The organism is Leclercia sp. J807 (assembly GCF_009734465.1).
GTDB lineage: Bacteria > Pseudomonadota > Gammaproteobacteria > Enterobacterales > Enterobacteriaceae > Enterobacter.
Map to the genome: position 1 here is coordinate 1893320 of NZ_CP046446.1, position 55079 is coordinate 1948398.

Annotated in this window: 60 protein-coding genes and 1 other annotated feature (2 of these 61 running past the window's edge); of the genes, 33 read left to right on the forward strand and 27 right to left on the reverse strand. The window is 56.0% G+C overall.

What is annotated here, in order from left to right:
• Positions 1-107: the 3' portion of an aldo/keto reductase gene (locus tag GNG26_RS08945; protein ID WP_156238453.1), read on the forward strand. The gene continues 748 nt to the left of window position 1, outside the view; only the last 107 of its 855 coding nucleotides appear in the window; its start codon lies off the left edge, out of view; it ends in the stop codon at positions 105-107.
• A 46-nt stretch (positions 108-153) separates the two neighbouring features.
• Here the strand turns inward: GNG26_RS08945 and GNG26_RS08950 are convergent, their stop codons facing one another.
• Together GNG26_RS08950 and gapA are read right to left on the reverse strand one after the other, a co-directional pair.
• On the reverse strand, positions 154-1038 hold the full coding sequence (locus GNG26_RS08950; protein WP_156238454.1) for a D-hexose-6-phosphate mutarotase: 885 nt from the start codon (positions 1036-1038) through the stop codon (positions 154-156).
• Between the two features lie 74 nt (positions 1039-1112).
• Positions 1113-2108: a glyceraldehyde-3-phosphate dehydrogenase gene (gapA, locus tag GNG26_RS08955; RefSeq protein ID WP_061495017.1), complete on the reverse strand. Its 996-nt coding sequence runs from the start codon at positions 2106-2108 to the stop codon at positions 1113-1115.
• A gap of 341 nt (positions 2109-2449) precedes the next feature.
• Here gapA and msrB point away from each other — a divergent pair, with 341 nt between their 5' ends.
• Together msrB and GNG26_RS08965 are read left to right on the forward strand one after the other, a co-directional pair.
• On the forward strand, positions 2450-2863 hold the full coding sequence (msrB, locus tag GNG26_RS08960; RefSeq protein WP_103179256.1) for a peptide-methionine (R)-S-oxide reductase MsrB: 414 nt from the start codon (positions 2450-2452) through the stop codon (positions 2861-2863).
• A gap of 42 nt (positions 2864-2905) precedes the next feature.
• The gene (locus GNG26_RS08965) at positions 2906-3184 is read left to right on the forward strand and encodes a YeaC family protein (protein WP_103179257.1); all 279 of its coding nucleotides are present in this window, start codon (positions 2906-2908) and stop codon (positions 3182-3184) included.
• A 47-nt stretch (positions 3185-3231) separates the two neighbouring features.
• On the opposite strand, the gene GNG26_RS08970 is transcribed toward GNG26_RS08965, so the two are convergent.
• The 5 genes from GNG26_RS08970 to sppA all read right to left on the reverse strand — a co-directional run bounded on the left by GNG26_RS08970 (position 3232) and on the right by sppA (position 9538).
• The gene (locus GNG26_RS08970; RefSeq protein WP_156238455.1) at positions 3232-4488 is read right to left on the reverse strand and encodes a glycoside hydrolase family 18 protein; all 1257 of its coding nucleotides are present in this window, start codon (positions 4486-4488) and stop codon (positions 3232-3234) included.
• Positions 4489-4802: 314 nt separating this feature from the next.
• On the reverse strand, positions 4803-5735 hold the full coding sequence (locus GNG26_RS08975) for a glycosyltransferase family 32 protein (protein WP_156238456.1): 933 nt from the start codon (positions 5733-5735) through the stop codon (positions 4803-4805).
• Positions 5736-5954: 219 nt separating this feature from the next.
• Positions 5955-6596, reverse strand: coding sequence for a bifunctional nicotinamidase/pyrazinamidase (gene pncA / locus GNG26_RS08980; RefSeq protein WP_156238457.1), 642 nt, complete (start codon positions 6594-6596; stop codon positions 5955-5957).
• Between the two features lie 9 nt (positions 6597-6605).
• Entirely contained in the window at positions 6606-7622 is a 1017-nt protein-coding gene (ansA, locus tag GNG26_RS08985; RefSeq protein WP_103179260.1) for an asparaginase, read from the reverse strand.
• Positions 7623-7681: 59 nt separating this feature from the next.
• Positions 7682-9538 carry a signal peptide peptidase SppA gene (gene sppA, locus GNG26_RS08990; RefSeq protein WP_156238458.1) on the reverse strand — a complete coding sequence of 619 codons (1857 nt, stop codon included), beginning with the start codon at positions 9536-9538 and terminating at the stop codon, positions 7682-7684.
• 166 nt (positions 9539-9704) lie between these two features.
• Between sppA and GNG26_RS08995 the strand changes: the two genes are divergently transcribed.
• The 3 genes from GNG26_RS08995 (at position 9705) to GNG26_RS09005 (ending at position 13325) form a co-directional block, all read left to right on the forward strand.
• Positions 9705-10256, forward strand: coding sequence for an NAD(P)H nitroreductase (locus tag GNG26_RS08995; RefSeq protein WP_156238459.1), 552 nt, complete (start codon positions 9705-9707; stop codon positions 10254-10256).
• Between the two features lie 116 nt (positions 10257-10372).
• On the forward strand, positions 10373-11416 hold the full coding sequence (gene selD, locus GNG26_RS09000) for a selenide, water dikinase SelD (RefSeq protein ID WP_114315258.1): 1044 nt from the start codon (positions 10373-10375) through the stop codon (positions 11414-11416).
• Positions 11417-11420: 4 nt separating this feature from the next.
• Positions 11421-13325: a DNA topoisomerase III gene (locus GNG26_RS09005; RefSeq protein ID WP_156238460.1), complete on the forward strand. Its 1905-nt coding sequence runs from the start codon at positions 11421-11423 to the stop codon at positions 13323-13325.
• Positions 13326-13418: 93 nt separating this feature from the next.
• Here the strand turns inward: GNG26_RS09005 and gdhA are convergent, their stop codons facing one another.
• Positions 13419-14762, reverse strand: a complete 1344-nt coding sequence (gene gdhA / locus GNG26_RS09010) for an NADP-specific glutamate dehydrogenase (protein ID WP_156238461.1) — start codon at positions 14760-14762, stop codon at positions 13419-13421.
• Between the two features lie 238 nt (positions 14763-15000).
• Here gdhA and GNG26_RS09015 point away from each other — a divergent pair, with 238 nt between their 5' ends.
• Entirely contained in the window at positions 15001-15276 is a 276-nt protein-coding gene (locus GNG26_RS09015; protein WP_114387331.1) for a YnjH family protein, read from the forward strand.
• Here GNG26_RS09015 and GNG26_RS09020 read toward each other — a convergent pair.
• Positions 15227-15652: a pyrimidine (deoxy)nucleoside triphosphate diphosphatase gene (locus GNG26_RS09020; RefSeq protein WP_156238462.1), complete on the reverse strand. Its 426-nt coding sequence runs from the start codon at positions 15650-15652 to the stop codon at positions 15227-15229. The two genes, GNG26_RS09015 and GNG26_RS09020, sit on opposite strands and share 50 nt — an antisense overlap.
• Before the next feature lie 138 nt (positions 15653-15790).
• Between GNG26_RS09020 and GNG26_RS09025 the strand changes: the two genes are divergently transcribed.
• Positions 15791-16291, forward strand: a complete 501-nt coding sequence (locus GNG26_RS09025) for a carboxymuconolactone decarboxylase family protein (protein WP_156240158.1) — start codon at positions 15791-15793, stop codon at positions 16289-16291.
• Positions 16284-16916 carry a CDP-alcohol phosphatidyltransferase family protein gene (locus tag GNG26_RS09030; RefSeq protein ID WP_156238463.1) on the forward strand — a complete coding sequence of 211 codons (633 nt, stop codon included), beginning with the start codon at positions 16284-16286 and terminating at the stop codon, positions 16914-16916. Before GNG26_RS09025 ends, GNG26_RS09030 begins: the two co-directional genes overlap by 8 nt.
• On the opposite strand, the gene GNG26_RS09035 is transcribed toward GNG26_RS09030, so the two are convergent.
• The 6 genes from GNG26_RS09035 to xthA form a co-directional block, all read right to left on the reverse strand.
• Positions 16908-18215: a sulfurtransferase gene (locus GNG26_RS09035; RefSeq protein ID WP_156238464.1), complete on the reverse strand. Its 1308-nt coding sequence runs from the start codon at positions 18213-18215 to the stop codon at positions 16908-16910. The two genes, GNG26_RS09030 and GNG26_RS09035, sit on opposite strands and share 9 nt — an antisense overlap.
• Before the next feature lie 87 nt (positions 18216-18302).
• Positions 18303-18935 carry an ATP-binding cassette domain-containing protein gene (locus GNG26_RS09040; RefSeq protein WP_156238465.1) on the reverse strand — a complete coding sequence of 211 codons (633 nt, stop codon included), beginning with the start codon at positions 18933-18935 and terminating at the stop codon, positions 18303-18305.
• Positions 18935-20470: a thiamine ABC transporter permease gene (locus GNG26_RS09045; protein WP_156238466.1), complete on the reverse strand. Its 1536-nt coding sequence runs from the start codon at positions 20468-20470 to the stop codon at positions 18935-18937. Before GNG26_RS09045 ends, GNG26_RS09040 begins: the two co-directional genes overlap by 1 nt.
• Positions 20443-21606 carry an ABC transporter substrate-binding protein gene (locus GNG26_RS09050; RefSeq protein WP_370463894.1) on the reverse strand — a complete coding sequence of 388 codons (1164 nt, stop codon included), beginning with the start codon at positions 21604-21606 and terminating at the stop codon, positions 20443-20445. The genes GNG26_RS09045 and GNG26_RS09050 overlap by 28 nt, the downstream gene beginning before the upstream one ends.
• A 21-nt stretch (positions 21607-21627) precedes the next feature.
• Positions 21628-22314, reverse strand: a complete 687-nt coding sequence (locus GNG26_RS09055) for a TVP38/TMEM64 family protein (RefSeq protein WP_156238468.1) — start codon at positions 22312-22314, stop codon at positions 21628-21630.
• Positions 22315-23124 (reverse strand): exodeoxyribonuclease III, encoded by an 810-nt coding sequence (xthA, locus tag GNG26_RS09060; protein ID WP_114315247.1) that lies wholly within the window; start codon positions 23122-23124, stop codon positions 22315-22317.
• A gap of 444 nt (positions 23125-23568) precedes the next feature.
• Here xthA and GNG26_RS09065 point away from each other — a divergent pair, with 444 nt between their 5' ends.
• The 7 genes from GNG26_RS09065 to ves all read left to right on the forward strand — a co-directional run bounded on the left by GNG26_RS09065 (position 23569) and on the right by ves (position 31273).
• A complete protein-coding gene (locus GNG26_RS09065) occupies positions 23569-24789 on the forward strand; it encodes an aspartate aminotransferase family protein (RefSeq protein WP_156238469.1) in 1221 nt (406 codons plus the stop codon).
• On the forward strand, positions 24786-25820 hold the full coding sequence (gene astA / locus GNG26_RS09070; RefSeq protein ID WP_103179276.1) for an arginine N-succinyltransferase: 1035 nt from the start codon (positions 24786-24788) through the stop codon (positions 25818-25820). The genes GNG26_RS09065 and astA overlap by 4 nt, the downstream gene beginning before the upstream one ends.
• Positions 25817-27304 carry a succinylglutamate-semialdehyde dehydrogenase gene (astD, locus tag GNG26_RS09075; RefSeq protein WP_156238470.1) on the forward strand — a complete coding sequence of 496 codons (1488 nt, stop codon included), beginning with the start codon at positions 25817-25819 and terminating at the stop codon, positions 27302-27304. The genes astA and astD overlap by 4 nt, the downstream gene beginning before the upstream one ends.
• On the forward strand, positions 27291-28616 hold the full coding sequence (astB, locus tag GNG26_RS09080; RefSeq protein ID WP_114315244.1) for an N-succinylarginine dihydrolase: 1326 nt from the start codon (positions 27291-27293) through the stop codon (positions 28614-28616). Before astD ends, astB begins: the two co-directional genes overlap by 14 nt.
• Positions 28617-28626: 10 nt before the next feature.
• Positions 28627-29592, forward strand: coding sequence for a succinylglutamate desuccinylase (gene astE / locus GNG26_RS09085; protein WP_156238471.1), 966 nt, complete (start codon positions 28627-28629; stop codon positions 29590-29592).
• A gap of 338 nt (positions 29593-29930) precedes the next feature.
• Positions 29931-30422, forward strand: a complete 492-nt coding sequence (spy, locus tag GNG26_RS09090; RefSeq protein WP_103823832.1) for an ATP-independent periplasmic protein-refolding chaperone Spy — start codon at positions 29931-29933, stop codon at positions 30420-30422.
• Positions 30423-30715: 293 nt separating this feature from the next.
• Entirely contained in the window at positions 30716-31273 is a 558-nt protein-coding gene (gene ves / locus GNG26_RS09095; RefSeq protein WP_156238472.1) for an environmental stress-induced protein Ves, read from the forward strand.
• Here ves and cho read toward each other — a convergent pair.
• A complete protein-coding gene (gene cho, locus GNG26_RS09100) occupies positions 31242-32129 on the reverse strand; it encodes an excinuclease Cho (protein ID WP_197080140.1) in 888 nt (295 codons plus the stop codon). The genes ves and cho overlap by 32 nt on opposite strands.
• A gap of 85 nt (positions 32130-32214) precedes the next feature.
• Positions 32215-33042, reverse strand: a complete 828-nt coding sequence (nadE, locus tag GNG26_RS09105) for an ammonia-dependent NAD(+) synthetase (RefSeq protein ID WP_103823835.1) — start codon at positions 33040-33042, stop codon at positions 32215-32217.
• A 231-nt stretch (positions 33043-33273) separates the two neighbouring features.
• On the opposite strand from nadE, the gene osmE reads away from it, so the two are divergent.
• From osmE to chbG, 7 genes are all read left to right on the forward strand, one after another.
• Positions 33274-33615, forward strand: a complete 342-nt coding sequence (gene osmE / locus GNG26_RS09110) for an osmotically-inducible lipoprotein OsmE (RefSeq protein ID WP_103179284.1) — start codon at positions 33274-33276, stop codon at positions 33613-33615.
• A 230-nt stretch (positions 33616-33845) separates the two neighbouring features.
• Positions 33846-34205 (forward strand): PTS sugar transporter subunit IIB, encoded by a 360-nt coding sequence (locus GNG26_RS09115; RefSeq protein ID WP_255473435.1) that lies wholly within the window; start codon positions 33846-33848, stop codon positions 34203-34205.
• A gap of 83 nt (positions 34206-34288) precedes the next feature.
• The gene (chbC, locus tag GNG26_RS09120; RefSeq protein ID WP_156238474.1) at positions 34289-35647 is read left to right on the forward strand and encodes a PTS N,N'-diacetylchitobiose transporter subunit IIC; all 1359 of its coding nucleotides are present in this window, start codon (positions 34289-34291) and stop codon (positions 35645-35647) included.
• 45 nt (positions 35648-35692) lie between these two features.
• Positions 35693-36046, forward strand: coding sequence for a PTS N,N'-diacetylchitobiose transporter subunit IIA (gene chbA / locus GNG26_RS09125; RefSeq protein ID WP_103823838.1), 354 nt, complete (start codon positions 35693-35695; stop codon positions 36044-36046).
• A gap of 28 nt (positions 36047-36074) precedes the next feature.
• On the forward strand, positions 36075-36893 hold the full coding sequence (chbR, locus tag GNG26_RS09130) for a transcriptional regulator ChbR (protein WP_114387315.1): 819 nt from the start codon (positions 36075-36077) through the stop codon (positions 36891-36893).
• A gap of 102 nt (positions 36894-36995) precedes the next feature.
• Positions 36996-38351, forward strand: coding sequence for a 6-phospho-beta-glucosidase (locus GNG26_RS09135; protein WP_103823840.1), 1356 nt, complete (start codon positions 36996-36998; stop codon positions 38349-38351).
• 11 nt (positions 38352-38362) lie between these two features.
• On the forward strand, positions 38363-39121 hold the full coding sequence (gene chbG / locus GNG26_RS09140; protein ID WP_156238475.1) for a chitin disaccharide deacetylase: 759 nt from the start codon (positions 38363-38365) through the stop codon (positions 39119-39121).
• 129 nt (positions 39122-39250) lie between these two features.
• On the opposite strand, the gene katE is transcribed toward chbG, so the two are convergent.
• Positions 39251-41509, reverse strand: a complete 2259-nt coding sequence (katE, locus tag GNG26_RS09145) for a catalase HPII (RefSeq protein ID WP_156238476.1) — start codon at positions 41507-41509, stop codon at positions 39251-39253.
• Between the two features lie 195 nt (positions 41510-41704).
• On the opposite strand from katE, the gene cedA reads away from it, so the two are divergent.
• Positions 41705-41959: a cell division activator CedA gene (gene cedA, locus GNG26_RS09150; protein WP_103179292.1), complete on the forward strand. Its 255-nt coding sequence runs from the start codon at positions 41705-41707 to the stop codon at positions 41957-41959.
• A 58-nt stretch (positions 41960-42017) separates the two neighbouring features.
• On the opposite strand, the gene GNG26_RS09155 is transcribed toward cedA, so the two are convergent.
• The 4 genes from GNG26_RS09155 to hxpB all read right to left on the reverse strand — a co-directional run bounded on the left by GNG26_RS09155 (position 42018) and on the right by hxpB (position 45798).
• The gene (locus GNG26_RS09155) at positions 42018-43409 is read right to left on the reverse strand and encodes an L-cystine transporter (protein WP_103823844.1); all 1392 of its coding nucleotides are present in this window, start codon (positions 43407-43409) and stop codon (positions 42018-42020) included.
• A 129-nt stretch (positions 43410-43538) separates the two neighbouring features.
• Positions 43539-44129, reverse strand: coding sequence for a metal-dependent hydrolase (locus GNG26_RS09160; protein WP_103179294.1), 591 nt, complete (start codon positions 44127-44129; stop codon positions 43539-43541).
• A 92-nt stretch (positions 44130-44221) separates the two neighbouring features.
• Positions 44222-44983 carry a 2-dehydro-3-deoxy-D-gluconate 5-dehydrogenase KduD gene (gene kduD / locus GNG26_RS09165; protein WP_103823845.1) on the reverse strand — a complete coding sequence of 254 codons (762 nt, stop codon included), beginning with the start codon at positions 44981-44983 and terminating at the stop codon, positions 44222-44224.
• 146 nt (positions 44984-45129) lie between these two features.
• Positions 45130-45798 (reverse strand): hexitol phosphatase HxpB, encoded by a 669-nt coding sequence (gene hxpB, locus GNG26_RS09170; protein ID WP_103823846.1) that lies wholly within the window; start codon positions 45796-45798, stop codon positions 45130-45132.
• 144 nt (positions 45799-45942) lie between these two features.
• Here hxpB and GNG26_RS09175 point away from each other — a divergent pair, with 144 nt between their 5' ends.
• The gene (locus tag GNG26_RS09175) at positions 45943-46479 is read left to right on the forward strand and encodes a YniB family protein (RefSeq protein ID WP_103179297.1); all 537 of its coding nucleotides are present in this window, start codon (positions 45943-45945) and stop codon (positions 46477-46479) included.
• Positions 46480-46518: 39 nt separating this feature from the next.
• Here GNG26_RS09175 and GNG26_RS09180 read toward each other — a convergent pair whose 3' ends face one another.
• The 3 genes from GNG26_RS09180 to pfkB all read right to left on the reverse strand — a co-directional run bounded on the left by GNG26_RS09180 (position 46519) and on the right by pfkB (position 48795).
• Positions 46519-47379 (reverse strand): fructosamine kinase family protein, encoded by an 861-nt coding sequence (locus tag GNG26_RS09180; protein WP_103823847.1) that lies wholly within the window; start codon positions 47377-47379, stop codon positions 46519-46521.
• 105 nt (positions 47380-47484) lie between these two features.
• Positions 47485-47775, reverse strand: coding sequence for a type V toxin-antitoxin system endoribonuclease antitoxin GhoS (gene ghoS, locus GNG26_RS09185; RefSeq protein WP_103823848.1), 291 nt, complete (start codon positions 47773-47775; stop codon positions 47485-47487).
• Between the two features lie 87 nt (positions 47776-47862).
• Positions 47863-48795, reverse strand: coding sequence for a 6-phosphofructokinase II (gene pfkB, locus GNG26_RS09190; RefSeq protein WP_156238477.1), 933 nt, complete (start codon positions 48793-48795; stop codon positions 47863-47865).
• A 292-nt stretch (positions 48796-49087) separates the two neighbouring features.
• Here pfkB and GNG26_RS09195 point away from each other — a divergent pair, with 292 nt between their 5' ends.
• Positions 49088-49846 (forward strand): YdiY family protein, encoded by a 759-nt coding sequence (locus GNG26_RS09195; RefSeq protein ID WP_114315230.1) that lies wholly within the window; start codon positions 49088-49090, stop codon positions 49844-49846.
• Between the two features lie 256 nt (positions 49847-50102).
• Positions 50103-50336, forward strand: a complete 234-nt coding sequence (locus GNG26_RS09200) for a hypothetical protein (protein WP_103823851.1) — start codon at positions 50103-50105, stop codon at positions 50334-50336.
• A gap of 187 nt (positions 50337-50523) precedes the next feature.
• Here the strand turns inward: GNG26_RS09200 and yniD are convergent, their stop codons facing one another.
• Complete coding sequence (yniD, locus tag GNG26_RS09205; RefSeq protein WP_103823852.1) at positions 50524-50631, reverse strand: small membrane protein YniD; 108 nt, start codon at positions 50629-50631, stop codon at positions 50524-50526.
• Positions 50632-50730: 99 nt separating this feature from the next.
• Positions 50731-50835, reverse strand: coding sequence for a stress response membrane protein YncL (gene yncL, locus GNG26_RS09210; protein WP_309236337.1), 105 nt, complete (start codon positions 50833-50835; stop codon positions 50731-50733).
• Positions 50836-51150: 315 nt separating this feature from the next.
• On the opposite strand from yncL, the gene thrS reads away from it, so the two are divergent.
• The 6 genes from thrS to pheS form a co-directional block, all read left to right on the forward strand.
• Positions 51151-53079 (forward strand): threonine--tRNA ligase, encoded by a 1929-nt coding sequence (gene thrS, locus GNG26_RS09215; RefSeq protein WP_156238478.1) that lies wholly within the window; start codon positions 51151-51153, stop codon positions 53077-53079.
• 3 nt (positions 53080-53082) lie between these two features.
• Positions 53083-53625: a translation initiation factor IF-3 gene (gene infC, locus GNG26_RS09220; protein WP_023616141.1), complete on the forward strand. Its 543-nt coding sequence runs from the start codon at positions 53083-53085 to the stop codon at positions 53623-53625.
• 97 nt (positions 53626-53722) lie between these two features.
• Complete coding sequence (gene rpmI / locus GNG26_RS09225; protein ID WP_001124225.1) at positions 53723-53920, forward strand: 50S ribosomal protein L35; 198 nt, start codon at positions 53723-53725, stop codon at positions 53918-53920.
• 50 nt (positions 53921-53970) lie between these two features.
• The gene (gene rplT, locus GNG26_RS09230) at positions 53971-54327 is read left to right on the forward strand and encodes a 50S ribosomal protein L20 (RefSeq protein WP_000124850.1); all 357 of its coding nucleotides are present in this window, start codon (positions 53971-53973) and stop codon (positions 54325-54327) included.
• 117 nt (positions 54328-54444) lie between these two features.
• Positions 54445-54568 (forward strand) — a sequence feature (Phe leader region).
• Positions 54450-54494: a pheST operon leader peptide PheM gene (pheM, locus tag GNG26_RS09235; RefSeq protein WP_001386830.1), complete on the forward strand. Its 45-nt coding sequence runs from the start codon at positions 54450-54452 to the stop codon at positions 54492-54494. Its footprint overlaps the feature before it by 45 nt.
• 40 nt (positions 54569-54608) lie before the next feature.
• Positions 54609-55079 carry the 5' portion of a phenylalanine--tRNA ligase subunit alpha gene (gene pheS / locus GNG26_RS09240; protein WP_103179306.1) on the forward strand. Its footprint extends 513 nt past the window's final position, so 471 of the gene's 984 nt are visible here — the first part of the coding sequence; the start codon lies at positions 54609-54611; its stop codon lies off the right edge, out of view.

Here is a 55079-nt window from a genome sequence, read left to right on the forward strand (position 1 = left end):
AAGAGAACGCGGGCGCGCTGGGCATTACCCTCTCAGCAGAGGCGTTACAGAAGCTGGATGCCGCCTTCCCTGCGCCGAAAAACAAAACGGCATTAGACGTGGTGTAAAGTGTGCGTCATGCCCTCTCAGCATGGAGAGGGCAAGGGCAGGGCATTAACGCTTCACAATGTGAATGGTCTGTCCCAGACGGGTCGGTTTCTCTTCCGTCGCTTTTTGCGGTTCGCTAACGCAGGCGGTCTCTACACAGACAAAGGTTTTATAACCGTCATCCGGCATATCACCCATGCTGACTGACAGCGCCGGGCCAGGGTTCCAGCCAACCACGTTGCTGTGGTGGTGATGAATTACTTCAATGGCGCGGTTCAGGGAGGTATCTTCGATAACGCTGCACGCTTCCGGGTTCAGATAGACGCGGTCGGTACGATCCGGGAAGGTCTGTGCGCCGTCGGTCAGTCGGCCTTCTTTCGCATTATCCACTTTGTCGATAAAGGTATCGCCAAGACCATTCACCGTGACGGCAGCGATATCGCCGACGTTGAAATAGGTGTGCAGAGCGGAAGTGGTTTCAAATTCACCGTGCGCTTCCAGTTCGATCTCGCAGGTTTTACCCAGCTTAAAGCGAGCGTAAAGCGTGAAGTCGTGCGGCCAGAGTTTGCGCGTTTCATCATCGCTTTGCAGTTCAAAGGTTAACACCACGCCGGACTCATCTTCGTTGTGGGCTTTCAGCGTCCACGGCAGGTTGCGGGCAAAACCGTGCGACGGCAGACCCTCCTGCGTCGCCGGGCCAAACCACGGCCAGCAGATTGGTACGCCGCCACGAATAGCGGCCCCTTTTTTAAAGGAGGTGATATCGCTTAGCCACAGCGCTTCCATCTCACCTTCCGGCTGCCAGGAGAGCAGGTGCGCGCCGTGCAGGGCAACAGAAGCCTGAACTTGCGGATGGTCAACTACGATCACTTCAACATCGTCAATCTGACGGCGGGAAAGCACAGGGGTAAGCTGTTCGACTACCGGAAGTGCAAAAATTGTTTTAATCATTACGCAATCCTCTGTCTTTAAAGCAAAAAAAAGGCGACCAGGGGTCGCCTTTTTGGATCAATTTCTCATCTCACTTATTTGGAGATGTGAGCGATCAGGTCCAGAACTTTGTTAGAGTAGCCGGTTTCGTTGTCGTACCAGGAAACCAGTTTCACGAAGTTGTCGTTCAGTGCGATACCTGCTTTAGCATCGAACACGGAAGTGCAAACTTCGCCGTTGAAATCGGTAGAAACAACGTCGTCTTCGGTGTAACCCAGAACGCCTTTCATTGGGCCTTCAGAAGCCGCTTTGATTGCTTTCTTGATTTCTTCGTAGCTTGCTGCTTTTTCCAGACGAACGGTCAGGTCAACAACAGATACGTTTGGAGTTGGAACGCGGAACGCCATACCAGTCAGTTTGCCGTTCAGTTCTGGCAGAACTTTACCTACAGCTTTAGCTGCGCCGGTAGAAGATGGGATGATGTTCTGAGCTGCGCCGCGGCCGCCGCGCCAGTCTTTGTGAGACGGGCCGTCAACGGTTTTCTGAGTCGCGGTGGTTGCGTGAACAGTAGTCATCAGACCTTCGATGATGCCGAAGTTGTCGTTGATAACTTTTGCCAGCGGTGCCAGGCAGTTGGTGGTGCAGGATGCGTTAGAAACGATGTCCTGGCCAGCGTAAGTTTCGAAGTTAGCACCACGAACGAACATTGGGGTGTTGTCTTTGGAAGGACCGGTCAGAACAACTTTTTTCGCGCCAGCGGTGATGTGCTTACGCGCAGTTTCGTCGGTCAGGAAGATACCGGTTGCTTCAGCAACAACGTCAACACCGATTTCGTTCCATTTCAGGTTAGCTGGGTCTTTTTCAGCAGTAACACGGATGGTTTTGCCATTAACAACCAGGTGGCCGTCTTTCACTTCAACGGTGCCGTTGAAACGACCGTGAGTTGAGTCGTACTTCAGCATGTATGCCATGTACTCAGCGTCTAACAGATCGTTGATGCCAACGATTTCGATGTCAGAACGTTCCTGCGCAGCACGGAAAACAATACGGCCGATACGGCCAAAACCGTTGATACCTACTTTGATAGTCATATATTCCACCAGCTATTTGTTAGTGAATAAAAGGTTGCGTGTAAAATTACAAAAACCTTACGCAGCGTCAAGCGGAATCGTGTCAATCATTGCGACAAATCAATCCTTAGCATTAGCTTTGCTCGATTGACCTACCTCACATTCCCTTGGAGCTTGCACCCATATGGGGCCTGCGCACGGAATTTTAAAGGGCTGCCCACATAAAAACGTGGAGTAGATCACATTTGTCTGTCCGCCTCTGCGCAACGAGTAAGTTTAGATCAAAAGTTCATACTTCAGTGTTAATGTTTTGTTAGAATCGACAGTAAAAGTTGTCTGTTTCAACTGCGAGATGTAAGCCTATGTCGAATCAACATAACTCCGATGAACTGAAAAAAAACCTCACCGAAATGCAGTTCTACGTGACGCAAAATCACGGGACGGAACCGCCATTCACCGGGCGTTTGCTGCATAACAAAAGGGATGGTGTTTACCACTGCCTGGTCTGTGACGCTGCGCTGTTTAACTCCCAGAGTAAATACGATTCTGGCTGTGGCTGGCCAAGCTTCTATGAACCGGTCAGTGAAGAGGCCATTCACTATCTGAAGGACCTCAGCCATGGTATGGAGCGCATCGAGATCCGTTGCGGAAACTGTGACGCCCATCTCGGTCACGTCTTCCCGGATGGACCACAGCCGACAGGCGAGCGTTTTTGCGTCAATTCCGCCTCCTTAAGCTTCACCGATGACGAGAATGGCGACCAGACGAAAGGCTGAAAAATCGATTCAGCAAATTATTCCTTCGGAGCCCGATTTAACATGAATATTGAAGAGATGATCAATGGCATGACGCCGGAAGTTTATCAGCGTCTGGTTACGGCGGTAGAGCTTGGCAAATGGGCCGATGGCGTGGCCCTGACCCCGGAGCAGAAAGAGAATTGCCTGCAGCTGGTGATGCTCTGGCAGGCGCGCAATAACACCGAAGCGCAGCATATGACCATCGACACCCAGGGCCAGATGGTGATGAAAAGCAAACAGCAGCTGAAGGAAGATTTTGGTATTGCACCGAAGCCGATTGCGACGCTGAAGGTCCAGTAATCAGAACCATTGCAGCCCGGTGAATGGCTCACCGGGCCTGTTTAACGTTACGGGTGTTTTATCCCCAGCGACTCGGCCAGCTGCTTCGCCAGCTGGTTATTGTCATCCGCCCCGTACTCCCAGAACATGGCCCCGGCCAGACCTTTCTCTTTGATGTACTCGGCTTTGATTGCCACCGAGCGCGGATTTTCATACGACAGGGCAAACAGCGGATTGCCGTTATCGGATTTCACCGACAGCCACGGCACTTTCGCCTCATCGTCCCACTGCTCGGTAAACCGTTTCTGCGGATCGTTTAAAAACGTCTTCACAATGTCGTTGTATTTCACGTAGGTATCTTTGGTCAGATCGTAGCCCAGTGATTTGAACAGGGCGATCTGCTGTGCGCTGAAGTAGGGCTGGGTCGCGGGATTTTTCTGCGCGTCCGGTTTGCTCCAGTCGATACCCGGCTCGACGGCGCGTTTCGGCACGCGACCATAGAAGCCGATACCCAGGTTCATCTGTTGCGGCTTCAGCCCGGCGGCCAGATAGTTGTTCACCACAAAGTCGACGCTATATTTATCCGCGGCGGCAACGGTCGGCCAGGCGCTGGAGTCATACAGGTTGGCGTTAAAATACTGGGTGCCATACGCCATGTCGTAGGTCATCAGGTTGATGTAATCGAGCAGGGGCGCCACTGCCTTCACGTCTACCCAGCTTTTTGGGCTCTCGGCGTTGGCGCCCACCGCGATGGTCACCAGTTTTTTATGTCCGAACGCGGCACGCAGTTCTTTCAGCAGGGCGGTAAAGTTAGCCCGGTCTTCTGGCTTGCTGGCGACCAATCCCCATGCGCCGTTAACCGGAAATTCCCAGTCGAGATCGATCCCGTCGAGGCCATATTTCTCTACGATCGCCTGGGCGGAGCGGATAAACACTGCGCGGGTCTCTGGGGTGGATGCCGCGCCCGAGAAGCCACGGGCCCCCCAGCCGCCGACAGAGAGCAGAACCTTGAGAGCGGGGTTCTGTTTACGCAGGACAGGGAGCAAAGCCAGATCGGCTTCAACCTTAGGTGATAACCAGATTTGATGCAGTTTAGCGGGGTCTTTTAACGCCGGATTGGTTTCGTCTTTTTCGTCGTTATAGATCAGGCCAAAGGAGTAGTTCAGATGGGTGATCTGGCGCACGTCCAGTTTATTGATATCCCCGCCCGGCCCGGCGGTGACGTCGCCGCCGCCGTTAAAATAGCCGACGGACATCAGCGAACTGGCGGAAGCAATGGATGCGCAAAGCAGGGGTAAAGCTGCCAGCAAGGGCAAACGTTTCATACAAGTTCCTCTTTGACTTAATAAAAATAACCACGCCACGGAAAGGCGTGGCGAAAAACAGCCTGAACATCGTGGCATAGTGCGAAAATGAAAACTGCGAGGTCATTCACGGCATGGTAGTCACAAGGCTGTGAATGTTGCTGATTTTTAGCAGTTTATTTAATGAAATGGCTGATATTTCAGATTGCGGCAAGCGTATCACATTCAGGATACCCATAAGTAACAGGCGCAATCTGGACTTGAGTCTATGGTTTTTGTACTCAGGGCCCCGAATATTTACATAATGCTTTTTTTCTGCGGGTTAACTTGTTCACCTATAAAACATATATAGCAAGCACGGCAACGGGTGCCGTCAATAAGGTGCCAAAAATGAGAGCTGCTCGTTTACTACTAACAGTTACACGGCGTTTTTTGATTTTTTCAACAACGTTACGCGTTTCATTGATCGTGTTTTTCTTTAAACGATCTAACGGATGAATAAACCACAGCCATAACTGGTATTTATAGTAGTCATGCTTGCTGAGCTTAACGATAGGAGACCGTAAGCGCGCATAAGCGCTTTTGCGTATCTGCTTAAGGACTGTTTTGTTCACATTGCAATAAACAAGGCCAATATCACGATGATTTTTAACTATTTTTATCGTATTATCAGATTGCGCTGCGCGAAGCGCAAGTGTATACGCAATAGGACCACTGGTGCGTAATACGCCTCTCATACCTATTCCATATACCCAGGGTTTGTAATTCTGCAGTCTGTCAATCACCTCACGAATGACGCATTTCATCTGGGGAGAACCTTGTGCAGCAATGATATTCCACTGTTGATACTCACCATGGTTAAGATAAGACAATTCGGGGTGCAACCCTTTTTTATGATCACTACCTGAGAGGCCATTATCCCAATGACAAAGAATCATTTCATAATCGCCGGTAATGAATTCGTCGAGTGGACGAGAACAAAAGCTTTTAATATCAAGGTAAACACCACCTTCATTATAAATCACCAGATAACGAAAAAGGTCGGCTCTCACAGCACCATATTCCGGGTTGATGCGTAGATAAAGTGCCAGCATCTCCTTACCAAAAAAAGCGTTTATGTAACGAACGATATCCTTCTCGTCATAAAACCGATATTCCCATCCTGGGTTTTTTTGCCGTAATGTATGAATTTGATCCTTTATATCATCAGGCAATCTGTACCACCCATGCGTGTAGATCTGATGGATGATTTTAGGGATAGGTTTCATTGAATACCCTTGATTTCAGGATGGTGACGGTAGATGTATAACCACTAATCATTGTGTATTCAGACTACAGGTATGGAACCAAGTTCAACAGATCACAGTAAAGGTAGTAAAGAATGAGAGAGGAATTGCAAAAGAAAGAGGATCAGATTTTTTCCGAAAAAGTTAAAATTTAGCGTATGAATGCACTCATTCCGGTTACTTGCGTAACCGGAACGTATTTTACCCTTGCGTCTCCTGCCAGTCCGCCAGCGTATACAGAGTGGCACCTTCCGCCGCCATATCCATAAACGCCTGGGCGCTGTCCTGGCGCTGAATATTCACCCCGCGACAACCGTCGGTAATGACGTTCACCCGGTAACCCAGCTGCAACGCATCCAGCACGGTAAATTTTACGCAGTAGTCCGTCGCCAGCCCCATCACAATCAGCTCCACGATTTCGTGATGGCGCAGCCACTGATCCAGCCCCGTTTTTTGCCGGTGCCCATTGTCGAAAAAGGCGCTGTAACTGTCGATGTCAGGGTTTTCACCCTTCTGGAACACCGCGTCAATGGCTTTGCTGTTAAGCAGGGGATGCAGCTCTGCGCCTTCGGTATGCTGCACGCAGTGATCGGGCCAGAAGGTCTGCGGCAGGCCGTCCAGTTCGCCCTCGGTGAAGGGCTCAACATCATGCTGGCTGGCAAAGCTGCCGTGATCCGCCGGGTGCCAGTCCTGGCTGGCAACCACCGCTTCACCGCGCGCCTTACACCACGCAATCAGTTCGTTGGCGATGTCGACCGTGCTGTCGCCTTCGGCCACCGCCAGCGCGCCGCCTGCACAAAAATCATTCTGTAAATCGACCAGTAACAGGGCTCGTTGCTTCATAGGAACTCCTTATTCGTCTGGCGTCAGTTCGCCACGCAGGTTTTGCATCATCGCGGTGCGGATCGCCTGCACATCCAGATCCTGACTGAGTAAGTAGTGAAGTTTAGTCAGCGTGGCCTCGACCGTCATATCGAATCCGCTCACTACCCCCGCTTGCGCCAGGGCGTTACCGGTGGCATAGCCGCCCATATTTACCTTACCGGACATACACTGGGTCAAGTTCACCACCACAATCCCGCGGCTGCTCGCCTCCTGAAGTTCTTTCAGGAACTCGCCGTTCTGCGGGGCGTTACCCACGCCGTAGGAGCGCAGGATCAGCGCTTTCACCGGCTGACGCAGGAAGTTGCGTACCACCTCGGCGGAGATACCCGGGTAGATCGTCACCACGCCAATCGGCTGCGGGGTGATCGGATGGACCACCAGCTCGCCGGAGGTGTGCGGCGCCGGAGGCGTACCGAGGCGGCGAATATGAATACCCGCTTCCAGCAGTGGCGTGAGGTTGGGTGAGGCAAAGGCGTCAAAGCCGTCCGCGTGGGCCTTGGTGGTACGGTTGCCGCGGTAGAGCCGGTTATTGAAGAACAGGCTCACTTCGTTAATCGGGAAATTGGCCGCCACATACAGCGAGTTAAGCAGGTTGATCTGCCCGTCGGAGCGCAGCTCCGCCAGTGGGATCTGCGAGCCGGTGACGATCACCGGCTTGCTGAGGTTTTCCAGCATAAAAGAGAGCGCCGAGGCGGTAAAGGCCATGGTGTCGGTGCCGTGCAGGATCACAAAGCCATCGTAGTCGTCGTAGTGCGCTTTAATGTCGTCGGCAATATGCTGCCAGTCTTCCGGGGTCATGTCGGAAGAGTCCATCAGCGGATCATACTCGTGAATGGTGAAGTCCGGCATCTCCGGGCGGTGGAATTCAGGCATTAATGCCAGCTGGCGCTGCAGGTGGCCAGATACCGGGATGTAGCCATTTTCTGAACGCTGCATACCGATGGTACCGCCGGTATAGGCCACATAAATTGATTTCTTTTGCATGATGTAATGTTCTTGGGCTTCAAAGAAAAATCCCCTCTTTGCGGAAGAGGGGATGAGATTTAACGTACGTTAGCGCAGGTAAGGCAGAACGCGTAGCGGTTTTGCGGATCGTTAAAGGCGGCCAGCTTGTCGCCCTCGGCTTTGACCGCTTTCGCCGCCGTGGCGACCGGAGCGGGCAGGTAAGCCTGCAGCGCGTCTGGCAGCATGGCTTTTACCGAGCCGGAGACGCTGTCCATCACGAGATCCATGAAGGTTGGCTCATCCTGATAGAAATCGACGTGCCACTGCTTCAGCTTCGCCAGTTCAGCAGCTTTGGCGACGGCATCATCGAAGTCGCCCAGGTTATCCACCAGACCGTTGCTCTTCGCATCCTGACCCGTCCAGACATGACCCTGGGCAATCTGGTCGATCTGTTCCGGGGTTCGCTTACGGGAGTCGGCCACCAGGGTGATGAAGCGCTTGTAGCCATTCTCAATGCTGAGCTGCATCATCTGCGACACTTCCGGCGGTAACGCTTTGGTCACGGCGATGTCGGCCAGCGGCGACGTGGCGACGCCATCGGTATGCACCCCCAGATAGTCGAGGCTGTTTTCAACGGTGTTAATCACTCCGAAGATGCCGATGGAGCCGGTAAGGGTGCTCGGGTTCGCCACGATGTAGTTCGCCGGGGTGGAGATCCAGTAGCCACCGGATGCCGCCATACCGCCCATGGAGACCACCACCGGTTTCCCGGCGGCGCGCGCGGCTGCCAGCTCAGCGCGGATCACTTCCGATGCGCTGACGCTGCCGCCCGGGCTGTTAACCCGCAACACAATCGCTTTCACTTTCGGGTCGAGGCGCGCGTCGCGGATCTGCGCGGCAGTGGTATCGCCCCCAACGTTGCCCGGCGTCTCTTCGCCATCCATGATCGCGCCATTCGCAAAGACCACAGCGATGCTGTCTCCGGTATCGGCACGTTTTTTCGCCTGATAATCATAGAAGCTGATGGCGCTGTAGTTCTTCTCCTCTTTGCTCCAGCCGAACTGTTTGGTCAGGGACTTTTCAATTTCGGCGCTTGAGCCCAGGGCATCCACCAGCTTGTTATCCAGCGCATATTTCGCGGTATCGCCATCAACCTTACGTAGCCCATCCAGCACGCCCTGGGCGCCCGGGAATACTTGCTCGGTGGTGATCTGGCGGTTAGCGGCCACGGTGCTGAGGTAGTTCTGCCACAGTTCGCCAATCCAGCGGCTGTCCGCTTCACGGGCGGCAGGGGACATATCGTCGCGGATAAATGGCTCAACGGCAGATTTATAGGTCCCGACGCGGAAGACGTGGGTGGTGACCTTCAGCTTATCGAGCAGCGACTTGTAATAGAGGCCGTTGGTGGCAAAACCGTGCAGATCGACGGCGCCCTGCGGCGAGAGCCACACTTTATTGGCAAAGCTCGCCAGATAGTACTGCCCCTGGCTGTAGTTATCGCCCACCGCAATCACCGGTTTGCCGCTGTCGCGGAATTCCCGCAGCGCTTTACCGATATACTGCATCGAAGGCTGATCTGCCCCGGCAAAATTCTTCAGATCCAGCACAATGCCGGTAATGTTGCGATCGTCCTTCGCCTGACGAATGGCGTCGACGATATCGAACAGGGAGTTTTCCTGCAGACGGTCGCCGCTGGCGCCAAACAGCTGGCGGCCCAGCACGCCAAGGCGATTGCTGGTGGACGGTTTATCCACCACCACGCCGGCGATATCCAGCAGCAGCGCGCCACGTCCGGCGCTCTGACTCTGGCTGGAGGCGCTGAGGTGCATCCAGACACCGACGCAAACTATCACAAACAGGATGAAAAAGAGGTTCATCACCAGGTTGCGGACGAAATTCAGCAGTCGCCACGTCCATTTAAAAAAGCCGGCAAACAGTCGCCAGAGGGTTCGCATGTATTCTCCCTGTCCAGATAATTACCTATTCCGTCGCTACTGGACGGCGTTGTCGGGCTATCGTAATGACCCGACCGTCACTTGTCAGCAGGAATCGCCTGCTACGCTGTAACAAAATCTGCCGTCGTGTTAATTTTGAGTAAATTTCAAGACAGGAGTTAACCCAATGGATGCACTCGAACTGCTTGTTAACCGTCGTAGCGCAGCGCGTCTGGCGGAGCCCGCGCCAGCAGGCGAACAGCTGGAGAATATTCTTCGCGCCGGAATGCGCGCTCCGGATCACGGTACCTTGCAGCCGTGGCACTTCTTTATCATCGAAGGGGAAGGGCGCGAGCGCTTCAGCACCCTGCTGGAGAAAGGCGCTGTTGCCGCCGGGCAGGATGAAAAAGCGATTGATAAAGCCCGTAACGCGCCGTTCCGCGCCCCGATGATTATCGCCGTGGTCGCGAAATGCCAGCCGCAGCACAAGGTGCCGGTGTGGGAACAGGAGATGTCCGCGGGCTGCGCGGTCATGGCGATGCAGATGGCGGCGGTCGCCCAGGGCTATAACGGTATCTGGCGCAGCGGCGCACTGACCGACAGCCCGGTGGTTCGCGAAGGCCTCGACTGTGGCGCAGACGATAAAATCGTCGGTTTCCTCTATCTGGGCACCCCGCAGCTTAAAGCCTCAACTACCGTTTCCGTGCCTGACACCGCGCCGTTTGTCACCCGTTTCTGATTAATGGCATAAAACTGTCTGGATCCTGAGCAAGTGCAGCAGAATTCAGACAGTCATACTTATCACGTAATGGAATGAGCGCTAACATAGTGCAATTGTAATGAAAGGAGATTGTCATGAGCGAGCAAGCCATTCGTTTAACGCAATACAGCCATGGAGCCGGTTGCGGTTGTAAAATTTCCCCCAAAGTGCTGGAAACCATTCTGCACAGCGAGCAGGCGAAGTTTATCGACCCGAACCTGCTTGTTGGCAATGAAACCCGCGATGATGCTGCCGTCTACGATCTGGGTAACGGCACCAGCATTATCAGCACCACCGATTTCTTTATGCCGATCGTCGACAATCCCTACGACTTCGGGCGCATTGCCGCCACGAACGCCATCAGCGACATTTTTGCGATGGGCGGTAAGCCGATCATGGCGATTGCGATCCTTGGCTGGCCGATTAACACCCTGGCCCCGGAGATCGCCCGCGACGTGATCGAGGGCGGGCGTTTCGCCTGTCAGCAGGCCGGGATCGCCCTGGCGGGTGGCCACTCCATTGACGCCCCGGAGCCGATTTTTGGCCTGGCGGTGACCGGCGTGGTGCCCACGGAGCGCGTCAAGCGTAACAGCACCGCGGAAGCGGGTTGCAAGTTGTTCCTCACCAAGCCGCTGGGCATTGGCGTGCTCACCACCGCCGAGAAAAAATCGCTGCTGTTGCCTGAGCACAAAGGGCTGGCGACCGAGGTGATGTGCCAGATGAACCTTGCCGGTGCTGCCTTTGCCAACATCGAGGGCGTGAAGGCGATGACCGACGTCACCGGTTTTGGGCTGCTGGGCCACCTGAGCGAAGTGTGCCAGGGCGCAGGCGTGCAGGCGCAGGTCTGGTATCAGGACGTGCCGAAGCTGCCTGGCGTTGAAGCCTATATTGCGCAAGGCGCGGTCCCGGGTGGCACACAGCGTAACTTCGCCAGCTACGGCCATCTGATGGGCGAGATGCCTGCCGAATGGCGCGATCTGCTGTGCGATCCGCAGACCTCCGGCGGCCTGCTCCTGGCCGTGACGCCAGACGCCGAAGAGGCGGTGCGCGCGACCGCCGCCGAATACGGTATCACCCTGACCGCCATCGGCGAGTTGGTGACCGCCCGCGGTGGCCGTCCGATGATTGAGATCCGTTAATTCAATGCGGTTATTTATTGCCGAAAAACCCAGCCTCGCCCGGGCAATTGCGGATGTATTACCCAAACCGCACCGCAAGGGTGACGGCTACATTGAGTGCGGAAACGGGCAGGTGGTCACCTGGTGTATCGGCCACCTGCTGGAGCAGGCCCAGCCGGACGCCTACGACAGCCGCTATGCACGCTGGAATCTTAACGATCTGCCCATCGTGCCGGAGAAGTGGCAGCTGCAGCCGCGCCCGTCGGTCACCAAACAGCTCAACGTCATTAAGCGGTTGCTGAATGAGGCATCCGAAGTGATCCACGCCGGTGACCCGGACAGAGAAGGGCAACTGCTGGTGGATGAAGTGTTGGATTACCTGAGTCTGGCGCCGGAAAAACGCCAGCAGGTGCAGCGCTGTCTGATTAACGACCTCAACCCGCAGGCGGTAGAGCGGGCCATCACCCGTCTGCGCGCCAACAGCGAGTTTGTCCCGCTGTGCGTGTCGGCGCTGGCCCGCGCCCGCGCCGACTGGCTCTACGGCATCAACATGACCCGCGCCTATACCATTCTCGGGCGCAACGCGGGTTATCAGGGGGTGCTCTCCGTTGGCCGAGTGCAGACGCCGGTGCTGGGGCTGGTGGTGCGTCGCGACGAAGAGATCGAGAACTTTATCGCCAAAGACTTCTTCGAAGTGAAAGCCCATATTGTCACCCCGAAGGACGAACGCTTTACCGCAGTCTGGCAGCCGAGCGAGGCCTGTGAACCCTATCAGGATGAAGAGGGACGCCTGCTGCATCGTCCGCTGGCCGATCATGTGGTGACCCGCATCCAGGGTCAGCCCGCCGTCGTCACCAGCTATAACGATAAACGGGAATCAGAACCCGCGCCGCTGCCGTTCTCCCTTTCTGCTTTGCAGATTGAGGCGGCAAAACGCTACGGCCTGAGCGCGCAAAACGTGCTCGATATCTGCCAGAAGCTGTATGAAACGCACAAACTCATTACCTACCCGCGTTCCGACAGCCGCTACCTGCCGGAAGAGCATTTCGCCGGGCGCCACGCGGTGCTGAACGCCATTGCCGTACACGCCCCCGATCTCGTGCCACAGCCGGCGGTCAACCCGGATACCCGCAACCGCTGCTGGGACGATAAAAAGGTGGATGCCCACCACGCAATCATCCCGACGGCCCGCAGCAGTAACGTCAACCTGACGGATAACGAATCGAAGGTGTATAACCTCGTTGCCCGTCAGTATCTGATGCAGTTCTGCCCGGATGCGCTGTTCCGCAAGTGCGTCATTGAGCTGGAGATCGCCAAAGGCAAGTTTATTGCCAAGGCGCGTTTCCTCGCCGAAGCGGGCTGGCGCGCGCTGCTGGGCAATAAAGAGCGGGACGAGGAGAACGACGGCACGCCGTTGCCGGTGGTAGCAAAAAATGACGAGTTATTGTGCGAGAAGGGCGAAGTGGTGGAGCGACAGACCCAGCCGCCGCGGCACTTTACCGACGCCACATTGCTCTCCGCGATGACCGGTATCGCCCGCTTTGTGCAGGACAAAGATCTGAAGAAGATCCTCCGCGCCACTGACGGGCTGGGAACCGAAGCGACCCGCGCCGGGATCATTGAGCTGCTGTTCAAACGCGGTTTTCTGCACAAGAAAGGGCGTTATATCCACTCAACGGATGCCGGAAGGGCGCTGATCCACTCCCTGCCGGAGATGGCCGCCAGACCGGACATGACCGCCCACTGGGAGTCGGTGCTGACCCAGATTAGCGAAAAGCAGTGTCGCTATCAGGACTTTATGCAGCCGCTGGTGGGCACGCTGTTCGATCTGATCAATCAGGCGCGAAACACGTCAGTGAGGGATTTTCGCGGCATGGTGGCGCCAGGCGGCGATAAGAAGAAAAAGTTTAAGAAGAAGAGTGCGGCGTAAAGAATTGCCGGGTGGCGCTGCGCTTACCCGGCCTACGGTTCGTACTTTTGTAGGCCGGGTAAGGCGTAGCCGCCACCCGGCACAGCCACAGAATCAGATCACACCCTGACCCATCATCGCATCGGCGACTTTCACGAACCCGGCGATGTTCGCGCCGCGAACGTAGTTGGTCTGCTTCTCTTCCCCGCCGTACTCGACGCAGGCGTGGTGAATATCCAGCATGATGTGGTGCAGACGCGCATCCACTTTCTCCGCCTTCCAGCCCATGCGCGCGGCGTTTTGCGCCATCTCGAGGCCAGAGGTCGCCACGCCGCCCGCGTTAGCCGCTTTACCCGGTGCGAACAGCACGCCCGCTTCCAGGAACAGGTCGGTGGCTTCAATGGTGGTGGGCATGTTGGCCCCTTCAGCTACCGCTTTCACGCCGTTGGCGATAAGCTGGCGTGCCGCCTCGACATCCAGTTCGTTCTGGGTGGCGCAAGGCAGGGCAATATCTACCGGCACTGACCACGGCTGTTTGCCTTCAAGGTAGGTCAGACCGAATTCACGGGCATAGTCGGCCACGCGACCGTCGCGGCTGGCTTTGATTTCGCACAGGCGCGCCAGTTTTTCGGTTGTGAAGCCCGCTTCATCTACCACGGTGCCGCTAGAGTCGGAGGCGGTGATGACGCGTGCGCCGAACTGCATCGCTTTTTCGATAGCGTACTGAGCCACGTTGCCAGAGCCGGATACGGCGACACGCATGCCCTCAAAGCTCATCCCATGACGCTTCAGCATCGCTTCAGTGAAATAGACCAAACCGTAACCGGTGGCTTCCGGGCGGATCAGACTGCCGCCGAAGGAGAGACCTTTCCCGGTAAAGACGCAGGCGCTGTTGTTGGAGAGTTTTTTCATCATCCCGGCCATAAAGCCCACTTCGCGTCCGCCAACCCCGATATCGCCAGCCGGGACGTCGGTATCGGCACCCAGGTGACGATAGAGTTCCGTCATCAGCGCCTGGCAGAAACGCATCACTTCGCCTTCGCTTTTGCCTTTTGGATCAAAATCGCTGCCGCCTTTGCCGCCGCCCATCGGCAGGGTGGTCAGGGCATTTTTAAAGGTCTGTTCAAAGCCGAGGAACTTCAGGATCGACAGGTTTACCGACGGATGGAAACGCATGCCCCCCTTGAATGGGCCGATCGCCGAGTTGAACTGTACGCGCCAGGCACGATTCACCTGCACCTGGTTACGGTCATCAACCCAGACCACACGGAACTGAATCACGCGCTCGGGTTCTACCAGGCGCTCAAGCAGGGACATCTGACGGTAGCGGGGGTTTTGTTCCAGGAATGGCCAGAGAGTGGTCATCACTTCACGGACTGCCTGAGCAAATTCGCTCTGATGCGGGTCACGCTGCTGAACACGATTCAGAAAGGAGTCAAGGGAGCAAGCCTGGTCCATAACTATAAGTTCCTCTAATATATTGGGATTATTTAATTTGTAACAAATATCTTCATGATGTTGTGTTTTTCGACTATACCACCCGACAGGCTTTGTGACGCAAGCTAAATTTCGTCCTCAAGTTAAATTCATTAAACGCGCCGGGTCATAATAAAAAACGATGACCGAGGGGGGATTAAAGCTCCGCGCTGTTTTTACCGTTATAGTGAATATCAGAACATAACAGGAAGAAGCGTCGATGAAGCGTATTGTGATGGCTGTTTTGCTTGGAGTTTTCGCGGCTGGCAGTCAGGCCGACCAGCGGTTTGGAACCGGGGTGGATGTGAATATCCCGCCGGAGATCTTCAGCTCCAGCGGTCAGCGTCCACCGCCGTGTAACCAGTGCTGCATCTATCAGGATCAGAACTATTCAGAAGGGGCGGTGGTAAAAGCCGAGGGGGTCTTGTTGCAGTGCCAGCGCGATCCTAACGCTTTGAGTACGAATCCGCTGGTGTGGCGTCGCGTAAGAGAATAAACAACTGTAACAAAGGGATATCCGCCGGGGCGAGGTCGTAATCCAGCGCCTCGTGTGGTGAACACCATACCAGCTGGCTGTGATAGCGCGTTTCGGGCGTGCCGGTAAACGCCGGGACGTGCCAGGCGTGTAGGTTAATCAGCCGCTGGGACACTTCCCGTTGATGGCTGGCGATATACTTTGCGGGGCAGGCCTCAATGCCCAACTCCTCGCGCAGTTCACGCACTAATGCCGCGGGCTGGGTTTCCCCCGCCTCCACTTTTCCTCCGGCAAATTCCCACAGACCGGGCTGATCCGCATGCAGCGGGCGCTGCGCCAGTAAAATTTTGCCATCCTGTTCGAGAATAGCGCAGACAACATCGAGTGTTTTTAGCATGGTCGTCAATAATGAATAAAAGAAAAAGAGTTAGGATCTGCGCACTTAACACGCCAGGAGCATCCTGTGAACGAGAGACCACCCGTCTGGGTTAAACCCATCGAATCTATTCCCACCATTCTAACGCCTGTCGCGGCAATGCAGAAAAAACATTATGGCGCAGTGCTTAATCCGCTGCGCTGGTGGGGAAGAATGCCCCGGCTGTTCTGGCTGGTGGCGCTGTTTGTAGGCTTTCTGGAACGCAAAAAATCGCCCCTTGAGCCGGTGCTGCGTTCGCTGCTGATGACCCGCGTCTCGCAGATCTGCCACTGCGCCTTTTGCATCGATGCCAACGCGCTGCGCCTGGCGGAACGCAGCGGCGGGCTGGATAAGGTGCAGGCCGTGGCGACATGGCGCGACAGCAGTCTGTTCAGCGATAAGGAGCGCGCCGCGCTGGCCTATGCGGAAGCCGTTACCGCCACGCCGCCGGTGGTGGATGAGGTCACCAAAGCGGCGCTGCGCCAGTACTTCAATGACGAGGCGATTACCGAGATGACGGCGCTGATTGGTTTTCAGAATTTATCCGCCCGCTTTAACGCGGCGCTGGATATCCCCTCCCAGGGGTTATGCGCGATGAGAGGAGAAAAATCCGATGCTTGACCGTCACCTTCATCCGCGCATCAAGCCGCTACTTAACCGGCTGGTCGCAACCCTGGATAAACCGGGCATCACCCCGGATGGTATTACGCTGATCGGCTTTGCCATCGGGGTACTGGCGCTGCCGTTTCTGGCGCTGGGCTGGTACCTGGCGGCGCTGGTGGCCATTGCGCTGAACCGCTTGCTCGATGGGCTGGACGGCGCGCTGGCCCGGCGGCGCGGGCTGAGCGATGCCGGAGGCTTTCTCGATATCTCCCTCGACTTCCTCTTCTATGCCCTGGTGCCCTTTGGCTTTGCCCTGGCGGATCCGGTTAACAATGCGTTGCCAGCCGCCTGGCTGCTGTTTGCCTTTATCGGCACCGGGAGCAGTTTTCTGGCGTTTGCCGCCCTGGCCGCGAAGCACGAGATAGACAATCCAGGCTATGCCCACAAGTCGTTTTACTATCTGGGTGGCCTGACGGAGGGGACGGAAACGTTGCTGCTGTTCGTGCTCTTTTGCCTGTTCCCGGCGCATTTCGGGTGGCTGGCGTGGGTGTTTGGCGCGTTGTGCTGGCTTACCACCACAACGCGCATCTGGAGTGGGTATCTGACGCTGAAGGAGGTTCAGCGTCAGCCGGGATCAGAGTGAACTGTCTGGCCCGCGTTCACCGCTCACCACCGGGTTCTGCGGGTTGCTGCTCCACTCATACCAGCCGCCGTCATAGACACCGACATGTTTCCAGCCCATTGCCCGGGCATACATAAAGGTTTCTGATGCCCGCCAGCCGGTGCCGCAGTAAAAGGCTACCTGCTGATCCGGCAGAATGTTCCACTGCTTCCACATCCTGGCGATATCATCCGCGCTGCGCATGGTGCCGTCCGGGTTATGGAAATCCTCCATATGGGTCGAGTCGCTTCCGGCGTGGCCCCAGCGGGCGCCCTGGATCTCCCCTTTAGGTTTGATGTAGCTGTAGCCGCTGGTGACGCCGGTAAACTCCGGCCACGAGCGAACGCTCACCAGCGAAGCGTCCTGACGATGCAGCAGGCCGCGGGCCTGTTCGGTGCTCAGCATCAGCTGCGGCTGACCGGGGATCGGCGCGCCAAAATCGGCGGCGGGTTTGACATTGTCGGGCGTTCCGCGCTCGACCGGCAGCTTCGCGTCATCCCACGCTTTCCAGCCGCCGTCCAGCAGGCGCACATCTTTCACGCCGGCATACAGCATGATCTGCGCCACGCGCGCGGCGGCATAAACGTCACGTCCGTAGAGGATCACCGTGGTGTCATGGCGGATGCCGTGTTTCGCCAGCATCGCCTTCAGATCGGCATCAGAGACTTTGTTCCACAGCGGCTCGCTTTCTACTTCGTTGGTGTTGATATAGTCCGCGCCGGGAATGTGGCTCAGTAGATAAAGTTTCGGTGCGCCCCAGGCGGCTTCAATCACTTTCCACTCGCCAGCAGGGGCGGCAGGGACCGGTTTTCCCTGTTGGAGCTCATGCAACCACTGGGGATAGACCAGCTGTTCGAAATGGGCGAGACGCTGCAGGCGAGACGGGGTTTGCAGGGCATCACCGAGCAGGGTGATGTTGCTGAAGCCCGCTTCAGTCAGCCGCGCCTTCACGGCCTGGTTATCGCTGTCGCTGCCATATAACGCGATGGGAGTGGCCAGCGTCAGTTGATGCCGCATGGCCCAGGCTTTCAGCTGCGCCTCGGTCATGGCACCCAGCCAGTTGGCAGAGAGGTTAAGGGCCGAAGGTTCATGGCCGGATGGGCCGTTCAGCGTCTGGGACCAGCCGTTGTAAAAGGCGCTGATGCGGGTATCGATCACCGCGCCTTTCTGCTGCTGAAGCTCTGAAAGTGTGAGGGAGGGCGCCATATCAGCGGCAAAAGAAAAGAAAGAGGCGAGACCTAACGCGGCGGTCAGCGCGGTCAGTTGAGAAACACGTTTCATCGAAATGCCCGTCGTAAGAAAAAAGAGCGGTGATTGTGGCAATCCTCCCGACAAAAAACGTTGCGTTTGCGCAGGTTGCCTTGGGATTCATCGCCAGTTTTCCATCGCCAGCACCCGACTCTCTGCGGGAATATCCTCTTCATCGTGGGTCACCTGAACGACGGGAATGCGCCGGGCGCGCACTTCGGCAAAGACCCAGCGGCGAAACTGGTCGCGCAGCGTTTTATCCAGTCGGCTAAAGGGTTCATCAAGCAGCAGCGCCTGGGGCCGGGCCAGCAGCGCACGCAGCAGGCTGACCCGGGCACGCTGCCCGCCGGACAGCGTGGCGGGATCGCGCTGAAAGAAACCGGGCAAATCGGCGGCATCCAGCGCCGCGATTACCTGCTGTTTACGCTGCTCCCCTTTGATGGACGCCGGAAGCGCCAGCAGCAAATTCTGCCCGACGCTGAAATGATCAAAAAGCAGTGCATCCTGAAACAGCAGACCCAGCCCGCGCTGTTCGGTGGGCAGCGTGTCGCAGCGCCGGGCGTTGATCCACAGTTCCCCTTCGGCGCGAAAATCTGCGGGCAGGGCGCCCACCATCCAGGCAAACAGCGACGATTTGCCGCTGCCGGAAGGGCCCATCAGCGTGAGAATTTCGCCGGGCACCACCGAAAAACTGACGTTGTGCAGCAGCGCCGTCTGGCGCAGAGAGAGCGAAACATCCTTAACCATCAGCATTAACGTAACCCCTGTCGAAAACGGCCAACCAGCCGGGAAAGCAAAATGCAGGCGGCGAAAATCAGCATCGGCAGCAGCAGTTGCCAGAGCGCTTGGGCTGCCAGCACCGCGCTACTGCCGCCGCTGCTGAGCGCCACCGCGTCGGTGGTGAGGGTGGCAAACCGTCCGCTCCCCAGCCACAGGGTGGGCAGATACTGCGCCACGCTGACGGAAAAGCCGACGGCAAACGCCGTCAGTGCCGGGCGGATCATCTGGGGGCATTTGATCAGCCAGAAAATTTTAAGCGATCCCCAGCCGAGGGTGCGGGCTGTCAGGATCATACGTGGATCGAGCCTGCGCCACGCCGGTTGCATCACCAGCAGCATCCACGGCAGCACCCACAGTAAATGTCCCCACAGCACGGCGACAAACTGCCCGTCCAGCTGCAACAGCAGCGCCAGCCGGTACTGCCCGGCCACCAGCGGCAGGGCGGGAAGGGCCAGCGGCAGCCAGACCCAGAAGCCTCCGCGCTGTGGTCCCCACTCCAGCCAGAGCAGGATCATCCCCAGCGCTATCCCCGCTGAGAGCAGCCCCAGCGTCAGGCTCATCCCGGCCGTCTCCCGCGAAACACTGGCATTGCCCGCGACCAGAACCAGCACCGCGATGCTGGCGATCCCGGCAAGGGGGAGCAGCAGGCCGCAGGCTCGCCCCAGAAGCAGCGGACGCGGCATCGGGCGCTCCCCGGAGATGGCCGGAATGGTGGTGCGCCAGCGCCGCCAGCTGATAAATATCGCGATGGCAATCAGCTCCAGCAGCAGAAGCAGGATCACGCAGACCAGCATCCCCTTCGCCTGCTGGACGCTGTCCCCCTGCGTCAGCCACTGCCACGCCAGCACCGCCAGGGTGGGGGGATTTCCCGGCCCGAGGATCAGGGCCACATCCACCACCGACAGCGACCAGGCGATCACCGCCAGCATCACCGCCCCCAGCGCAGGCGCAATGGCGGGCAGGATCAGCCAGCGCAGCGCCTGCCAGCGTCCGTAACCCAGCGATCGCAGGATCGTCACCTTTTGCGCCAGCTCTTTTTCGGGCAGCGAGGCGTAAATCGCCCAGACCACAAAGGCGCTCTCCTTGACGGCGAGGGTCAGCCCCAGCCCGATCCCGTAGCGATCCACTATCGGTGAACAGAGAGAACAGAGGCGGTAGATTTCTCCCCCTTCGGCAAATATCAGCAGCACGCTGACGGCAAACGCCACGTGCGGGATCGCCAGCAGCCACGGCAGGTGGTTGCACAGGCGTCGCCAGCGGCTGCCGGGCCACAGCGCGGCCACCACCGCCAGGGCCAACATCAGCGCCCCGGCGGCGGCAATCAGGGTGGAAACCAGAGTGGCGGTCAGCGCCTGCGGGATCTGCGGATCGGCGGCCAGCGCCCGCCAGTTCTCAAGGGAGAAGATCGGGGGAAGCAGCAGGCCGAAGGCGGGCAGCAGCGGCAGGTACACCGCCGCCATCAGCAGCCAGGCAAGCCCGCTTAGTGGGTGCCGTAACGACGCAGCCATTCCTGCTCCAGCGCATTCACCCAGGCGGCATGTGGTTCAGCGAGCGTTGGCGGAAGCTCAGCCGGCATAAACTGGCGCAATTTATCCGCCTCTGCCGCCGGGAGCTTTTGTGGATCCAGCACAGTGGGATCGCCCCAGTTAGCGGGGTCCGCCTTGCGGATCTGTGCCTGCGGCGAGAGCAGGAAATTCGCGACGACTTTCGCCCCCGCGCTGGCGGAGGCGTTGGCCGGGATCGCCACAAAGTGTACGTTGCCGATCATCCCCTGCTGAAAACCAAAGCTGTAGCTGTCTGCGGGCAGCGCTTTGCTGGCCACTTTCTGCCGGGCGTGGGCCGGGTTAAAGGTGATCGACAGGTTTAAATTGCCGCTGGCCAGCAGGGCATCCATCCGCGCCGGTGAAGGCGGGAAGTCTTTGCCCTCGCGCCACAGATACGGATGTAGCTTATCCAGCCAGGCCCACAGCGGCGCGGTCACCCGGGCAAAGGTGGCGCTGTCCGGCGGCTGTTTCAGCGCCTCCGGCTGGGTGGTTTGCGTCAGCAGCAGCTGTTCCAGAAACGCGGTGCCGGTAAAGTCGGGCGGCCGTGGATAGGTGAGGGTGCCGGGATGTTGCGTGGCGTATGTCAGTAGCGCCTGCGGGTCGGCCAGCGGTTGCGGCAGGCTCTTGCGGCTGGCGATAAAGGTCAGTTGCGCGCTGCCCCACGGAGACTCGGCTCCCTCGGTCGGGATGGCAAAATCTTCGGTGACCGGTTTCGTGGTATCCACATAGCGCCAGTTAGGGAGCATTTGCGCCCAACCGGTCTGCAACAGCCCGGCGGTTTTGAGGGTGCGGAAGTTCTCACCGTTGACCCACAGCAGATCCACCGAACCGTTGGTTTTACGCCCGGCGCTGGCCTCGGTCTGGATGCGCTTCACCGCGTCAGCGGCATCCGCCAGACGGACAATCTTCAGGTTTATGGCGTAGTGGCTTTTCATCTCCCCGCTCACCCAGTCCAGGTAGCGGTTCACCGCCTCATCGCCGCCCCAGGCGTTAAACCAGACGGTCTGCCCCCGGGCATCCTCTTTGATTTTCTGCCAGCCGTCATCGGCCAGCGCGTGTCCTGCCATCAGCAGGCCCGTTAACAACATGCAAAAACGCACACGGCGCATAGTGCCTCTCTGTTATGAAGAAGTGCGGGAAAAGTGGGCGAACAGCCAGCGGGTGATAAGCGGCAGCAGCCCCAGTAGCGTAAAGGCAATGACCACGCCGGGGGAAAGGATATCACGCAGCGCGGCGATCTGCCCCAGCTGGTGTCCGGCGTTAAGATAGACGATTGCCCCTGGCAACATGCCCAGCTGACTGACCCACCAGTAGCGCCACAATCCGATCGGGGCGATACCGGCCAACAGGTTGACCATAAAGAACGGGAACAGCGGCATCAGGCGCAGGGCAAAAAGGTAGAACGCCCCGTCCCGCGAGACACCGTCGTTAACCGTGCGCATTGGCCCGGCAAAACGGCGCTGCACCCAGTCCCGCAGCAGGTAGCGGCTGCTCAGCATCGCCAGCGTGGCCCCCAACGTCGAGGCGAATGACACCAGCACAATTCCCAGCCACAGGCCAAACAGCGCCCCGCCGAGCAGGGTCAACATCGCGGCGCCCGGCAGCGACAGGGTAGTGACCAGCACATAGAGAAGGAAAAAGAGTATCGTGCTTTGCAGCGGGGCCTGCTGGCAGTATAGCTGCAGGGCCTGATGCTGCGCCTGAAGGTTTTCCAGCGTCAGCGTGCCGGGCGGCAGTAGCCTAAAGAGAAGAGTAAAAGCGCCCAGAAGGGCGCAAATAAGCAGAACTTTACCGCGATGTACAGCCATTTACTTCACGTCGAAGGTTGCCCAGACCGGGGCATGGTCGGACGGTTTTTCCATGCTGCGAATTTCGTAGTCGATCCCGGTTTCGATGCAGCGCTCCGCCAGCGGATTGCTTGCCAGCAGCAGATCGATGCGCAGGCCGCGGTTATCGTCAAAGCCCTTAGAGCGGTAATCGAACCATGAGAAGCGATCCTGGGTCTCCGGGTTGGCGTGGCGGAAGGTATCCACCAGACCCCAATCCATCAGACGGGCCATCCACTCGCGCTCCTCCGGCAGGAAGGAGCACTTCCCGGCGCGCAGCCAGCGCTTGCGGCTCTCTTCACCGATGCCGATATCCAGATCGGTGTGGCTGATATTCATGTCGCCCATGATCAGCACCGGATCGTCTTTCTTCAGCTCGGTTTCGAGGAAGGACTGAAGGTCCTGGTAGAACTTCTCTTTGGCCGGGAATTTCAGCGGATGGTCACGGCTCTCGCCCTGCGGGAAGTAACCATTGATGACAGTGATGTTGCCAAGCGGTGTGGGTATTTCCGCCATGATGATGCGGCGCTGGGAATCTTCACCGTCTCCCGGGAAGCCGCGACGCACCGAGACCGGCGTCTCTTTGGTGAGCAGCGCCACGCCGTAATGGCCTTTCTGACCGTGATAGAAGACGTTGTAGCCCAGTTTTGCCACCTCTTCGAGAGGGAACATGTCGTCGTGAACTTTTGTCTCCTGCAGGCCAATGACGTCAGGCTGATGTTTTTCGACGATGGCCTGCAGTTGATGAGGACGGGCGCGCAGGCCGTTGATATTAAAAGAGACAAATTTCATAGTCGCTGCCAGTGCAAGGTGAATAGTGCAAGGATGGTAGCAGAATTTCCTCCCGCTGACTGCCGCCGCTGCGTATGTTCCACCCATTACTGCAACAGATCCTGCCGATAGTGCAATTTCTGCACCGTTCTGGCGCGTTACGCCCTCCGATGGCGCACAAAAGCTACACAAATTTCGCGAGCGATCACAATTCCAGAATTATATTTGGCCTATGCATAATATTTCTGTTTTTCCTTCGGTAAAGCTGCGCTTGTTGTAAAAATATTCACTTTTTATGCAATAACAGTGAATAATACCATGTTGTAACCTGTTGATATTTCGTTACCCCCTCCCGTTTATGCATTTTTATCGCTGGCTGGCACGAACGCTGCAATCTACATTCACAGGGCAAACACATAAATATTTAACATTTTATCAACTTTTTATTTACCGGATGAGGTCGCTATGTCTCTGTCAATTACGCGTGAAAATTTTGATGAATGGATGATGCCGGTTTACGCCCCGGCGGCTTTTATTCCGGTACGGGGAGAGGGCTCGCGCCTGTGGGATCAGCAGGGCAAAGAGTATATCGACTTCGCCGGAGGTATTGCGGTTAACGCCCTGGGCCACGCCCATCCGGCGCTGCGCCAGGCGCTGAACGACCAGGCGGCGAAGTTCTGGCACACCGGGAATGGCTACACCAACGAGCCCGCGCTGCGCCTGGCGAAAAAACTGATCGACGCCACCTTCGCCGAAAAAGTGTTCTTCTGTAACTCAGGCGCTGAGGCCAACGAAGCCGCACTGAAGCTGGCGCGTAAATATGCCCACGACAATTTTGGCAGCCATAAAAGCGGCATCGTCGCCTTCAAAAATGCCTTCCACGGCCGCACGCTATTTACCGTCAGCGCGGGCGGTCAGCCTTCCTATTCGCAGGATTTTGCGCCGCTGCCGCCGGATATCCGCCACGCGGTCTATAACGATCTGCAGTCCGCCAGCGAGCTGATTGATGAGTCCACCTGCGCGGTGATCGTCGAGCCGATGCAGGGCGAAGGCGGCGTTGTGCCTGCCGATAAAGCGTTCCTGCAGGGGCTTCGCGAGCTGTGCGATCGCCACAACGCCGTGCTGATTTTCGATGAAGTCCAGACCGGCGTCGGGCGTACCGGTGAGCTCTATGCCTATATGCACTACGGCGTGACGCCGGATGTGCTCTCCACCGCCAAAGCACTGGGCGGCGGCTTCCCTGTCGGGGCAATGCTCACCACCGATAAATTTGCCCGGGTGATGACCGTCGGCACCCACGGCACCACCTACGGCGGCAACCCGCTGGCATCGGCAGTAGCCGGTCAGGTGCTGGATATCATCAACACGCCGGAAGTGCTGAACGGCGTGAAGCAGCGTCACGACTGGTTTGTTGAGCGTCTTCAGGCCATCAACAGCAAAACCGGCCTGTTTAAAGAGATTCGCGGCCTGGGGCTGCTGATTGGCTGCGTGCTCACGGATGAATTCGCCGGAAAAGCTAAACTCATTTTACAGGAAGCGGCAAAAGCGGGCGTGATGGTGTTGATCGCCGGGGCTAACGTAGTGCGCTTCGCGCCTGCGCTGGTTGTCAGCGAAGAAGAGGTGCGGACCGGGTTAGATCGCTTTGCGCTGGCCTGCGAACAGGTGAAGTCCGGGGTGTCATCATGATGGTCATCCGTCCCATTGAGCGCGGGGATTTATCCGCCCTCATGCAGCTTGCCGGTAAAACGGGAGGCGGGCTGACCTCGCTTCCCGTTGATGAAAACACGCTCTCGGCGCGCATTGAGCGCTCCATCGAGACCTGGCAAGGGACGCTGCCGAAAGGCGAACAGGGCTACGTGTTTGTGCTGGAAGATACCGTTACCGGCACTGTGGCGGGGATCTGCGCCATTGAGGTGGCGGTAGGTCTGAACGATCCCTGGTATAACTACCGTGTGGGCACTCTGGTGCATGCCTCGAAAGAGCTGAACGTCTACAACGCGCTGCCCACGCTGTTTCTCAGTAACGATCACACCGGCAGCAGCGAGTTGTGCTCGCTGTTTCTCGACCCGGAGTGGCGCAAAGAGGGCAACGGCTATCTGCTCTCCAAATCGCGCTTTCTGTTTATGGCCGCCTTCCGCGATCGCTTTAACGAAAAAGTGGTGGCCGAGATGCGCGGCGTCATCGACGAAACAGGCTTCTCGCCGTTCTGGAAAAGCCTGGGCGAGCGCTTCTTCTCCATGGAGTTCAGCAAGGCCGACTACCTGTGCGGTACCGGGCAGAAAGCCTTTATCGCCGAGCTGATGCCAAAACATCCCATCTACACCCATTTCCTCAGCCCCGAGGCACAGGCGGTAATTGGCGAGGTCCATCCGCACACCGCTCCGGCGCGGGCGGTGCTGGAGAAAGAGGGCTTCCGCTACCGGAACTATGTTGACATCTTCGACGGCGGCCCGACGCTGGAGTGTGATATCGACCGGGTGCGGGCGATCCGCAAAAGCCGTCTGGTGGAGGTGGCCGAGGGGCAGCCCGCGCCGGGTGAATTTCCGGCCTGCCTGGTGGCGAACGAACAATATGACAGCTATCGCGCCACGCTGATCCGCGTGGACCCCGAATGTGAACGTCTGGTGCTGACCGCAGCGCAACTGGATGCCCTGAAATGTTGCGCTGGCGATCGTATTCGCATGGTGCGTCTGTGCCCCGAGGAGAAAACGGTATGAACTTATGGATTAACGGTGACTGGGTAACCGGCGAAGGTGAACTTCGCAGCAAACACAACCCGGTGGGGCAGGAGAGATTATGGCAGGGGGCGGATGCCAGTTCCGGGCAGGTTGAGCAGGCGTGCCGCGCCGCGCGCGCCGCGTTCCCCGGCTGGGCGAAGCTGCCGTTCAGCGCTCGCCAGGCGATCGTGGAGAAATTTGCCACCCTGCTGGAGGCAAATAAGCAGGAGCTGACCAGCATTATTGCCCGCGAAACCGGCAAACCGCGCTGGGAGGCGGCGACCGAAATTACCGCCATGATCAACAAGGTCGCCATTTCAATCAAGGCGTACCACACCCGCACCGGCGAGCAGCGTACCGAGATGGCGGACGGGGCCGCCACGCTGCGCCACCGTCCGCACGGCGTGCTGGCGGTGTTCGGCCCCTATAACTTCCCTGGCCATCTGCCGAATGGCCACATCGTGCCCGCCCTGCTGGCGGGTAACACGGTGATCTTCAAGCCGAGCGAGCTGACGCCCTGGAGCGGCGAGGCGGTGGTCAAACTGTGGGAGCAGGCCGGGCTGCCGCCGGGGGTGCTCAACCTGGTACAGGGCGGGCGCGAAACCGGTCAGGCGCTGAGTGCGTTGAGCGACATTGACGGGCTGCTCTTTACCGGCAGCGCCGGCACCGGCTATCAGCTGCACCGCCAGCTGGCCGGGCAGCCGGAAAAAATTCTGGCCCTCGAGATGGGGGGCAACAATGCGCTGATCGTTGACGATCCGGCAGATATCGATGCCGCGGTCCACCTGACCATCCAGTCGGCCTTTATTACCGCCGGACAACGCTGCACCTGCGCCCGTCGCCTGCTGGTGAAACGCGGCGCTGAAGGAGATGCTTTCCTCGCCCGTCTGGTGGAGGTCAGCGCGCATTTGCTGCCGGGTGAATGGGATGCCAGCGAGCAGCCGTTTATCGGCGGGCTGATCTCCGAGCAGGCGGCGAAAAACGTCTATCACGTCTGGCGGGAGTATGTCGCCCGGGGCGGCCAGTCGCTGCTGGATCCGCGTCTGGTGAAGGCGGGTACCTCTTTATTAACCCCGGGGATTGTTGAGATGACCGGCGTGAACGGCGTGCCGGATGAAGAGGTCTTTGGTCCGCTGCTCTGCGTCTGGCGCTATGACGATTTTGACCAGGCCATCGCGATGGCAAACGCCACGCGCTACGGCCTGTCGTGCGGGCTGATCTCCCCGGAACGCGAGAAATTTGACCAGCTGCTGCTGGAGGCGCGCGCCGGGATCGTCAACTGGAACAAACCTCTCACCGGCGCGGCCAGCACGGCGCCATTCGGTGGCGTGGGGGCTTCCGGTAACCATCGCGCCAGCGCCTGGTATGCGGCGGATTACTGCGCCTGGCCGATGGCGAGCCTGGAAACACCGGCCATTGTCCTGCCGGAGCAGCTGAGTCCGGGCCTCGATTTTGCACGGGAGAAGCGTCATGAAAGCGCGTGAAGTTAACTTCGACGGGCTGGTGGGGTTAACCCACCACTATGCCGGGCTGTCGTTCGGCAATGAGGCCTCCACAAAACACCGCTTTCAGATCTCCAACCCGCGGCTGGCGGCAAAGCAGGGGTTATTAAAAATGAAGGCGCTGGCGGATGCGGGTTTTCCTCAGGCGGTGATCCCGCCGCAGGAACGGCCTAATGTCGCCGTCCTGCGCCAGCTCGGGTTTACCGGCAGCGACGAGCAGGTAGTGGAGAAAGCGGGCACTCAGATGCCGCAGCTGCTCTCTGCCGCCAGTTCGGCCTCCTCCATGTGGGTAGCCAACGCCGCGACGGTGGCCCCCTCCGCAGATACCCTCGACGGAAAAGTGCATCTGACGGTGGCGAACCTGAACAACAAATTCCACCGCGCCAGTGAAGCTGGCACCACGGAACAGGTGCTGCGGGCTATTTTCCGCGATGAATCCCGGTTCAGCGTCCATACGGCGCTGCCGCAGGTGGCGATGTTCGGCGACGAAGGGGCGGCCAACCATAACCGTCTTGGCGGCGATTACGGCGAACCGGGCCTGCAGCTGTTTGTCTATGGTCGTGACGAGGGGACAGGTCCCGCGCCTGCCCGTTACCCGGCCCGTCAGACCCTGGCCGCAAGCCAGGCCGTTGCCCGTCTGAATCAGGTCAATCCGGGCCAGCTGATGTTTGCCCAGCAAAACCCGCTGGTGATCGACCAGGGGGTGTTCCATAACGACGTGATTGCGGTCTCGAATCGCCAGGTGCTGTTCTGCCACGAGCAGGCGTTTGTTCACCAGTCAGCGCTGCTGCACGCCCTTGGCGATCGCGTGCCCGGATTTATGCCGATTGAGGTGCCGACGGAAGCCGTTTCGGTGCAGGATGCGGTGGCAACCTATCTCTTTAACAGCCAGCTGCTGAGCCGTGACGACGGCAGCATGATGCTGGTGCTACCCCAGGAGTCGCAGAACCATCCTGGCGTCTGGCGCTATCTGAATCAGCTGGTGGCAGAGGATAACCCCATCAGCGAGCTGCGGGTGTTCGATCTGCGCGAAAGCATGGCCAACGGCGGCGGTCCAGCCTGTCTGCGCCTGCGCGTGGTGCTCACTCCTGAGGAGCAGCGGGCGGTGAATCCGGCGGTGATGATGAACGAGACCCTGTTCAACACGCTTAATGACTGGGTGGATCGCTACTATCGCGATCGGTTGACCCAGGCCGACCTGATTGATCCGCAGCTTTTACGAGAAGGACGCGAGGCGCTGGATGCCCTGACCCGCATTTTGCAACTGGGCTCCGTCTATCCGTTCCAGCAATAAAGGAGGCGTTATGGAAAACTATCTGGCGCTAACCATGGCCAATGAAACGCCCGCCCGACGGGAGGGCAAAGGGGCTTCGTTTCACTGGCGCTGGCTGGTACGCGGCGTGCTGGAGCTGACTCCGGAGGTGGCGAGCACCCGCTCGCTGGTGCTCTCGGCTGGCATCCACGGCAATGAAACCGCGCCGGTAGAAATTGTCGACCTGCTGGTCAGGGCGCTGTTTCGCGGCGAACTGACGCTGCGCTGCCGCCTGCTGGTCATCTATGGCAATCCACCTGCGCTGAGGGCGGGCAAGCGCTACCTGACCTGCGATATCAACCGCCTGTTCAGCGGGCGCGGGGCGCAGTTTCCGGCCTGCGAGGAGACCGAACGGGCGGCGTTACTGGAGGCACGGGTAGAGGCGTTTTACCAGCAGGCGGGGTCCGATCGCTGGCATCTCGATCTGCATACCGCTATTCGCGCCTCGTATCATGAGCGCTTTGGCGTGCTGCCCCAGCGCAGTCAGCCCTGGGATGAGGCGTTTATTCAGTGGCTCGGCGATGCCGGGCTGGAAGCGCTGGTCTTTCATCAGGCCCCGGGGGGCACCTTCACCCATTTCACCTGTGAGCGCTTTGGCGCCCTGGCCTGTACGCTGGAACTGGGCAAAGCGCTGCCGTTCGGCCATAACGATCTGACCCGCTTCGCCACGACTCATCGGGCGCTGTATGCCCTGCTGAGCGGTGAGGCACCCGAGCAGCATGTTGCTCCTGTCGAACAGTACCGGGTGGTGCAACAGATCACCCGCCGCAGCGAGGCCTTTGTGCTGCACATGGCGAGTCATACCCTGAACTTTACGCCGTTCCGCCAGGGGGTATTGCTGGCAGAGGATGGCGAAGAACGCTATGAGGTACAAAAACCAACCGAGTATGTTCTTTTCCCGAACCCCGCCGTGGCCTTTGGGTTGCGCGCCGGGCTGATGCTGGAAAAAGTCACCTAAAAATTACCTGACCCCATCTGCGTAACGCGGTGGGGTTGTTTATTTTCTCAGCCATTTCACTCGTCTGCCGTTTTATTACGGATTATTCCTGGCTGTTTGCTTTATTATTAATCTCTTCGCCGGTATACTCCTCCATAATCTCTTTAAAATCATCCTGATGAATATTTTTGTTTCATCTCCCCACGCTTTATCCTTATTTCCTCCATATTTGACGATAATTTGTTTTTTACACTTTCATTGTTTTACCGTTGCTCTGACTAATTGACGATAAACCCCGTAAAGTTAATCTCGTCAACACGGCATAGCGCCGAAGAATAACTGAAAGGAAGGACAAAATTATGCGTAAATTAACTGCACTGTTTGTTGCCTCTACCCTGGCTCTGGGCGCTACCAGCGCGGCGTTCGCCGCTGATACCGCCACCACCACCACGGCTGCACCGACCGAAGGCAAAATGATGCATCACAAAGGTAAGCCGGGCATGCATCACGACATGATGTTTAAAGACCTGAACCTGACGGATGCGCAGAAAGAGCAGATCCGCGACATCATGAAAAGCCAGCGTGACCAGATGAAGCGTCCGCCGGTAGAAGAGCGCCGCGCAATGCATGACATCATCGCCAGCGACTCCTTCGATAAAGCGAAGGCCGAAGCGCAGGTTGATAAGATGGCCGAGCAGCATAAAGCCCGCATGCTGGCGCACATGGAAACCCAGAACAAGATTTACAACATCCTTACCCCGGAACAGAAAAAGCAGTTTAATGCCAATTTTGAGAAGCGTCTGACAGAACGTTCCGCGGCGAAAGGTAAAATGACCACCTCAGCCGAATAATCGGTTCAGCTATTCAAGACCGCCGGAGTCTTGTCCACTCAAGCAGATTTGCTGTGGGCAGGTCCGGCGGTTTTTTCTTTTCCAGCCTCTTGCCAGCCGCCGCCATCCCGGTATTCTCCTGTTATCGATTTGCAGAATGTGTTTGAAATTTCTGACGTTACTTTTTTCATCGTCAGACTAAGGCCCACCCGCACATCTGCCGATACTGTTCTGCAGCGACCTAACGATAACAAACAATAAGCGACCGCCCTGGGCGGGGTGCTCTGGCGCGTATTGCGCCATTTGGAGTGGTGATGGAATTCTTCGATATCCGCAAAATGCCGATCAACCTCTGGCGCAACGGCGCGGGAGAGACGCGCGAAATATGTTGTTTCCCTCCTGCAACCCGGGACTTTAACTGGCGCGCCAGTATTGCCTCCCTTGCCAGCAACGGGGATTTTTCTGTTTGCCCCGGTGTTGATCGGGTGATCACCCTGCTGGAAGGGGGAGAAGTGCATCTGGATGGTGGAAAGGCGTTTACTCACACGCTGCGACGTCATCAACCCTTCAGCTTTGCCGGCGAACTGCCGGTCAAGGCGCAGCTGCTGGAAGGGCAGATGTCGATGGACTTTAACATCATGACCCGCCGGGATTGCTGCCGGGCTAAGGTGCGGGTGGCGGACCGCACCTTCACGACATTCGCCTCACGCGGCGGCGTGGTGTTTGTGCTGAGCGGCGCCTGGCAGCTCGGCGAAAAGCTGCTGACCGCCGATCAGGGCGCGTACTGGCATGAGGGCGACCATACCCTGCGATTGCTTAAGGACGAGGGCACCCTGCTGTTCAGCGAGATTTTCTGGCTTCCAGGCCACTGAGCGGAATGATCTCATACTTGCCCGCCAGCAGCGGTTTGCAGAGTATTTTATACCCATCCTGATCAAAACCGGCGGGCGTACGCAGCAGTTCCGCCGCCTCGTCCAGGCTTTCCACCGCGCCCAGCCAGAGCCAGTTATGGATAATGTGGTAGTGGGTCATCTCCGGGCGCGACTCTTTCAGCGCCACGGCGCAGTCCCACGGCCAGCAGGTGACGCCTATCGCCTGCAACCCCTCAACCAGCCGCTGCTGATGCTCTTCCACGCTCTCTTTCCCGCAGCACGCCCCTGCACAGCGCTTCAGGGCGGAGCGGAAACAGGCCCGCCCACGGCTTAACGACTCCAGCCCGAGTAGGCCGTAACAGAGCTGTCGCTCGTCGGCCAGCGTCTGTAAGGTTTGCAGCGCCGCCCGGCGGTTGGCGAACAGGCCATACAGGTTCGGGGTATGGGAGAAATCGACTTCGCGGGCATACACGATCTGCGGTTTGCCTTCGGTGATCTGCAGCGAGCAGAGCTGGCGATTGCGGCGCAGCCGTTTATTGAACAGCGGCTGCTGCTCCTTGATTAAACGCGCTTCGAGCAGCAGGGCGCCCAGCTCGCCCGCGGTTTGCGTCCAGGTGATACGCCGGGACTGCCGCAGCATAGCGGCCTCGTCCGGCGTGCGCAGATGCGACAGCACCCGGCTACGGATATTGACGCTTTTGCCGATATAAAGCGGCATGGCATCGCTTTCGCCATGAAAGAAGTAGACGCCTGGCTGCTTGGGGAGTGCCTCAAGCCACGGGCGCAGATGTTCGGGATATTCATAGATTGCTGCCGCTTCGAATTCAAGCCGCGGTGCCGATTGACGCCTGCTCACAACATACTCCTGATACTGTTCAGGCATACAGTGTAGCAGCAGTGGTGTGGTTAAAAAAGAGGCGGCATAAGCCGCCTCGTCAGAATTACGCTTTCCAGAAGTCGTCGAACACCGTGATCGGCGGGCGACGTTTGTGCTCGGTCTTCAGATACCAGCCTTCGATAATGCGAGCGGTGCCTTCGTCCAGCGTCTTGCCTTCCAGATAATCATCAATATTTTCATAGGTCACGCCCAGCGCGGCTTCATCCGGCAGGGAAGGGCGATCGTCTTCCAGATCTGCGGTAGGGGCTTTTTTATACAGATGCTCCGGACAGCCCAGCGCGGCCAGCAGCTGTTTGCCCTGGCGCTTGTTGAGACGGAACAGCGGATTAATGTCGGTACCGCCATCGCCATATTTGGTGAAGAAGCCGGTCAGGGCTTCTGCTGCATGGTCTGTCCCTACTACTACGCCGCTGGTCATCCCGGCGATGCTGTACTGCGCCTTCATGCGCTCGCGAGCCTTTTCGTTGCCGCGGACGAAATCGCTCAGCTCAATGCCCGCATCGCGCAGCGCTTTTTCGCTGGCCAGCACCGCTTCTTTAATATTGACGGTCAGCACGCGATCGGGCTGGATGAACGCGATGGCATCCTGACAATCCTGCTCGTCGAACTGCACACCGTAGGGCAGGCGTACCGCGATAAACTGCAGGTCGTTATTCCCCGTTTCGGCACGCAGTTCGCTGATCGCCATCTGGGCGAGCTTCCCGGCAAGCGTAGAGTCCTGACCGCCGCTGATGCCCAGCACCAGCGTTTTCAGGAACGGGAACCGGGTTAAGTAGGATTTCAAAAAATCGACGCTACGGCGAATCTCTTCTTCCGCATTGATGGTGGGTTTAGCACCCAGTGCCTGGATAATCTCTTGTTGCAGAGCCATCTAGCCCCTCCGTTACACAAATTTGCCTGATGAATGTACTGTTAAAGCTAACCCGTCATGGGGAAAACGACAAGGATCACAAATTTGAATGGAGCGAAATAGAGCGATTTAGCAGGTTATCTTTGTTTTGCAGGAATTTTCCGAAAAAACTTTGCCGTCACGCTTGAGGTTGAAAAATGTGGTTTTCTATTCCAGGCTTACTTAACACGCTGATAAACAAGAGGACGGAATATGAACAAGAACGTAGCAGGAATGTTAGGCGCAGCGGCTGTACTGACTTTACTGGCGGGCTGTACCGCTTATGACCGCACAACCGATCAGTTTAAAGAGCCTGTGGTCAAAGATGTTAAAAAAGGGATGAGCCGCGCTCAGGTAGAGCAGCTGGCCGGTAAGCCATCATCTGAAGTGACGATGATCCACGCTCGCGGTACCTGCCAGACCTATATCCTGGGTCAACGGGATGGTAAAACCGAAACCTATTTTGTTGCATTAGATGACACAGGTCACGTTATGAACTCTGGCTACCAGACCTGCGCGGAATATGACACCGATCCGCAGGCGCCTAAAGCCTGATAACACTTTCCCTGAGCAGACCCAAACCGGCCAACTGGCCGGTTTTTCTTTATTCCCCTCCCTAATCTTAATTCTTATCGCGAATTATTTGCCCGAAATGTGAAGGTTGTCATAACTGCAGGTCAATGAGAGACAATTCTAAAACTTCCTGGATTACCACTGACATTTCCCTTGCCGTATACTCATCCCATCAGACCAGCCTGCGAGAAGGACGCCCGGTAAGGGTGCTGATGTCGCAGCTAACGCGGTGGCCATATAAGAGGGAAGTCATTATGGAAAAGAAACATATCTATCTGTTTTGCTCAGCGGGCATGTCAACATCACTGCTGGTGTCAAAAATGCGTGCGCAGGCCGAGAAGTACGAAGTCCCGGTAATCATTGAAGCCTTCCCGGAAACGCTGGCAGGCGAAAAAGGCACCAGTGCCGATGTAGTGCTACTGGGGCCGCAAATTGCCTATATGCTGCCAGAAATTCAACGTCTGTTACCGAATAAACCGGTTGAAGTAATCGACTCTGCGCTGTACGGCAAAGTGGATGGTTTGGGTGTTCTTAAAGCTGCTGTAGCAGCGATTAAAAAAGCTGCTAATTAATTTATTTTTTATTTTTCCCGTCAAAGAGCAATTTCACACACACTTACGCCGCAATATTATTGCGGCATTTAAGGGCATTTTCTATGAGTAGATTTATTGCTGCGCTTGAAAAGGTACTCCTTCCTTTTGCAGTTAAAATAGGAAAGCAACCGCATGTCAACGCCATTAAAAACGGCTTTATTAAATTAATGCCGTTAACACTGGCTGGGGCCATGTTCGTTTTAATTAACAACGTTTTTCTTAGCTTCGGTGATGGTTCATTTTTCTATTCATTAGGCGTTCGTTTAGATCCCTCAACTATTGAAACGTTAAATGGTTTCAAGGCCATCGGCGGCAATGTGTACAACGGTACGCTGGGTATTATGTCGCTGATGGCACCTTTCTTTATCGGGATGGCGCTGGCAGAAGAGCGTAAAGTCGACTCGCTGGCCGCCGGTTTATTATCTGTCGCTGCCTTTATGACCGTCACCCCTTATAGCGTCGGTGAAGCCTATGCAGTAGGCGCTAACTGGCTGGGCGGGGCGAACATCATTTCCGGTATTGTGATCGGTCTGGTCGTGGCGGAAATGTTTACCTTTATTATTCGTCGCAACTGGGTGATCCGCCTACCGGACAGCGTTCCGGCATCGGTATCGCGCTCCTTCTCGGCGCTGATCCCGGGCTTCATTATTCTCTCCATCATGGGGACCATCTCTTGGGCGCTCTCTCACTGGGGCACCAACTTCCACCAGATCATCATGGACACCATCTCTACACCGCTGGCATCCATGGGTGGCGTGGTAGGCTGGGCTTACGTGATTTTCACCTCCCTGCTGTGGTTCTTCGGTGTTCACGGTTCTCTGGCGCTGGCTGCGCTGGACAGCGGCATCATGACCCCATGGGCGCTGGAAAACGTAGCGCTCTACCAGCAGTACGGCTCCGTTGACGCGGCGCTGGCGGCCGGTAAGACCTTCCACGTGTGGGCGAAACCGATGCTCGACTCCTACATCTTCCTGGGCGGTACCGGGGCGACGCTGGGTCTGATTATCGCGGTGTTTATCACCTCCCGTCGTGCGGATTACCGTCAGGTGGCGAAGCTGGCCCTGCCATCAGGCATCTTCCAGATTAACGAGCCCATCCTGTTCGGTCTGCCAATTATCATGAACCCGGTGATGTTCATTCCGTTCATCCTGGTGCAGCCGCTGCTGGCCGCCATTACCCTGACGGCTTACTACATGGGCATTATCCCGCCGGTTACGAACATTGCACCCTGGACAATGCCAGCCGGTCTGGGCGCCTTCTTCAACACCAACGGCAGCGTAGCGGCCTTCCTGCTGGCGATATTTAACCTCGGTGTGGCAACCCTGCTTTATATGCCGTTCGTTGCCATCGCTAACAAGGCCCAGACCACCATTGATGAAGAAGAGAGCGAAGAGGATATCGCCCTCGCCCTGAAATTCTGATGTCGTATGACGCGGGGCGACCCGCGTCAGTACAGGAGAGAAAACATGTTTGATTTAGATAATGTGGTAGCAGAAGCGGAAGAGGTCGTAGAGAACGATCTTGAAGAAGTGGTGATGGGACTTATCATCAACTCCGGTCAGGCCCGCAGCCTGGCGTACGCGGCGCTGAAAAAAGCCAAGCAGGGCGATTTCGACACCGCGAAAGAGATGATGGCCCAGTCGCGCACCGCGCTCAATGAAGCGCACCTGGTGCAAACAAAACTGATCGAAAGCGATCAGGGTGAAGGTAAAATGAAGGTCAGTCTGGTGCTGGTACACGCTCAGGATCATCTGATGACCTCCATGCTGGCGCGTGAGCTGGTGGCGGAACTCATCGAACTTCACGAGAAAATGCAGTAAGTCAGACTGATAGCAGGAGGTCAGCGCCATGGAAATCACTACCGCCCGGGAACAACAGCTGTTTAATGGTAAAAATTTTCATGTGTTTATCTACAACAAGGTGGAGAGCATCAGCGGTCTGCATCAGCATGACTACTATGAGTTCACCATTGTGCTGACCGGCCGCTATTTCCAGGAGATCAACGGCAAGCGGGTTCTGCTGGAGCGTGGGGATTTTGTTTTTATCCCGATGGGTTCTCACCATCAGAGCTTTTACGATTTTGGCGCCACGCGCATTCTCAACGTCGGCATCAGTAAACGCTTCTTCGAAACCCACTATTCGCCGCTGCTGCCATTCTGCTTTGTTGCATCGCAGGTTTATCACGTTAAAAGTGAATTCCTGAACTGGATCGACACCGTTATTGCCTCGCTCAACTTCCGCGATAATGAATTCGATGAATTTATTGAAACGGTGACCTTTTATGTCGTCAACCGCCTGCGCCATTATCGCGAAGATCAGCAGGCGACCGACGATATTCCGCAATGGCTGCGCACGACCGTTGAAATGATGCATGACAAGCTGCGTTTTGGTGAAAACGCGCTGGAGAATATGGTGGCGCTGTCGGGTAAATCCCAGGAATACCTGACCCGTGCCACCCAGCGTTATTATCAGAAAACGCCGATGCAGATTATTAATGAAATACGGATCAATTTCGCCAGAAAACAGCTGGAAATCACCAATTATTCGGTGACGGATATTGCTTACGAATCCGGTTATAGCAGTCCGAGTCTGTTTATTAAAACTTTTAAGAAATTGACCTCATTTACACCTAACAGCTACCGGAAAAACCTCACAGTTATTAATTAACGTCCGGCGGTATTACTGCCGGGAATATCGATTAACAGACTTGCCCAATATAAGTGGGACGGGATCGCTATACTTAAAAAGCGGATCTCCAGGGAGAATATTATGCAAAAGAAACTTAAAGTCGTAACCATTGGCGGCGGAAGCAGCTACACCCCGGAATTACTGGAAGGCTTCCTTAAGCGTTATCATGAACTGCCGGTCAGCGAATTGTGGCTGGTTGACGTGGCCGAGGGCCAGGAGAAGCTCGATATTATTTTCGACCTGTGCCAGCGTATGGTGAAAAAAGCGGGCGTGCCGATGACCGTGCATAAAACCCTCGACCGCCGTCAGGCGCTGAAAGATGCCGATTTCGTGACGACGCAGCTGCGTGTCGGCCAGCTGAAAGCGCGCGAGCTGGATGAGCGTATCCCACTGAGCTACGGCTATCTGGGGCAGGAGACCAACGGTGCAGGCGGGCTGTTCAAAGGGCTGCGCACCATTCCGGTGGTGTTCGACATCATTAAAGATGTACAGGAGATCTGTCCTCAGGCGTGGGTGATTAACTTCACCAACCCGGCCGGAATGGTCACCGAAGCGGTCTATCGCCATACCGGGTTCAAACGCTTCATTGGGGTCTGCAATATCCCTATCGGCATGAAGATGTTTATTCGCGACGTGCTGGCGCTGACCGACAACGACGACCTCTCTATCGACCTGTTTGGCCTGAACCACATGGTCTTTATCAAGGATGTCCTGGTCAACGGCAAATCACGCTTCCCGGAGCTGCTGGATGGCGTTGCCAGCGGCACCCTGAAAGCAAGTTCAGTGAAGAACATCTTTGACCTGCCGTTTAGCGAAGGGCTGATCCGCTCCCTGAATCTGCTGCCATGCTCCTATCTGCTCTACTACTTCAAGCTGAAAGAGATGCTGGCGATCGAGATGGGCGAATACTACAAAGGCGGCGCCCGCGCGCAGGTGGTGCAGAAGGTGGAAAAACAGCTGTTCGAGCTCTATAAGAACCCGGATCTGAACGTGAAGCCGAAAGAGCTGGAGCAGCGCGGCGGGGCTTACTACTCCGATGCAGCCTGCGAAGTGATCAACGCCATCTACAACGACAAGCAGGCGGAGCACTACGTTAATGTGCCGCACCACGGCCACATTGATAACATCCCGGCTGACTGGGCGGTGGAGATGACCTGCATCCTGGGCCGCGACGGGGCGAAGCCGCATCCGCGCCTGACCCATTTCGATGACAAAGTGATGGGGCTTATCCACACCATCAAAGGCTTTGAAGTGGCGGCAAGCCAGGCGGCGATCAGCGGCGAGCTGAACGACGTGCTGCTGGCGCTGAACCTGAGCCCGCTGGTGCACTCCGATCGCGATGCCGAGAAGCTGGCGCGGGATCTGATTCTGGCCCATGAAAAATGGCTGCCGAATTTCGCCGCCACTATCGATAAACTGAAAAGCGAGCAGCACTAAGAGGGATCGCTATGGAATATCTGCTGATCGTCAATGCCGATGATTTTGGCCTATCAAAAGGGCAGAACTACGGCATCGTGGAAGCCTGTCGGCACGGCGTGGTGACCTCTACCACCGCCATGGTCAACGGCGAAGCCATTGAGCACGCCGCGGCGCTCAGCCGGGATCTGCCCGATCTGGGCGTGGGCATGCACTTTGTTCTGACCCTTGGTATGCCGCTGACCGCCATGCCAGGGCTGACCCGGGACGGGCTGTTGGGTAAATGGATCTGGGAGATGGCAGAGCAGGGGACGTTACCCCTGGAGGAGATCGCCCGCGAGCTGGACTGTCAGTTCAATCGCTTTGTCGATCTCTTCGGGCGCGAACCGACCCATATCGACAGCCATCATCACGTCCATATGATCCCGGCCATCTTCCCGCTGGTAGCCGAGTTTGCCCGCCGCAAAGGGGTGGCGCTGCGTGTGGATCGTCAGGTCGACATGCCCGGCGAAACGGGGGGCGATCTGCCGCCCACGACGGACGGTTTCAGTAGCGCATTTTATGGCGATGAAATCAGTGAAGCGCTGTTTTTAAGCGTACTGGACAGGTCCCTACAGCAGGGAGAGCGGTCGCTGGAGGTGATGGCGCATCCGGCCTTTATCGACAATACGATCCGTAAAAGCGCTTACTGCTGGCCACGACTGGCGGAAATGGAGGTGCTGACCTCGACGTCGCTGAAGTATGCGATTGCCGAGCGCGGGTATCGTCTGGGAACGTTCAGGGATTTGTGAGGAAATGCCGGGTGGCGGCTTCGCCTTACCCGGCCTACAAATTCAATGGAACCTTACGCCGGGTTTTATCCGGTTAGCAAATTACACGGAACCGTAGGCCGGGTAAGCGCAAGCGCCACCCGGCTTTTTTTATGCAGGTATTTGGTCAATCTTACTGCTGCGCGACCAGACCCGGTGCGCTGTCATCAGCAACGTCAGCTCATCCATAAACGCACCCGCAGCCGTGTCGCCTTCGACGATCCCTTCTTCGCCCTGATCTGCCACCTTCAGCAGCGGCTTAAACTGACGGGCATCGCCAGCCAGCGCAATCGGCTTGAGATGCTTGTACGCTTCCAGCAGATAGTAAGCGGCATCGCCGTTATTGAGCAGGCTCTGAATATCGCCGCACGGTACGACGACCGCATCGACAGTCAACGACGGTGAACCGGCGAAGGTGGCCGCCACTGGCAGCACCGAGCCATCATCGGCGGTGACTTCACCCATACGCGAATAGAGCAGTTTGGCATGGACGCCTTTGGCCTTCAGCGCCCGCAGCACTGCCAGCACATCGCTCGCCCGCGGGGTATCGTTCAGCAATACCGCCACCACGCGACCTTTGATATCGCCGCCAGGAACGGCATACAGGCTGAGGGAGGGATCCTTTTTCACGCCGTTAACATCCTGCGGCGGAACCAGATTGCGCTGCTCGTCGGTAAGGGTGATGCCCAGATTGTCCGCCACGCCCTGCGCGAGAGTAATATCGATATGAGCCAGCTGATCGACCACCCGCTCGCGGATGTAGGCGCGCACCACTTTGCTTAACTCAAAGCTGAAGGCGCCAATGATATGCTCCTGCTCAACGGGCGTCTGGCTCTGCCAGAACAGCCGTGGATGGGCATAGTATTCGGCGAAAGAGGGGCTACGCTCGCGGATCTTCGATCCCTCTATGCGCTCCTGATAGGACTCGAACCCGCCCCGTTTTGGCCCCGGCGGCGTTTCGCGCGGCCAGTTGTCATTGATCGAGTTTGGCTCGTAGTTCGCCGGGTTGGTGTCGATCTCCATGCGATGCATCCCGTCCCGCTGGAAATTATGGTACGGGCAGGTGGGTCGGTTGATCGGGATCTCATGGAAGTTAGGCCCGCCCAGGCGACTGATTTGCGTATCGGTATAGGAGAACAGACGCCCCTGCAGTAGCGGGTCGTTGGTAAAGTCCATCCCGGGAACGATGTGCCCTGGGTGGAACGCGGCCTGCTCGTTTTCGGCAAAGAAGTTGTCCGGGTTACGGTTGAGCACCATTTTGCCCACCAGCTGAACCGGCACCAGCTCTTCCGGGATCAGCTTGGTCGGATCGAGGATATCAAAATCAAATTTGAACTCGTCCTCTTCCGGGATCAACTGGAAACCGAGCTCAAATTCCGGGAAATCGCCTGCTTCAATGGATTCCCACAGGTCGCGGCGATGGAAGTCCGGGTCGCGTCCGGTAAGTTTTTGCGCCTCATCCCATACCAGCGAGGCTTTACCGGCTACCGGTTTCCAGTGGAAGCGTACAAAGGTGGCTTTGCCTTCGGCATTAATCAGCCGGAAGGTATGAATGCCAAAGCCCTCCATGGTGCGGTAGCTGCGCGGAATGCCGCGGTCGGACATCGCCCACATCACGTTATGCAGGGTTTCCGGCTGCAGCGACACGTAATCCCAGAAGGTATCGTGTGCGCTCTGGCCCTGGGGAATAGCCCAGTGAGGTTCCGGTTTTACGGCGTGAACAAAATCGGGGAACTTGTGTGCGTCCTGAATAAAGAAGATCGGTGTGTTGTTGCCCACCAGATCAAAAACACCCTCATCGGTGTAAAACTTGGTGGCGAAACCGCGAATATCGCGCACCGTATCGGCAGAACCTGCGCCGCCCTGTACCGTGGAAAAGCGCACAAAGACCGGTGTGATTTTATCCGGATCCGACAGGAAATCGGCTTTAGTAATCTCTTTCAGGCTTTTGTAAGGCTGGAAATAGCCGTGAGCGGCGGAGCCGCGCGCGTGTACGATGCGCTCCGGGATACGTTCATGGTCAAAGTGGGTGATCTTCTCCCGCAGGATAAAGTCTTCCAGCAGGGTGGGACCGCGGGTACCGGCACGAAGGGAGTTCTGATCGTCACTGATACGCACGCCCTGGTTGGTGGTCAACGGGAAGTTTTCACCTCCTTTGCGAACCCCCTCCAGGGCATTCAGTTTCTGGTTGCCGGTATCTGGCGCCTTCATGCTGCCGGGGGCCGTAGGCTCCTGACCTGGCGGAGTAGGGACTGGACTGGCGCGGTGAGAACCGTCCGCCGGGGCCAGCGAGTCCATTCCGGGTTTCGCTTCGCTGGCATCGTGAAGCGGGGATTGTTCAGGTTTATGGGTTTTATCATTTTGCGACATTGCACTCGTCTCCTTTTCATTGCTGAAATGCGGCCGTTTTTGCGTCAAAACTCAATAACTATAGAACATTACGGGTTATAGACCGGGTGAAAGGCCGAACTAAGGCCAGTGCTTATGCTTGATAAAACACGTGAGGCGCGACGCAGGAGGGGCAATCGGCTATGATAAGAATTTGCTGATTTTTATGTTTGTTTAGTGAAACTGCTGCTTATGAAACCTCTTCGCCAACAAAATCGCCCTGTGATCAGTTACCAGCCTCGCGTTGAACCTGCGCCGCCAGAACATGCCACCAAAATGGATGGCTTTCGTGACGTCTGGCTGTTACGCGGCAAATATGTGGCCTTCGTACTGATCGGGGAGCGTTTTCGTCGTTCTCCAGCATTTACCGTTCCGGAATCAGCCCAGCGCTGGGCGCTGCAGGTCCGTCAGGATGAAGAGGTTGAGGATTAATAGAGATAAAAAAACCGCCGTCATTACTGAAGGCGGTTTTTTTTAACTCAGAAGGCGATTAACGGTGCGCGAGCTCCGCGTCGTCTTCACTTGCCAGGATGGTTTTGTCGGTCTGCTTCAGCCACTGGCTGGTCAGCGTCCCGGCGGTCATGGAGCCGCTGACGTTCAGTGCGGTACGACCCATGTCGATCAACGGTTCAACAGAGATCAGCAGGGCCACCAGCGTTACTGGTAGACCCAGCGCAGGCAGAACAATCAGTGCCGCGAAGGTTGCGCCGCCGCCCACACCGGCCACACCAGCAGAGCTCACGGTGACAATCCCCACCAGGGTCGCAATCCATACCGGATCCAGCGGGTTAATCCCAACCGTTGGGGCAACCATCACCGCCAGCATGGCAGGGTAGAGACCTGCACAACCGTTCTGGCCAATCGTCGCGCCGAAGGAGGCGGAGAAGCTGGCAATCGATTCCGGCACGCCCAGACGACGGGTCTGCGCTTCCACGTTCAGTGGAATGGAGGCGGCGCTGGAGCGGCTGGTAAAGGCGAAGGTCAGTACCGGCCACACTTTGCGGAAATATTTCAGCGGGCTGACGCCGTTTACGCTGAGCAGAATGGCGTGAACCACAAACATAATGCCCAGACCGAGATACGAGGCCACCACGAAGCTACCCAGCTTGATGATGTCCTGCAGGTTCGAACCCGCAACCACTTTGGTCATCAGCGCCAGAACGCCATACGGGGTCAGCTGCATCACCAGACGCACCAGCTTCATCACCCAGCTCTGCAGGGTATCGATGGCGGTCAGTACGCGCTGGCCTTTCGGCGCATCATCTTTCAGCAGCTTCAGGGCTGCCACGCCCAGGAAGGCGGCGAAAATCACCACGCTGATGATCGACGTCGGGTTGGCACCGGTCAGATCGGCAAACGGGTTTTTCGGGATAAAGGAGAGCAGCATCTGCGGAACGGTGAGATCCGCTACTTTACCCGCATAGTTGGTCTCGATGGCGGTCAGGCGCGCGGTCTCCGCGGTGCCCTGCACCAGGCCTTCTGCCGTCAGGCCAAACAGGTTGGTGACCAGCACGCCGACCAGCGCCGCGATAAGCGTAGTAAACAGCAGCGTACCGATGGTCAGAAAGCTGATTTTCCCCAGCTGGGAGGCGTTATGCAGACGGGCAACGGCGCTCAGAATAGAGGCGAAGACCAGCGGCATAACGATCATCTGCAGCAGCTGGACGTAGCCGTTGCCGACAACGTTAAACCACTGAATAGACTCTTTCAGCACCGGATGGCTGGAACCGTAAATGGCCTGCAGCGCCAGGCCAAAGACCACGCCCATGACCAGACCGACCAGCACTTTTTTAGCCAGGCTCCACTGTTTATGACGCGCCTGCGCCAGCAACAGCAGTAGGCCGACGAACACCACAATGTTCGCGATTAATGGAAAATTCATCCCCGTTCTCCTGATTTAATATCAGATCGGTATCAGTCCGACCTTATTGGCGCAAGGTTAGCAGAAGTGTGATCCAGTCGCTTATATCCAAATGGAATGGGTTATGCCAAAACGGTTAAGTTTGTCCAGTTACTGCTCACTTTGCAGATGAATAAAGCGGTTGAACTGAAATTGCAGCGAATTGATCATGTGCGAAGACCAGCGCACGGCGCCGTTTTCAGGCAGCGTCTGAGGCATCCAGACGGCCCAGGCAAACAGGGCCATGCACAGCGCACGCTCCAGCTGGTTACCTTTTTGCGGTCGGAGGATAGGCAAACGAAAACGCCAGCGGCAGGGCCAGAGGAGGGGAACTCCTGCCGGGGTGAGCATGTCGGCCAGGATATGGCTCAGGTAACCCAGCACCATTCCCTGAATGGCGTCTGCGGGAATGAGCCAGCTGTCGGGTACTTTTAAATAGAAGAGGGTCAGGGCGGCGAACACTGCCAGCAGGCTGTGCGTAAAGCCGCGATGGCCGCAGGCGCGGGCAATGGGTTTGGAGATCCACTTCAGCCGCTGCCCGAGCAGCGACTTAGGATGATCGATATCCGGTAACAGGCAGGTCAAAACCGCCGATGGCACAATATGCCACCAGTCACCCTGCGCCAGCACTGGTGTAAGCTCAGCGTTCTTGGCAAACACTGCGCAGGCGAGAGAAAAAAGCAGATGACCTTCCGCCGTCATGATAAAACCCACTAAACTGTCGATGCATCCAGTATAGGGATTTTATACAGTATACGGAAGTAGTGACGGTGTAACTCTTTGTCACAAAGCTGTTAACGCGCCAGCCAGCCACCATCGACGGCAAGGGTATAACCGTTCACATAGTCCGAGGCGGAAGAGGCCAGAAACACCGCCGGGCCCTGGAGATCGTCTGGCTTGCCCCAGCGACCTGCCGGAATACGGTCGAGGATCTCTTTGCTGCGCTGTTCGTCGTCGCGTAGCTGCTGGGTGTTGTTGGTCGCCATGTACCCCGGGGCGATGGCATTTACGTTAATACCATGTTGCGCCCACTCGTTGGCAAGCAGCCGGGTGAGCCCCAGCACGCCGCTTTTTGACGCGGTATAAGAGGGAACGCGGATCCCCCCCTGGAAGGAGAGCATGGAAGCGATATTAATAATTTTGCCCCCTTGCCCCTGCGCAATAAACTGGCGGGCCACGGCCTGAGAGAGGAAAAAGACCGACTTCAGGTTGAGGTTCATCACTTCATCCCAGTCTTTCTCACTGAAGGTCAACGCATCTTCCCGGCGGATGGTCCCGGCGTTATTCACCAGGATATCGACCCGCCCCATGCCGGTCACCGCCTGTTCAACAAGACTTTCAATAGCATCCTGCTTGCTGAGGTCGGCCTGAATAGCCAGAAACCGGCGCCCCAGCGCCTTCACGCCTGCAGCGGTCTCTTCAGGAACGCGGCGATTGACGCTGACAATATCGCACCCAGCCTGGGCCAGACCCAGCGCCATGCCCTGGCCGAGGCCAGTATCACAGCCGGTAACGATGGCAACTTTTCCTGAAAGATTAAAGGCATCCAGTATCATACAGACCTCAGCATGTAGGGGGTATAGTTGTTCTGAGATAAGCATAGAATCAGTTATCAGGAAGATCAAATTAAAATGAAATGCTGTTTCAAAAATTTTAAGGCGGTCATGTTTGCGGGCAACAGGGTGCTGCCCGCCAGTGACGATTACCCGCGTAGATGCGCCACGGTAAGCGCCTGCAGGGAGGTCAGTTTGACATCTGCCAGTGCGTAGCGCGCGTCGTGCTGGTTCTCTTCCGCAGGCACGACAATAGAGCGCATCCGTGCCGCTTTACTGGCAATCATGCCATTCACGGAGTCTTCCAGCGCTACGCAGGCGGTTGGGTCGACGCCCAGCTTCGCGGCGCAATCCATATAGACCTGCGGATGCGGCTTGCTGTACGGGAGCTTTTCTGCCGAGGCCAGCGCGTCGAAGCTGTCGCGCAGATCGAACATGATCAGCACTTTCTCCAGCATATGCAGCGGCGAGGCGGATGCCAGACCGACCTTCAGCCCCTGCTCTTTACAGAGTAATACGGCCTCACGCGCGCCTTTGAGTAAGGGACGGGTCTCTTCCACCAGCGTAATGGCGCGGTTAATAATGCGATCGGTCACTTCATCCCGGCCCGGACCTACCCAGGGCTGGTGGGCGTACCAGAGTTCAACCACCATATCGATGCGCAGGCCGAGGGTATCCGGCAGTTCGTGGCGGCGGCTGATATCCACACCCAGACTCGCCATCACATCCAGTTCAGCCCGATCCCACAGCGGCTCAGAATCAATCAGTAATCCATCCATATCAAAAATGGCAGCAACAATTTGACGTGGCGTCGACATGCAACCTCTCCTTTCGTTGGTTTTAGCAGCGGTAAGCGCTACCTCACCCTGGCAATTTAGCATATCGCCAGTAAAGAGCGGGCGAAAATGAGATCCAGCAGGTAGACTTAGCCTCAAAGGATGTAATTCGATTATGAGGAACCAATGACATATCAACAAGCTGGACGCGTCGCGATACTGAAACAGATCGCCGGATGGGTGATTTTTATCCCGTCAGTTATCTCGACCATTATTTCTGTTCTGAAATTTATCTATGACCACAGCGAGAAGCAGGCCGGAATCAACGCCGTGATGCTTGATTTTGCCCATGTCATGATTGAGATGATGCGGTTCAATACCCCATTCCTGAACTTTTTCTGGTACAACTCGCCGACGCCTGATTTTCGGCAGGGGATGAACATCGCATTCTGGATTATTTTTGCCCTGATCTTTATTGCTCTCGCGCTGCAGGCTTCGGGAGCGCGGATGCGCCGCCAGACGCGCATGATTCGCGAAGGGTTGGAGGCGCAGCTGATTCTGGAGAAAGCGAGAGGGGAAGAAGGATTAACCCGTGAGCAGATCGAATCACGTATTGTGGTGCCGAATAACACTATTTTCCTGCAAATATTCACGCTCTACGTGCTGCCCGTGCTGATGATCGTCGCCGGCTACTTCCTGTTTTCGCTGCTCGGCCTGATCTAAGCGTTCGCTGCCGGGCGCTGAAACCCGGCAGCCTGCGCGTTATGCCGCCAGTACCCGCTCCAGCGCTCGCTGCGCATTCACCATATGCTCCCCACCAAACAGAATGGCGCGGTTCATCAGCGTATAGAGCTGATACACCGGCTGCCTTTCCAGAAAATCTGCCGGCAGTGGGGATATCGACTGATAGCCATCATAAATTTGTGGCGGCTGCTCAGGATGCAGCGGCAGCATGGCGAGATCGCACTCTCTGTCCCCCCAGTAGCAGGCCGGATCAAAGATATAGGGGCCATTCGGACCCAGCGCGCAGTTGTCCGACCATAAATCGCCATGCAGCAGCGAAGGCTGCGGCTGGTGTGAGGCCAGGCGCTGCTGAATATGATCGACAATAGCGTCAATATTGCCGAACTCCAGCCCTTTTTCCGCCGCCAGTTCCAGCTGCCAGCCGATGCGCTGTTCGGCAAAGAAGGTTGACCAGCGTCGCTGCCAGGCGTTGGGTTGTGGAGTGGTGGAGAGATCGTTGTCAAAATCGAGGCCAAACTGCGGCTGCTCGCTCCACTGATGCAGGCGGGCGATCTGCTGTCCCAGAATAAAGGCATTGTGCGCGTCGAGCGGGCGGGGAGGGAGATAGTCCATCACCAGAAAACTGTAGTCGCGATCGCTGCCTACGGCCCGGACTGTCGGGACAGATACGGTTTTGCTGCGGGAGAGCAGTTCCAGCTGATCGGCTTCTGCCGTGAATATCGGTAACAGTTCACGTTCGTCGCATTTCACGAAGAGATCGAGGCCCGCATAGCGCAGATGCCACGCGGCGTGGATTTCGCCCCCTGGCAGCTCATTACGCAGTTCAATTTCACCTTCGCCCAGCTGTTCACTTAAAAGATGACTGATAGCCTGCCACATGATCGCTCTCCCATGTTGTCTGCCAGATCATAAAGTTAGCGTGAAACTATGGTAAAAAAATACGAGCTAACGCACAGTTGGGCCGTTTGGTTGGCCCTGGGGCATTTATTGTTGCTCTTTATGCCAGTTTTCCCAGCGCGTGACTTCAACCTGCGGCTCTTTCCCGGTTGCGCTCTCAACCAGCCCCGACGCCAGCGCCTTCACCTCTTCTTCACTCAGCGGGGTAACCAGACCATAAGTATGGGTGCCCAGCTCATGCAGCGTGCCCTCATCGTCAGTCATGGTCAGTAAAAAACCTCCGCGGGTGAGGTTGTTGTTCATTTCGTTGAGCTCGGTCAGCGTATCTTCATGCACTTGAATGGTTACCACGTAGCGCGCGATCTCTCCACTGCTCATCATTCACCTCGTTGTTATCCCGAAATTTTTTAGCATAGTCGATTCATGCTATTTGTCGCCCTCGCCGGATAACCGGGAGGGCCGCCATTACGCATTTGCCAGATACTTAAATATCTTCTGCGTATCTTCCAGCGAACAGAGCCGGGTGCCGTGATTAATGGTTGCCGCGCTGCCTGCGGCCACGCCGTACTGGGTCATCTCCCGTAAGGATGCGCCCTGCGCCAGTTTCAGGGTCATGGCGCCGACCATGCTGTCACCTGCGCCAACGGTGCTCTGGCTTTTCATCGGCGGCGGTACCACTTGTACCGAGCCGGTTTCATCAACGGCCAGCGCCCCCTGGGGACCCAGGGAGACGACGACCCGCCGCGCTTTGCCGCTTTTCACCAACTCCTCAGCGGCCTTACGTACATCGTCTGGCTGGCTGAGGTCACGATTGACCAGCGCGCTCAGCTCTTTCTGGTTGGGTTTCACCAGCTCAATATTGCCAAGGGTCAGCGCGGCGCTGAGCGCCTCCCCGGAGCTGTCGACAATGCAGCGAATGCCGTTCTGCTGGGCAGCGTGGATCAGCTGCGTCAGTTTTTCAGTTTTCACGCCGGGTGGCAGACTACCGCTGATAACGAGCAATGCGCCGCTCTCGATGGCCAGCACTTTCTCTTCCAGCTGGCGGAACTCATCTTCGCTTAGCGTCGCCCCAGGCATCACAAAGCGGTATTGCTCGTTAGAGGATTCAACGTGAACGTGCAGGTTTTGCCGGGTCCAGTCCTGGGCCTCAACCGTATCAACGGCGACCTGCTCGTCGGCGAGGAGAGAGACGAGATGTTCACCCGTCGCACCGCCCACGGGAAAGATGGCTGTGGCTTTTGCGCCCAGGTGCGTAATCGCCCGGGCGACGTTAATGCCACCGCCGCCGGGCTCGAAGACCGGCACGCTGCAGCGGAGTTTACCTTCAGGATAGATTTGTGCCGTCAGGGTAGCGCTGTCCAGGGAAGGGGAGAGCGTCAACGTAAAAATACGATCCATGCTTATCTCCTGTAAGTGAGGTTTGCATTAAGCCTGGCACCGAACCCACAGAAGGGAAAGTAATAACAATATGATTTTTAATATAAATATCTTTACGTAACGTGACTGTTTTTTATAAATATTAGAGGGCTTTGAGATCGTTCTTATTCCAAAAATGAAACAAGAAATCATTGCTATGTTATTTGAGCCTTTTTATAATTTGTTACCTTTCCAAGGATCCCATGGCATTGATCCGCAAGAAAGTTTCCGGGACCGTAATGGTCTCTTTTTTTGTTGTACGGACTCTTTATAAATGAAGCTCTTAAAGACAGTACCCGCTGCGATGATGTTAGCGGGAGGCCTGCTTGCGTCAATGAATGCAGCAGCCGATGATTCCGTTTTTACTGTCATGGATGATCCCTCCACTGCACAGAAACCCTTCGAAGGCAACCTTAACGCAGGTTATCTGGCGCAATCGGGCAATACGAAAAGCTCTTCCCTGACCGCAGACACCACCCTGACCTGGTACGGCAACACGACCGCCTGGTCGCTGTGGGGTAACGCAAGCAATACCTCCTCTAACGATGAGCGTTCTTCCGAGAAATATGCGGTCGGTGGGCGTAGCCGTTACAACATGACCGACTATGATTATCTGTTTGGCCAGGCGAGCTGGTTAACCGATCGCTATAACGGCTATCGTGAGCGCGATGTCGCGACCGCCGGTTACGGTCGACAGTTCCTGAACGGTCCGGTACACAGCTTCCGCTTTGAATTTGGTCCGGGCGTACGCTATGACGAATACACCGACGGCGACACGGAAACCCAGCCGCTGGGCTACGCGTCCGGAACCTATGCATGGCAGATGACCGAAAACGCGAAATTCAGCCAGGGCGTTTCTGTCTTTGGCGCTGACGACACCACCGTCAACTCCGAAACCGCGCTTAACGTGGCAATCAACGCCCATTTCGGGCTGAAAGTTGCATACAATGTGACCTGGAACTCTGAGCCGCCAGCGTCTGCGCCGGAACATACCGATCGTAGAACCACCGTCTCTCTGGGCTACAAAATGTAATTATCGCGGGCCAAGTCTATATTGGCCCGTTTTTGATTTTTGTGCTGATAAATAACAAACACCGTTTTAAAATATAGCGCTAGCCGATATCTCCATATTCTCTCCACAATTCCTCGCTTCGTTAACTATTCAATTTATTTGACACGAATTGATAAATATTTTGACTATGCAAAAGTGTGATCCAGATCTAAACTATGAACACAGGCTAGATATTGCCTTAAGTTGGTCTGTATTAATTCAGTAAGAGAAAAACATTATGAATAAAATCACAACTGCATCTGCAGCATTGGTGCTTTCTGCACTGTCATTCGGCGTATTTGCCGCTGACGCTGTATATAACTCTGCCAGTGACACCTCTACACAAATCGGCATTACCAAAGCCTCTGATGTAGAAGCCGGATCGAACATCGCCCCGGGCTCGCAATCTACCGGGCAATCCATGGATGACGCGTTCGACGTGCATAAACTGGTCGCCGGTGAATGGTCCTGATTGAATTGTCAGATTACCTGAATTCATTTGCGGGCCGTTATTGCCACTAAAAAAAACCGGATTTTGACGTACCGGTTTTTTTATTTTTGTCGTTTTTGTAAAGTTAATTAAAACGAAGTTTTATATTCGCGCCATTATTAAAGGCACGACGCAAAATAACATTACAGGTCAGGGGAAAGCGTTGCGATTACCCCCAAATCATTGCCGCCCAGCGTAATAACAGCATGGCAACGCAGATGGCGATTAACACAATCACCATCTTCCAGTGTTTTTTTGAAAAGCGTTTCGTTGGCATCCGATCATCCTTGTTCATTGATTCATGTAGTCTACCAAAGAACAAAGATAATTGCGCTTCACCGGGGTGCTAAATCCTCAGGCACCTGCAACAACCGCGTCAAAACCAGTGAAACTTATCTGCCAGAATCACGAGTAAGGCGGTGGCAGAAAGAATGTTCAGGATAACGACTGTTTTGCTGGATACGTTCATAATTTGCCCCATGGAATGTTGAAGGACCAGTTCAAGAATAGCTCAGCAACTCGCTATTGCGAGCAGCTGTCTGAAATTCCACGTCAAACTCATGCAAAAGTACTAACGCGTTCATTCTACCTGTAAAGGGTGTTTTCACACTTTTGTTAGTGTTACCATCTCCGGGCTGATCGTAAATTGTCATTTGTCTGATTTCGATCCTGTGCATGGTTGCGGGCCAATTTGACGATTGTTGGTCAGATGGTTTTGCAATTCACTGTAAATTAAAGATTATTTTCTTTGCATATGCTCTTATGTGTGGGGCATCACTGCAAATAAGGACATAAAATGCCTGTTATTACTCTTCCTGATGGCAGCCAACGCCATTTTGACCGCGCCGTCAGCCCAATGGATGTTGCGCTGGATATCGGCCCAGGACTGGCGAAAGCCACTATCGCTGGCCGCGTAGACGGTGAGCTGGTTGATGCTTCCGATTTAATTGAAAACGATGCGAAGCTGTCGATCATCACCGCGAAAGACGAAGAAGGTCTGGAGATCATTCGTCACTCCTGCGCGCACCTGCTCGGTCATGCGATCAAACAGCTGTGGCCTCATACCAAAATGGCAATCGGCCCGGTTATCGACAACGGCTTCTACTATGACGTTGACCTTGACCACACCCTGACCCAGGAAGATATCGAAGCCCTCGAAAAGCGTATGCACGAGCTGGCTGAGAGCAACTATGACGTCATTAAGAAGAAAGTGAGCTGGCACGAAGCGCGTGAAACCTTCGTGAAGCGTGGCGAAAGCTACAAAGTCACCATTCTTGACGAAAACATTGCCCATGATGATAAGCCTGGCTTGTATCATCATGAAGAATATGTCGACATGTGCCGTGGACCGCACGTGCCGAACATGCGTTTCTGCCATCACTTCAAACTGATGAAGACCGCAGGCGCTTACTGGCGTGGCGACAGTAATAACAAGATGCTGCAACGCATCTACGGTACTGCCTGGGCCGACAAAAAAGCCCTGAACGCGTACCTGCAGCGCCTGGAAGAAGCCGCGAAGCGTGACCACCGTAAAATCGGTAAACAGCTCGACCTGTATCACATGCAGGAAGAGGCACCGGGTATGGTGTTCTGGCATAACGATGGCTGGACTATCTTCCGCGAACTGGAGACATTTGTACGCTCCAAGCTGAAAGAGTATCAGTATCAGGAAGTGAAAGGCCCGTTCATGATGGACCGTGTGCTGTGGGAAAAAACCGGCCACTGGGACAACTACAAAGATGCGATGTTCACCACCTCTTCTGAGAACCGTGAATACTGCATCAAGCCGATGAACTGTCCGGGTCACGTTCAGATCTTTAACCAGGGTCTGAAATCCTACCGCGATCTTCCGCTGCGTATGGCGGAGTTCGGTAGCTGCCACCGTAACGAGCCATCAGGCGCGCTGCATGGCCTGATGCGTGTTCGTGGCTTTACGCAGGATGACGCGCACATCTTCTGTACTGAAGATCAGGTGCGTGATGAAGTTAACGCCTGTATTCGTATGGTCTACGATATGTACAGCACCTTTGGCTTCGAGAAGATCGTGGTCAAACTCTCAACTCGTCCTGAAAAACGTATCGGCAGTGACGAGACCTGGGATCGTGCTGAGGCGGACCTGGCCGTCGCGCTGGAAGAGAACGGTATCCCGTTTGAATACCAGTTGGGCGAAGGCGCATTCTACGGTCCGAAGATTGAATTTACCCTGTATGACTGCCTCGATCGTGCATGGCAATGCGGTACTGTACAGCTGGACTTCTCCCTGCCGCAGCGTTTAAGCGCCTCTTACGTTGGCGAAGACAACGAGCGTCAGGTTCCGGTAATGATTCACCGTGCGATTCTCGGTTCTCTGGAGCGCTTCATCGGCATCCTGACCGAAGAGTTCGCTGGCTTCTTCCCAACCTGGCTTGCGCCGGTGCAGGTAGTGGTGATGAACATTACCGATTCTCAGGCTGATTACGTTAAAGAATTGACGCAGAAACTACAAAATGCGGGCATTCGCGTAAAAGCAGACTTGAGAAATGAGAAGATTGGCTTTAAAATCCGCGAGCACACTTTACGTCGTGTCCCGTATATGTTGGTCTGTGGTGATAAAGAGGTGGAAGCAGGCAAAGTTGCCGTTCGCACCCGCCGTGGTAAAGACCTGGGCAGCCTGGACGTAAGTGAAGTGATTGAGAAGCTGCAACAAGAGATTCGCAGCCGCAGTCTTCAACAACTGGAGGAATAAGGTATTAAAGGCGGAAAACGAGTTCAAACGGCACGTCCGAATCGTATCAATGGCGAGATTCGCGCCCAGGAAGTTCGCTTAACAGGTCTGGAAGGCGAGCAGCTGGGGATTGTGAGTCTGAGAGAAGCAATCGAAAAGGCTGAAGAAGCTGGAGTAGATTTAGTTGAAATCAGCCCTAACGCCGAACCGCCAGTTTGTCGTATCATGGACTACGGCAAGTTCCTTTATGAAAAGAGTAAGTCTTCTAAGGAACAGAAGAAGAAGCAAAAAGTTATCCAGGTTAAGGAAATTAAATTCCGTCCTGGTACCGACGATGGCGATTATCAGGTAAAACTCCGCAGCCTGATTCGCTTTCTGGAAGATGGCGATAAGGCCAAGATCACACTGCGTTTCCGCGGTCGTGAGATGGCCCACCAACAGATCGGTATGGAAGTGCTTAACCGCGTCCGTGACGATCTGAGTGAACTGGCAGTAGTCGAATCCTTCCCTACGAAGATCGAAGGCCGCCAGATGATCATGGTGCTCGCTCCTAAGAAGAAACAGTAAGGCCTTCAAGTAACAATTCCTGTGGAGCCGACAGGCTTCGCAGGTTTTGTTCGCCTACGTTTCGTTTATTTAACAATGCGAAGTGGAAGTTATTAAAATGCCAAAAATTAAGACCGTACGCGGTGCTGCTAAGCGCTTCAAAAAAACCGGTAAAGGTGGTTTTAAGCACAAGCACGCTAACCTGCGTCACATTCTGACTAAGAAAGCTACCAAGCGTAAACGTCACCTGCGTCCAAAAGCCATGGTTTCTAAAGGCGATCTGGGCCTGGTAATCGCGTGCCTGCCGTACGCATAAGTCGTTAACGTTTAACTTTTTTAACTTAGAATAGATACAGGAGAGCACACATGGCTCGCGTAAAACGTGGTGTAATTGCACGTGCACGTCACAAGAAAATTTTGAAACAAGCTAAAGGCTACTACGGTGCGCGTTCACGCGTATACCGCGTTGCCTTCCAGGCTGTTATCAAAGCAGGTCAGTACGCTTACCGTGACCGTCGTCAGCGTAAGCGTCAGTTCCGTCAACTGTGGATTGCGCGTATCAACGCAGCAGCACGTCAGAACGGTATTTCTTACAGCAAATTCATCAACGGCCTGAAAAAAGCCTCTGTTGAAATCGACCGTAAGATCCTGGCTGACATCGCCGTATTCGATAAAGTAGCGTTCACCGCTCTGGTCGAAAAAGCGAAAGCAGCTCTGGCATAAGCCAGTTGAAAGGGGGAGCTCTGCTCCCTCTTTTCGTTTCAACAGCATCAAAACATTGACAATTTTCTGGCGACCCTTTTCAATAGGGCGACAGGTTCCATACCACACAAGGTAACGCAAGCATGAATGCTGCTATTTTCCGCTTCTTCTTTTACTTTAGCACCTGACATCAGGAGGCTAGCGCGTGAAAGACGAAACGGAAAACAGCGCCAGAAAGCCTCCTGATGGAGGCTTTTTTCGTATCTGCCGCTTGTAAATATCGCTACATAACGAGGAAAACCATGTCACATCTCGCAGAGCTGGTTGCCAGTGCAACGGCCGCCATTAACCAGGCCTCAGATGTTGCCGCGTTAGACAATGTCCGCGTGGAATATCTGGGCAAGAAAGGGCAATTGACCCTTCAAATGACTACCCTGCGTGAATTGCCGCCAGAAGAGCGCCCGGCTGCAGGTGCGGTAATTAACGAAGCCAAAGAGCAGGTTCAGCAGGCGCTGAACGAGCGTAAAAACGCGCTGGAAAGCGCTGCGCTGAACGCCCGTCTGGCTGCAGAAACCATCGACGTCTCCCTGCCGGGTCGTCGTATTGAAAACGGTGGCCTGCACCCGGTTACGCGGACTATCGACCGCATTGAAAGTTTCTTCGGTGAGCTCGGCTTTACCGTGGCGACCGGCCCGGAAATCGAAGACGATTACCATAACTTCGATGCCCTGAATATCCCAGGCCATCACCCGGCACGTGCTGACCACGACACT

Excerpts from the sequence above, each read along its gene's own strand:
- GNG26_RS08950 (WP_156238454.1), bottom strand. The coding sequence starts at position 1,038 with ATGATTAAAACAATTTTTGCACTTCCGGTAGTCGAACAGCTTACCCCT.
- gapA (WP_061495017.1), bottom strand. The coding sequence starts at position 2,108 with ATGACTATCAAAGTAGGTATCAACGGTTTTGGCCGTATCGGCCGTATT.
- msrB (WP_103179256.1), top strand. The coding sequence starts at position 2,450 with ATGTCGAATCAACATAACTCCGATGAACTGAAAAAAAACCTCACCGAA.
- GNG26_RS08965 (WP_103179257.1), top strand. The coding sequence starts at position 2,906 with ATGAATATTGAAGAGATGATCAATGGCATGACGCCGGAAGTTTATCAG.
- GNG26_RS08970 (WP_156238455.1), bottom strand. The coding sequence starts at position 4,488 with ATGAAACGTTTGCCCTTGCTGGCAGCTTTACCCCTGCTTTGCGCATCC.
- GNG26_RS08975 (WP_156238456.1), bottom strand. The coding sequence starts at position 5,735 with ATGAAACCTATCCCTAAAATCATCCATCAGATCTACACGCATGGGTGG.
- pncA (WP_156238457.1), bottom strand. The coding sequence starts at position 6,596 with ATGAAGCAACGAGCCCTGTTACTGGTCGATTTACAGAATGATTTTTGT.
- ansA (WP_103179260.1), bottom strand. The coding sequence starts at position 7,622 with ATGCAAAAGAAATCAATTTATGTGGCCTATACCGGCGGTACCATCGGT.
- sppA (WP_156238458.1), bottom strand. The coding sequence starts at position 9,538 with ATGCGAACCCTCTGGCGACTGTTTGCCGGCTTTTTTAAATGGACGTGG.
- GNG26_RS08995 (WP_156238459.1), top strand. The coding sequence starts at position 9,705 with ATGGATGCACTCGAACTGCTTGTTAACCGTCGTAGCGCAGCGCGTCTG.
- selD (WP_114315258.1), top strand. The coding sequence starts at position 10,373 with ATGAGCGAGCAAGCCATTCGTTTAACGCAATACAGCCATGGAGCCGGT.
- GNG26_RS09005 (WP_156238460.1), top strand. The coding sequence starts at position 11,421 with ATGCGGTTATTTATTGCCGAAAAACCCAGCCTCGCCCGGGCAATTGCG.
- gdhA (WP_156238461.1), bottom strand. The coding sequence starts at position 14,762 with ATGGACCAGGCTTGCTCCCTTGACTCCTTTCTGAATCGTGTTCAGCAG.
- GNG26_RS09015 (WP_114387331.1), top strand. The coding sequence starts at position 15,001 with ATGAAGCGTATTGTGATGGCTGTTTTGCTTGGAGTTTTCGCGGCTGGC.
- GNG26_RS09020 (WP_156238462.1), bottom strand. The coding sequence starts at position 15,652 with ATGCTAAAAACACTCGATGTTGTCTGCGCTATTCTCGAACAGGATGGC.
- GNG26_RS09025 (WP_156240158.1), top strand. The coding sequence starts at position 15,791 with ATGCAGAAAAAACATTATGGCGCAGTGCTTAATCCGCTGCGCTGGTGG.
- GNG26_RS09030 (WP_156238463.1), top strand. The coding sequence starts at position 16,284 with ATGCTTGACCGTCACCTTCATCCGCGCATCAAGCCGCTACTTAACCGG.
- GNG26_RS09035 (WP_156238464.1), bottom strand. The coding sequence starts at position 18,215 with ATGAAACGTGTTTCTCAACTGACCGCGCTGACCGCCGCGTTAGGTCTC.
- GNG26_RS09040 (WP_156238465.1), bottom strand. The coding sequence starts at position 18,935 with ATGCTGATGGTTAAGGATGTTTCGCTCTCTCTGCGCCAGACGGCGCTG.
- GNG26_RS09045 (WP_156238466.1), bottom strand. The coding sequence starts at position 20,470 with ATGGCTGCGTCGTTACGGCACCCACTAAGCGGGCTTGCCTGGCTGCTG.
- GNG26_RS09055 (WP_156238468.1), bottom strand. The coding sequence starts at position 22,314 with ATGGCTGTACATCGCGGTAAAGTTCTGCTTATTTGCGCCCTTCTGGGC.
- xthA (WP_114315247.1), bottom strand. The coding sequence starts at position 23,124 with ATGAAATTTGTCTCTTTTAATATCAACGGCCTGCGCGCCCGTCCTCAT.
- GNG26_RS09065 (WP_156238469.1), top strand. The coding sequence starts at position 23,569 with ATGTCTCTGTCAATTACGCGTGAAAATTTTGATGAATGGATGATGCCG.
- astA (WP_103179276.1), top strand. The coding sequence starts at position 24,786 with ATGATGGTCATCCGTCCCATTGAGCGCGGGGATTTATCCGCCCTCATG.
- astD (WP_156238470.1), top strand. The coding sequence starts at position 25,817 with ATGAACTTATGGATTAACGGTGACTGGGTAACCGGCGAAGGTGAACTT.
- astB (WP_114315244.1), top strand. The coding sequence starts at position 27,291 with ATGAAAGCGCGTGAAGTTAACTTCGACGGGCTGGTGGGGTTAACCCAC.
- astE (WP_156238471.1), top strand. The coding sequence starts at position 28,627 with ATGGAAAACTATCTGGCGCTAACCATGGCCAATGAAACGCCCGCCCGA.
- spy (WP_103823832.1), top strand. The coding sequence starts at position 29,931 with ATGCGTAAATTAACTGCACTGTTTGTTGCCTCTACCCTGGCTCTGGGC.
- ves (WP_156238472.1), top strand. The coding sequence starts at position 30,716 with ATGGAATTCTTCGATATCCGCAAAATGCCGATCAACCTCTGGCGCAAC.
- nadE (WP_103823835.1), bottom strand. The coding sequence starts at position 33,042 with ATGGCTCTGCAACAAGAGATTATCCAGGCACTGGGTGCTAAACCCACC.
- osmE (WP_103179284.1), top strand. The coding sequence starts at position 33,274 with ATGAACAAGAACGTAGCAGGAATGTTAGGCGCAGCGGCTGTACTGACT.
- GNG26_RS09115 (WP_255473435.1), top strand. The coding sequence starts at position 33,846 with ATGTCGCAGCTAACGCGGTGGCCATATAAGAGGGAAGTCATTATGGAA.
- chbC (WP_156238474.1), top strand. The coding sequence starts at position 34,289 with ATGAGTAGATTTATTGCTGCGCTTGAAAAGGTACTCCTTCCTTTTGCA.
- chbA (WP_103823838.1), top strand. The coding sequence starts at position 35,693 with ATGTTTGATTTAGATAATGTGGTAGCAGAAGCGGAAGAGGTCGTAGAG.
- chbR (WP_114387315.1), top strand. The coding sequence starts at position 36,075 with ATGGAAATCACTACCGCCCGGGAACAACAGCTGTTTAATGGTAAAAAT.
- GNG26_RS09135 (WP_103823840.1), top strand. The coding sequence starts at position 36,996 with ATGCAAAAGAAACTTAAAGTCGTAACCATTGGCGGCGGAAGCAGCTAC.
- chbG (WP_156238475.1), top strand. The coding sequence starts at position 38,363 with ATGGAATATCTGCTGATCGTCAATGCCGATGATTTTGGCCTATCAAAA.
- katE (WP_156238476.1), bottom strand. The coding sequence starts at position 41,509 with ATGTCGCAAAATGATAAAACCCATAAACCTGAACAATCCCCGCTTCAC.
- GNG26_RS09155 (WP_103823844.1), bottom strand. The coding sequence starts at position 43,409 with ATGAATTTTCCATTAATCGCGAACATTGTGGTGTTCGTCGGCCTACTG.
- GNG26_RS09160 (WP_103179294.1), bottom strand. The coding sequence starts at position 44,129 with ATGACGGCGGAAGGTCATCTGCTTTTTTCTCTCGCCTGCGCAGTGTTT.
- kduD (WP_103823845.1), bottom strand. The coding sequence starts at position 44,983 with ATGATACTGGATGCCTTTAATCTTTCAGGAAAAGTTGCCATCGTTACC.
- hxpB (WP_103823846.1), bottom strand. The coding sequence starts at position 45,798 with ATGTCGACGCCACGTCAAATTGTTGCTGCCATTTTTGATATGGATGGA.
- GNG26_RS09175 (WP_103179297.1), top strand. The coding sequence starts at position 45,943 with ATGACATATCAACAAGCTGGACGCGTCGCGATACTGAAACAGATCGCC.
- GNG26_RS09180 (WP_103823847.1), bottom strand. The coding sequence starts at position 47,379 with ATGTGGCAGGCTATCAGTCATCTTTTAAGTGAACAGCTGGGCGAAGGT.
- ghoS (WP_103823848.1), bottom strand. The coding sequence starts at position 47,775 with ATGAGCAGTGGAGAGATCGCGCGCTACGTGGTAACCATTCAAGTGCAT.
- pfkB (WP_156238477.1), bottom strand. The coding sequence starts at position 48,795 with ATGGATCGTATTTTTACGTTGACGCTCTCCCCTTCCCTGGACAGCGCT.
- GNG26_RS09195 (WP_114315230.1), top strand. The coding sequence starts at position 49,088 with ATGAAGCTCTTAAAGACAGTACCCGCTGCGATGATGTTAGCGGGAGGC.
- GNG26_RS09200 (WP_103823851.1), top strand. The coding sequence starts at position 50,103 with ATGAATAAAATCACAACTGCATCTGCAGCATTGGTGCTTTCTGCACTG.
- yniD (WP_103823852.1), bottom strand. The coding sequence starts at position 50,631 with ATGCCAACGAAACGCTTTTCAAAAAAACACTGGAAGATGGTGATTGTG.
- yncL (WP_309236337.1), bottom strand. The coding sequence starts at position 50,835 with ATGGGGCAAATTATGAACGTATCCAGCAAAACAGTCGTTATCCTGAAC.
- thrS (WP_156238478.1), top strand. The coding sequence starts at position 51,151 with ATGCCTGTTATTACTCTTCCTGATGGCAGCCAACGCCATTTTGACCGC.
- rpmI (WP_001124225.1), top strand. The coding sequence starts at position 53,723 with ATGCCAAAAATTAAGACCGTACGCGGTGCTGCTAAGCGCTTCAAAAAA.
- rplT (WP_000124850.1), top strand. The coding sequence starts at position 53,971 with ATGGCTCGCGTAAAACGTGGTGTAATTGCACGTGCACGTCACAAGAAA.